The organism is Streptomyces griseoruber (genome assembly GCF_001514205.1).
GTDB classification, from domain to species: Bacteria; Actinomycetota; Actinomycetes; order Streptomycetales; family Streptomycetaceae; genus Streptomyces; species Streptomyces griseoruber.
In genome coordinates this window covers 26,697-83,804 of the sequence record NZ_KQ948772.1, presented here as the reverse complement: position 1 = coordinate 83,804, position 57,108 = coordinate 26,697, and the positions used below count along the sequence as shown (strand labels likewise).

At 73.7% G+C, this 57,108-nt stretch carries 48 protein-coding genes, 2 pseudogenes and 1 riboswitch (1 of these 51 cut by a window edge); of the genes and pseudogenes, 31 read left to right on the top strand and 19 right to left on the bottom strand.

Annotated features, from left to right (window positions below):
* From AQJ64_RS24415 to AQJ64_RS24350, 16 genes are all read left to right on the top strand, one after another.
* Window positions 1–152 carry the end of a branched-chain amino acid ABC transporter permease gene (locus AQJ64_RS24415; protein ID WP_055634381.1) on the top strand. The gene continues 1,957 nt to the left of window position 1, outside the view, so 152 of the gene's 2,109 nt are visible here — the last part of the coding sequence; its start codon lies beyond the left edge, outside the window; its stop codon occupies window positions 150–152.
* On the top strand, window positions 133–843 hold the full coding sequence (locus AQJ64_RS24410; protein WP_055634380.1) for an ABC transporter ATP-binding protein: 711 nt from the start codon (window positions 133–135) through the stop codon (window positions 841–843). Before AQJ64_RS24415 ends, AQJ64_RS24410 begins: the two co-directional genes overlap by 20 nt.
* Window positions 840–1,544: an ABC transporter ATP-binding protein gene (locus AQJ64_RS24405; protein WP_055634379.1), complete on the top strand. Its 705-nt coding sequence runs from the start codon at window positions 840–842 to the stop codon at window positions 1,542–1,544. Before AQJ64_RS24410 ends, AQJ64_RS24405 begins: the two co-directional genes overlap by 4 nt.
* Window positions 1,545–1,635: 91 nt before the next feature.
* Window positions 1,636–2,169 carry a hypothetical protein gene (locus AQJ64_RS24400; RefSeq protein WP_063788734.1) on the top strand — a complete coding sequence of 178 codons (534 nt, stop codon included), beginning with the start codon at window positions 1,636–1,638 and terminating at the stop codon, window positions 2,167–2,169.
* Window positions 2,132–2,452 carry a hypothetical protein gene (locus AQJ64_RS24395; protein ID WP_055634378.1) on the top strand — a complete coding sequence of 107 codons (321 nt, stop codon included), beginning with the start codon at window positions 2,132–2,134 and terminating at the stop codon, window positions 2,450–2,452. Before AQJ64_RS24400 ends, AQJ64_RS24395 begins: the two co-directional genes overlap by 38 nt.
* Window positions 2,453–2,553: 101 nt before the next feature.
* Entirely contained in the window at window positions 2,554–2,676 is a 123-nt protein-coding gene (locus tag AQJ64_RS52075) for a putative leader peptide (protein WP_338059979.1), read from the top strand.
* A gap of 144 nt (window positions 2,677–2,820) precedes the next feature.
* Window positions 2,821–3,717: a glutathione S-transferase C-terminal domain-containing protein gene (locus AQJ64_RS24390; protein ID WP_055634377.1), complete on the top strand. Its 897-nt coding sequence runs from the start codon at window positions 2,821–2,823 to the stop codon at window positions 3,715–3,717.
* A 65-nt stretch (window positions 3,718–3,782) separates the two neighbouring features.
* Window positions 3,783–3,892, top strand: a riboswitch (SAM riboswitch).
* A 360-nt stretch (window positions 3,893–4,252) separates the two neighbouring features.
* Entirely contained in the window at window positions 4,253–5,230 is a 978-nt protein-coding gene (locus AQJ64_RS24385) for an amino acid ABC transporter permease (RefSeq protein WP_055634376.1), read from the top strand.
* Window positions 5,227–6,030: an amino acid ABC transporter ATP-binding protein gene (locus AQJ64_RS24380; RefSeq protein WP_055634375.1), complete on the top strand. Its 804-nt coding sequence runs from the start codon at window positions 5,227–5,229 to the stop codon at window positions 6,028–6,030. Before AQJ64_RS24385 ends, AQJ64_RS24380 begins: the two co-directional genes overlap by 4 nt.
* Before the next feature lie 67 nt (window positions 6,031–6,097).
* A complete protein-coding gene (locus AQJ64_RS24375; protein ID WP_055634374.1) occupies window positions 6,098–7,123 on the top strand; it encodes an ABC transporter substrate-binding protein in 1,026 nt (341 codons plus the stop codon).
* A gap of 70 nt (window positions 7,124–7,193) precedes the next feature.
* Window positions 7,194–7,943, top strand: a complete 750-nt coding sequence (locus tag AQJ64_RS24370) for a GNAT family N-acetyltransferase (RefSeq protein WP_055634373.1) — start codon at window positions 7,194–7,196, stop codon at window positions 7,941–7,943.
* A gap of 59 nt (window positions 7,944–8,002) precedes the next feature.
* On the top strand, window positions 8,003–8,086 hold the full coding sequence (locus AQJ64_RS52445) for a putative leader peptide (RefSeq protein ID WP_397805927.1): 84 nt from the start codon (window positions 8,003–8,005) through the stop codon (window positions 8,084–8,086).
* Between the two features lie 72 nt (window positions 8,087–8,158).
* Window positions 8,159–9,349: an LLM class flavin-dependent oxidoreductase gene (locus AQJ64_RS24365; protein ID WP_055634372.1), complete on the top strand. Its 1,191-nt coding sequence runs from the start codon at window positions 8,159–8,161 to the stop codon at window positions 9,347–9,349.
* 22 nt (window positions 9,350–9,371) lie between these two features.
* Window positions 9,372–10,781: an NtaA/DmoA family FMN-dependent monooxygenase gene (locus AQJ64_RS24360; protein WP_055634371.1), complete on the top strand. Its 1,410-nt coding sequence runs from the start codon at window positions 9,372–9,374 to the stop codon at window positions 10,779–10,781.
* Window positions 10,778–11,860, top strand: a complete 1,083-nt coding sequence (locus tag AQJ64_RS24355) for an LLM class flavin-dependent oxidoreductase (protein WP_055634370.1) — start codon at window positions 10,778–10,780, stop codon at window positions 11,858–11,860. Before AQJ64_RS24360 ends, AQJ64_RS24355 begins: the two co-directional genes overlap by 4 nt.
* Complete coding sequence (locus tag AQJ64_RS24350) at window positions 11,853–13,001, top strand: LLM class flavin-dependent oxidoreductase (RefSeq protein ID WP_055634369.1); 1,149 nt, start codon at window positions 11,853–11,855, stop codon at window positions 12,999–13,001. Before AQJ64_RS24355 ends, AQJ64_RS24350 begins: the two co-directional genes overlap by 8 nt.
* Here the strand turns inward: AQJ64_RS24350 and AQJ64_RS24345 are convergent.
* The 5 genes from AQJ64_RS24345 to AQJ64_RS24325 all read right to left on the bottom strand — a co-directional run bounded on the left by AQJ64_RS24345 (window position 12,980) and on the right by AQJ64_RS24325 (window position 17,664).
* Window positions 12,980–14,083 carry a phosphotransferase enzyme family protein gene (locus AQJ64_RS24345; RefSeq protein ID WP_055634368.1) on the bottom strand — a complete coding sequence of 368 codons (1,104 nt, stop codon included), beginning with the start codon at window positions 14,081–14,083 and terminating at the stop codon, window positions 12,980–12,982. The genes AQJ64_RS24350 and AQJ64_RS24345 overlap by 22 nt on opposite strands.
* On the bottom strand, window positions 14,080–14,841 hold the full coding sequence (locus AQJ64_RS24340; RefSeq protein WP_055634367.1) for an ABC transporter ATP-binding protein: 762 nt from the start codon (window positions 14,839–14,841) through the stop codon (window positions 14,080–14,082). The genes AQJ64_RS24345 and AQJ64_RS24340 overlap by 4 nt, the downstream gene beginning before the upstream one ends.
* Window positions 14,838–15,599 carry an ABC transporter permease gene (locus tag AQJ64_RS24335; protein WP_055634366.1) on the bottom strand — a complete coding sequence of 254 codons (762 nt, stop codon included), beginning with the start codon at window positions 15,597–15,599 and terminating at the stop codon, window positions 14,838–14,840. The genes AQJ64_RS24340 and AQJ64_RS24335 overlap by 4 nt, the downstream gene beginning before the upstream one ends.
* A complete protein-coding gene (locus AQJ64_RS24330; RefSeq protein ID WP_055634365.1) occupies window positions 15,596–16,633 on the bottom strand; it encodes an ABC transporter substrate-binding protein in 1,038 nt (345 codons plus the stop codon). The genes AQJ64_RS24335 and AQJ64_RS24330 overlap by 4 nt, the downstream gene beginning before the upstream one ends.
* A gap of 110 nt (window positions 16,634–16,743) precedes the next feature.
* Window positions 16,744–17,664 (bottom strand): ABC transporter substrate-binding protein, encoded by a 921-nt coding sequence (locus tag AQJ64_RS24325; protein ID WP_055634364.1) that lies wholly within the window; start codon window positions 17,662–17,664, stop codon window positions 16,744–16,746.
* Between the two features lie 381 nt (window positions 17,665–18,045).
* Here AQJ64_RS24325 and AQJ64_RS24320 point away from each other — a divergent pair, with 381 nt between their 5' ends.
* Window positions 18,046–18,930: a sulfurtransferase gene (locus AQJ64_RS24320; protein ID WP_055634386.1), complete on the top strand. Its 885-nt coding sequence runs from the start codon at window positions 18,046–18,048 to the stop codon at window positions 18,928–18,930.
* On the opposite strand, the gene AQJ64_RS24315 is transcribed toward AQJ64_RS24320, so the two are convergent.
* Entirely contained in the window at window positions 18,836–20,341 is a 1,506-nt protein-coding gene (locus AQJ64_RS24315; protein WP_211286504.1) for an MFS transporter, read from the bottom strand. The two genes, AQJ64_RS24320 and AQJ64_RS24315, sit on opposite strands and share 95 nt — an antisense overlap.
* 194 nt (window positions 20,342–20,535) lie before the next feature.
* Window positions 20,536–21,621: a beta-glucuronidase AbsR1 gene (gene absR1, locus AQJ64_RS24310; RefSeq protein WP_059202982.1), complete on the bottom strand. Its 1,086-nt coding sequence runs from the start codon at window positions 21,619–21,621 to the stop codon at window positions 20,536–20,538.
* A gap of 95 nt (window positions 21,622–21,716) precedes the next feature.
* Here absR1 and AQJ64_RS24305 point away from each other — a divergent pair, with 95 nt between their 5' ends.
* Window positions 21,717–23,441: a LuxR family transcriptional regulator AbsR2 gene (locus tag AQJ64_RS24305; protein ID WP_059202981.1), complete on the top strand. Its 1,725-nt coding sequence runs from the start codon at window positions 21,717–21,719 to the stop codon at window positions 23,439–23,441.
* Between the two features lie 7 nt (window positions 23,442–23,448).
* On the opposite strand, the gene AQJ64_RS24300 is transcribed toward AQJ64_RS24305, so the two are convergent.
* Window positions 23,449–26,013, bottom strand: coding sequence for a CHAT domain-containing protein (locus AQJ64_RS24300; RefSeq protein ID WP_055638829.1), 2,565 nt, complete (start codon window positions 26,011–26,013; stop codon window positions 23,449–23,451).
* A 247-nt stretch (window positions 26,014–26,260) separates the two neighbouring features.
* Between AQJ64_RS24300 and AQJ64_RS24295 the strand changes: the two genes are divergently transcribed.
* The 3 genes from AQJ64_RS24295 (at window position 26,261) to AQJ64_RS24285 (ending at window position 28,858) form a co-directional block, all read left to right on the top strand.
* Window positions 26,261–27,673 carry a S8/S53 family peptidase gene (locus tag AQJ64_RS24295; protein WP_059202980.1) on the top strand — a complete coding sequence of 471 codons (1,413 nt, stop codon included), beginning with the start codon at window positions 26,261–26,263 and terminating at the stop codon, window positions 27,671–27,673.
* A gap of 82 nt (window positions 27,674–27,755) precedes the next feature.
* Window positions 27,756–28,331 (top strand): RNA polymerase sigma factor, encoded by a 576-nt coding sequence (locus AQJ64_RS24290; protein WP_055636934.1) that lies wholly within the window; start codon window positions 27,756–27,758, stop codon window positions 28,329–28,331.
* A 5-nt stretch (window positions 28,332–28,336) separates the two neighbouring features.
* Window positions 28,337–28,858 (top strand): hypothetical protein, encoded by a 522-nt coding sequence (locus AQJ64_RS24285; protein WP_240512836.1) that lies wholly within the window; start codon window positions 28,337–28,339, stop codon window positions 28,856–28,858.
* A gap of 13 nt (window positions 28,859–28,871) precedes the next feature.
* Here AQJ64_RS24285 and AQJ64_RS24280 read toward each other — a convergent pair whose 3' ends face one another.
* Window positions 28,872–29,666: an N-formylglutamate amidohydrolase gene (locus tag AQJ64_RS24280; protein ID WP_055636935.1), complete on the bottom strand. Its 795-nt coding sequence runs from the start codon at window positions 29,664–29,666 to the stop codon at window positions 28,872–28,874.
* A gap of 98 nt (window positions 29,667–29,764) precedes the next feature.
* On the opposite strand from AQJ64_RS24280, the gene AQJ64_RS24275 reads away from it, so the two are divergent.
* Complete coding sequence (locus tag AQJ64_RS24275) at window positions 29,765–30,106, top strand: DUF5713 family protein (protein WP_055636936.1); 342 nt, start codon at window positions 29,765–29,767, stop codon at window positions 30,104–30,106.
* On the opposite strand, the gene metX is transcribed toward AQJ64_RS24275, so the two are convergent.
* From metX to AQJ64_RS24260, 3 genes are all read right to left on the bottom strand, one after another.
* Window positions 30,084–31,250 carry a homoserine O-acetyltransferase MetX gene (gene metX, locus AQJ64_RS24270; protein WP_079061926.1) on the bottom strand — a complete coding sequence of 389 codons (1,167 nt, stop codon included), beginning with the start codon at window positions 31,248–31,250 and terminating at the stop codon, window positions 30,084–30,086. The two genes, AQJ64_RS24275 and metX, sit on opposite strands and share 23 nt — an antisense overlap.
* Window positions 31,251–32,561, bottom strand: coding sequence for a bifunctional o-acetylhomoserine/o-acetylserine sulfhydrylase (locus tag AQJ64_RS24265; RefSeq protein WP_055636937.1), 1,311 nt, complete (start codon window positions 32,559–32,561; stop codon window positions 31,251–31,253).
* A 184-nt stretch (window positions 32,562–32,745) separates the two neighbouring features.
* Complete coding sequence (locus AQJ64_RS24260) at window positions 32,746–34,965, bottom strand: NADP-dependent isocitrate dehydrogenase (protein ID WP_055636938.1); 2,220 nt, start codon at window positions 34,963–34,965, stop codon at window positions 32,746–32,748.
* A 218-nt stretch (window positions 34,966–35,183) separates the two neighbouring features.
* On the opposite strand from AQJ64_RS24260, the gene AQJ64_RS24255 reads away from it, so the two are divergent.
* Window positions 35,184–36,749: a M1 family metallopeptidase gene (locus tag AQJ64_RS24255; RefSeq protein ID WP_055636939.1), complete on the top strand. Its 1,566-nt coding sequence runs from the start codon at window positions 35,184–35,186 to the stop codon at window positions 36,747–36,749.
* 112 nt (window positions 36,750–36,861) lie between these two features.
* Here AQJ64_RS24255 and AQJ64_RS24250 read toward each other — a convergent pair whose 3' ends face one another.
* Entirely contained in the window at window positions 36,862–37,986 is a 1,125-nt protein-coding gene (locus AQJ64_RS24250) for a mechanosensitive ion channel family protein (RefSeq protein ID WP_055636940.1), read from the bottom strand.
* A 226-nt stretch (window positions 37,987–38,212) separates the two neighbouring features.
* Window positions 38,213–39,172, bottom strand: a complete 960-nt coding sequence (locus AQJ64_RS24245; protein WP_055636941.1) for a lysylphosphatidylglycerol synthase transmembrane domain-containing protein — start codon at window positions 39,170–39,172, stop codon at window positions 38,213–38,215.
* Window positions 39,173–39,370: 198 nt separating this feature from the next.
* Between AQJ64_RS24245 and AQJ64_RS24240 the strand changes: the two genes are divergently transcribed.
* The gene (locus tag AQJ64_RS24240; RefSeq protein ID WP_055636950.1) at window positions 39,371–41,251 is read left to right on the top strand and encodes an ABC transporter ATP-binding protein; all 1,881 of its coding nucleotides are present in this window, start codon (window positions 39,371–39,373) and stop codon (window positions 41,249–41,251) included.
* Window positions 41,252–41,280: 29 nt separating this feature from the next.
* Here AQJ64_RS24240 and AQJ64_RS24235 read toward each other — a convergent pair whose 3' ends face one another.
* Window positions 41,281–42,312 (bottom strand): saccharopine dehydrogenase family protein, encoded by a 1,032-nt coding sequence (locus tag AQJ64_RS24235; protein WP_055636942.1) that lies wholly within the window; start codon window positions 42,310–42,312, stop codon window positions 41,281–41,283.
* Window positions 42,313–42,414: 102 nt separating this feature from the next.
* Between AQJ64_RS24235 and AQJ64_RS46380 the strand changes: the two are divergent.
* Window positions 42,415–43,347, top strand: a pseudogene (locus AQJ64_RS46380) (helix-turn-helix domain-containing protein); the annotation flags it as partial.
* On the opposite strand, the gene AQJ64_RS49750 reads toward AQJ64_RS46380, so the two are convergent.
* Window positions 43,345–44,094 (bottom strand): DUF6585 family protein, encoded by a 750-nt coding sequence (locus tag AQJ64_RS49750; protein WP_055636945.1) that lies wholly within the window; start codon window positions 44,092–44,094, stop codon window positions 43,345–43,347. The pseudogene AQJ64_RS46380 and the gene AQJ64_RS49750 sit on opposite strands and share 3 nt — an antisense overlap.
* 132 nt (window positions 44,095–44,226) lie before the next feature.
* On the opposite strand from AQJ64_RS49750, the gene AQJ64_RS24215 reads away from it, so the two are divergent.
* Window positions 44,227–47,070, top strand: coding sequence for an ATP-binding protein (locus tag AQJ64_RS24215; RefSeq protein ID WP_206189827.1), 2,844 nt, complete (start codon window positions 44,227–44,229; stop codon window positions 47,068–47,070).
* Window positions 47,071–47,078: 8 nt separating this feature from the next.
* Here the strand turns inward: AQJ64_RS24215 and AQJ64_RS24210 are convergent, their stop codons facing one another.
* Genes AQJ64_RS24210 through AQJ64_RS24200 form a run of 3 tightly spaced genes read right to left on the bottom strand, consistent with a single transcriptional unit; the run spans window position 47,079 to window position 52,504 of the window.
* Complete coding sequence (locus tag AQJ64_RS24210) at window positions 47,079–49,337, bottom strand: bifunctional serine/threonine-protein kinase/ABC transporter substrate-binding protein (protein ID WP_059202979.1); 2,259 nt, start codon at window positions 49,335–49,337, stop codon at window positions 47,079–47,081.
* 12 nt (window positions 49,338–49,349) lie between these two features.
* The gene (locus AQJ64_RS24205; RefSeq protein WP_055638893.1) at window positions 49,350–51,686 is read right to left on the bottom strand and encodes a bifunctional serine/threonine-protein kinase/ABC transporter substrate-binding protein; all 2,337 of its coding nucleotides are present in this window, start codon (window positions 51,684–51,686) and stop codon (window positions 49,350–49,352) included.
* Window positions 51,686–52,504 (bottom strand): hypothetical protein, encoded by an 819-nt coding sequence (locus AQJ64_RS24200; RefSeq protein ID WP_240512992.1) that lies wholly within the window; start codon window positions 52,502–52,504, stop codon window positions 51,686–51,688. Before AQJ64_RS24200 ends, AQJ64_RS24205 begins: the two co-directional genes overlap by 1 nt.
* Window positions 52,505–52,843: 339 nt before the next feature.
* Between AQJ64_RS24200 and AQJ64_RS24195 the strand changes: the two genes are divergently transcribed.
* The 5 genes and pseudogenes from AQJ64_RS24195 to pqqC form a co-directional block, all read left to right on the top strand.
* Window positions 52,844–53,947, top strand: a complete 1,104-nt coding sequence (locus AQJ64_RS24195) for a PQQ-dependent sugar dehydrogenase (protein ID WP_240512991.1) — start codon at window positions 52,844–52,846, stop codon at window positions 53,945–53,947.
* Entirely contained in the window at window positions 53,944–55,044 is a 1,101-nt protein-coding gene (locus tag AQJ64_RS24190) for a PQQ-dependent sugar dehydrogenase (RefSeq protein ID WP_240512990.1), read from the top strand. Before AQJ64_RS24195 ends, AQJ64_RS24190 begins: the two co-directional genes overlap by 4 nt.
* 73 nt (window positions 55,045–55,117) lie before the next feature.
* Window positions 55,118–55,258: a pyrroloquinoline quinone precursor peptide PqqA gene (gene pqqA / locus AQJ64_RS24185; protein WP_055638891.1), complete on the top strand. Its 141-nt coding sequence runs from the start codon at window positions 55,118–55,120 to the stop codon at window positions 55,256–55,258.
* Window positions 55,259–55,267: 9 nt separating this feature from the next.
* Window positions 55,268–56,167, top strand: a complete 900-nt coding sequence (pqqB, locus tag AQJ64_RS24180) for a pyrroloquinoline quinone biosynthesis protein PqqB (RefSeq protein WP_055638890.1) — start codon at window positions 55,268–55,270, stop codon at window positions 56,165–56,167.
* Window positions 56,164–56,913 (top strand): annotated as a pseudogene (gene pqqC, locus AQJ64_RS24175) (pyrroloquinoline-quinone synthase PqqC); the annotation flags it as partial. The gene pqqB and the pseudogene pqqC, both read left to right, overlap by 4 nt.
* Window positions 56,914–57,108 lie beyond the last annotated feature (195 nt).

The window sequence follows — 57,108 nt, the reverse complement described above, 5'->3', positions numbered from 1 at the left end:
CCGTCGCCCTCGTCGCGGCCACGGCCCCGCGCATCCGGGCCGCCGCCCGTCGGCAGGGGACCGTGGAGACGCCGCCCGAGTGGTGGGGAGTGCGCCGCCCCTGGCGGCCCGAGGACGGGGAGGTGCTGAGCCGTGCCACTGCTGCGGGCTGAGGGGGTGACCGTCGCCTTCGGCGGACGCCGGGCCCTCGACTCCGTGTCCCTGACCGCCGAGGCCGGCCGGGTCACCGGGCTCATCGGGCCCAACGGGGCGGGAAAGAGCACCCTGTTCGACGTCGTCTCCGGGCTGCGCCGCCCCCGGACCGGCCGGGTCCGGCTGGACGGCCGGGACATCACCCGCGAGGGGCCCGCCCGGCGCGCCCGGCGCGGTATGTCCCGCACCTTCCAGCACCTGGAACTCTTCGGTCGGCTCTCCGTCCGCGACAACCTCCTCGTCGCCGCCGAACTCGGCCCCGGGCGCCGCCACGCCGCACGGACCGCCGACGCCGTCCTCGACCGGCTCGGGCTGACCGCCCTCGCCGAGGACCCGGCCGACGCCCTGCCCACCGGCGTCGCCCGGCTCGTCGAGGTCGGCCGCGCCCTCGTCCTGCGGCCGCGCGTCCTGCTCCTCGACGAGCCCGCCGCCGGCCAGGACGCCGAGGAGACCGAACGGTTCGCCGCGCTGCTGCGCTCGCTCGCCGCCGACGGCACCGCCGTCCTCCTGGTCGAGCACGACATGTCCCTGGTGATGAGCGTCTGCGACGAGGTGTACGTCCTCGACCTCGGGCACGTCGTGGCCTGCGGCCCGCCCGCCCTGATCCAGCGCGACGAGACGGTGCTGGCGGCCTACCTGGGGGAAGCATGAGCCTGCTGGAACTCGCGGGCGTCCGCGCCGCGTACAACGGCATCACCGTGCTGCACGGTGTGGACCTCTCGGTCGCCGCCGGACAGGTGGTCGCCCTGCTCGGCCCCAACGGGGCGGGAAAGACCACCGTGTTGAAGGTCGCCTCCGGAGTGCACCCGCCCAGCGGCGGACGGCTGCTGCTCGGCGGCCGGGACGCCACCGGCATCCGCCCCGGTGACCTCGCCCGCGCCGGGGTCTGTCTCGTCCCCGAGGGCCGGGGCGTGTTCCCCAACCTCTCGGTCCGCGACAACCTCCTGATGATGACCTTCACCGGCCGCACCCGGGAGGAGATCGAGGAGAGCGCCTACGCCCGCTTCCCCGTCCTCGGCCGGCGCCGCACCCAGCACGCGGGCACCCTCTCCGGCGGCGAGCAGCAGATGCTCGCCCTCGCCCGGGGCCTGGCCACCGACCCGGCCGTCCTGCTCCTCGACGAACTCTCCATGGGCCTTGCCCCGCTGGTCGTCGCCGAGCTGTACGAACGCGTCGCCGGGATCGCCCGGCAGGGCGTCGCGGTCCTTGTCGTCGAACAGTTCGCCACCGCCGTACTGAAGATCGCCGACCACGCCGCCGTCCTCGTCCGCGGCCGTGTCCAGTGGCAGGGACATCCGGACAGCTCCCTGCACGCCGAGCTGTCGTCGTACTACCTGGGGAGCGCCACATGAGTCCGCTGTGCCCGGTCAGCCCGGTCAGCCCGGTCAGCCCGGTCAGCCCGCTGAGCCGGTTGAGTCAGTTCAGCCAGTTGAGGAGTGCCAGATGACCACCACCTCCGTGACCTCCGTGCCGGGGCCGCCCGCCGACCGGGCCGAGCGGTTCGTCCGGGAACTCGCCGCCCTGCGGATCCCCGATCCGGCCGCCGCCCGCGCCGCCCTCTGGCTGCGCCTCGGCGGACTGCTGATGTGCGCCGGCCTGGTCCTCGGCGGGCTCGCCTTCCCGCTCGCCCACGCCACCGACTCCGGCCTCGGCCAGGGCGACGCCCTCGCCCTCGGCCTCGGCGGGGTCACCGCCGCGGTGGTGGGCGGCGCGCTCTTCCTGCGCTACTCCCTCACCGGCTTCCTGCGCTTCTGGCTGGCCCGTCAGTCCTACGACCTGGACCGGCTGGGGGAGCGCCTGACCGGCCCCGCCCCCGCACCCGACATCGCAGCCGACCTCGCACCCGCTCCCGCACCCGCGTCCACACCCACACCCACACCCGCTCCCGCACCCGCACCCGCTCCCGCACCCGCCTCCGTACCCGAAGGAGAACCGAGCCATGGCGACCTCCCCCGGACCGGCCCCGCACCCCGGTGACCAGCTCGCCTCGGCGACCGGCACCACCCGGGTGATCGTCATCCGGGCCCCCGCGGACGCGGCCCGCCCCATCGAGTGCGGCGGCATCCCGATGGTCCCCGCCGGGCAGGCGCCGGCCGCGCCGCCCGCCACGACGACACCCGGCACCCTCATCGGCAAGCGGTACGTCGACGCCGACGACACCCTCGAACTCCTCTGCACCGCCTCCGGCGCGGGATCCCTGACCTACGGAGGACAGCCGCTGACCGTCAAGGCGCCCAAGGCGCTGCCCGCCTCGGACTGATCCGTCTCACCCGCCGTACTCACCTGGTGGACGCCCCCTTGACGTCCGCCGGGGGTGGATCGACACTCGATCTGGGAATCCTAGTGAACAGGTAGGGAAACATGGGGCGCCTGCATCCGGCCACCGGCCGCACAAGCCGCACGACCTGGTCGTCGCCCCTTCTCACCTCCCGCCGTCACATCGACCTGCAGCGCGTCTGCAGCGCCATCAGCCTTCACGGCTGAGCCGGGCCCCTCCCGCGCCGGACCGTGCGGCGGTGTCTGCCGGACACCGCCCCGTCCCGCGTGTGTGGACGAGGGCCGTCTCCCTTTTCGCCGCCGCATCCGCCGCGCGCACGTCCGCCCGTGCGCCCGCCCTCGGGGAGAGTCATGTCCGTCACACCGCTGGCCGCCCACCCGTCCGTCCGTCCCGCCCCCGCCTTCCGGGGCCGCATCGGACGGGACGCGCGCAGCGGGCACTACGCCGTGCCGCGCCGCTACCGGCTCCATCTGTCCACCGCCGACCCGGACGGGCTGCGCATCGCCGTCACCCACGCCCTCCTCGGCCTCGACCGGGCCTGTCCGGTGACCTTCCTGCCCGCCGTCCCCGACTGTCCCGACGGCGGTCATACGCAACTGCGCCCGCTCTACGACGCCAGTGCCCACCGCTACACCGGCCCGGCTCTCGCGCCGGTGCTCAGTGACGACTGGTCGGGGCGGATCGTCTCCACCCACGGCCCCGACATCGCCCGCGACCTCGCCCGGAGGTTCGCCGGCGGCCGGGCCGTGCTGTACCCGTGCGGCTCGGAGTCGGAGATCGAGGCCGTGGAGCGGATGTGCGCCCAGGGCATCGAGCAGGCGGCCCAGTGTGCCGGGGACGCGGGCGCCGACGCCGCCGGGCGGGCCGCCGCGCTCGAGACGCTGCTCGCCACGCTCGGCGTGCTGGAGCAAGGGCTCGGCGTACAGCCGTATCTGATCAGCGATCAGATCACGGCCGCCGACGTCGAGTTGTGGGTGGCGCTGGTCCGGCTGGACACCGTGCACCGGCACCACCTCGACGCCGACGCCGTGCGCCGTGTCGCCGGACACCCCGCCCTGTGGGCCTACGCCCGCCGGCTGGCCGCCCACCCGGCCTTCGGTGCGCACCTCGACCTGGACGGCATCGCCCGCCGCCATCACGCCCGTTGCCAGGGCCTGGAGGCCGCCGGGTCCGCTGTCCAGATTCTGGACTGGGCAGCCCATGCGGCGGACGGAAACAGCCTTCCTTCGCAGGTCAACCGGCCCTGAGCCGGTCCACCCCTCGGACGGCCGTTGACATTTGATCGGTCAACTGCCTTACTTGTAGGTAGAACGGTCATGAGCGTCAGCGACAAGCCCTGGCTGGCTGACCGGCAACCCTCGCTCCGCGGTGGGGTGCCCCAGGTGACGACCGGACCGGATGACGTTTCGGTAAGCGCGAGGCCCACAGGGCCGGAACAGTGATGGTGACGAGATGTACGCAGCTCCCAGGACGGCGGCACGCCGTCCCCAGGGCTGCGTACAGCCGTACGCGAACCTGTCGAACCTGTTCGCCGCCAACCGCGCCGTCGATCTGCTCCGCGTGAACAGCGCACTGTGTACCGCACCGGGCCGTGCCCGCTGTCGGGGCTGACCTCTCTTCCTTCGCCCCGCCCCCGCGTTCCTGACGAACACCGCCCGAGCGGTGTGCCGCCCACCGCCCCACCCCGGTTCCCTCGTACGCATCCGTGCGCCGCGCGCTGATCCCCAGCGGCTCATCACGGCTGCGTCGATCCGGGGTGCCCGACTCCCGCCGGAGCCCACCATGAGTGAACCCCCAGGCGCCGTGACCCTCGCCGAGGTACCCGCCGCCGACACCCCGTCAGAGAAGCTCACCGCACAGCGCGTTCAGCCACTGCGCCGCCCGGGACGCTGGATCGCCACCGCCGTGGTGCTGGTCCTGGTGGCCCAGTTCGTGCACGGCCTGGTGTCCAACCCGTTCTACCAGTGGGACCGCTTCGGCTACTGGTTCCTGCGTCCCGTGATCCTCGACGGACTGCTCATCACCCTCGAAGTCACCGCCTACAGTGCGGTGTTGGGCCTGCTCGGCGGAATCCTGCTCGCCCTCGCCCGACTCTCGAAGAGCCCGGTGCTGCGGGCCGTCAGCTGGACCTACGTCTGGGCGCTGCGCTCCATCCCGCTGATCGTCGTCCTGCTGTTCCTGTACAACTTCAGCGCCCTGTACCAGACGCTCAGCGTGGGCGTCCCCTTCGGCCCCGCGTTCTTCACCTTCGACGAGTCACGGCTCGCCACCGACATGGTGATCGCGGTCGTCGGCCTCAGCCTCAACGAGGCCGCCTACGCCGCCGAAGTGGTCCGCGGCGGCATCCTCTCCGTGGACCAGGGCCAGCACGAGGCGGCCGCCGCGCTCGGCCTGCCCAAGGGCTACCAGTTCCGCCGGATCGTCTTCCCGCAGGCCCTGCGCTCGATCGTCCCGAACTACGTCAACCAGCTCATCGGCCTGGTCAAGTCCACCTCGCTGGTGTTCTACGTGTCGCTGCTCGACCTGTTCGGCACCGCGCAGACCATGGGCGCCACGTACCCCGGCGACATCGTGTCGCTGCTGCTGGTCGTCACCGTCTGGTACCTGATCCTGACCAGCCTCGTCTCCGTCGTCCAGTTCTACGTCGAGCGGTACTACGCCCGGGGCGCCACCCGCTCCCTGCCGCCGACGCCGTTGCAGCAGCTGCGGACCGGTCTCGCCGACCTGCGGGCCCGCATCCGCCGGGAGGCCGCCGTATGACCGCCGAGACCCTCAAGGCCGACGTCCCCGCCGAGGTGGTGCCCGCCGCCGTCGAGGTGCACGACGTGCACAAGTGGTACGGCGCCCATCGCGTCCTGGACGGCGTCAGCCTCACCGTCCGGCCCGGCGAGGTCACCGTGATCCTCGGCCCGTCCGGCTCCGGCAAGTCCACCCTGCTCCGGGTGATCAACCACCTGGAGAAGCCGGAGATCGGCCACGTCAGCGTCAACGGCGAGCCGATCGGCGTCCGCCGGCACGGCGGCCGGCTGCGCGAGGTCAGCGAGCGCACCATCCTCAGCCAGCGCAGCCGCATCGGCTTCGTCTTCCAGAACTTCAACCTCTTCCCGCACCTGACCGTGCTGGACAACGTCGCCGCCGCCCCCGTGGCGACGGGCCGGCTCACCAAGCCCCAGGCGCAGGACCTCGCCCGCGAACTCCTCGGCCGGGTCGGCCTCGCCGACAAGGCCGGCGCCTACCCCCGCCAGCTCTCCGGCGGCCAGCAGCAGCGCGTCGCCATCGCCCGCGCCCTCGCCCTGCGCCCCGGCGTCATCCTCTTCGACGAGCCCACCTCCGCCCTCGACCCCGAACTGGTCGGCGAGGTCCTCGCCGTCATCAAGGACCTGGCGACCAGCGGCACCACCCTCGTCATCGTCACCCACGAGGTCGGCTTCGCCCGCGAGGTCGCCGACAAGGTCGTCTTCCTCGACGGCGGCCGGATCGTCGAACAGGGCCCGCCCCACGAGGTCCTGGACAAGCCGCGGCACGAGCGGACCCGGGACTTCCTCAGCAAGGTCCTCTGACCGAGCCCCCTGAACTTCCCCCCACAGCGTCACCCTCTCTCCTCTCACCCAGTCACAAAGGACGGCCATGCCCACCCACTTCACCCGACGCAGCCTGATTCGCGGCATCACCGCGGCGACCGCGGTCGCCACCCTCGCCACCGGGCTCGCCGCCTGCGGTGGGGAGAGCGACGCCGCGACCACGGCCGGATCCGCCGCCTCCGGCAGCGTGACCATCGGCCGGGTCTCCAACGGCGCCGCGAAGGAGACCACCCTGAAGGTCTCCGAGGTCAAGTCGATCAGCGCCGAACTGCCCGCCGCCGTCAGGAAGAGCGGCAAGCTCACCATCGGCATCGGCGCCCTGCCCTCCGGCTTCGCCCCGCTCGCCTACGTCGGCGACGACCAGAAGACCCTCACCGGCGCGGAGCCCGACCTCGGCCGCCTGGTCGCCGCGGTCCTCGGACTGAAGCCCGAGACGAAGAACTTCACCTGGGAGAACCTCTTCGTCGGCATCGACAGCGGCAAGGTCGACGCCGCCTTCTCCAACGTCACCGACACCGAGGAGCGCAAGAAGAAGTACGAGTTCGCCTCCTACCGACAGGACAACCTCGGCTGGGAGGTGAAGAAGTCCAGCACGTGGAACTTCGACGGCAACTACGAGAACCTCGCCGGCCTCACCGTCTCCGTCGGCTCCGGCACCAACCAGGAGAAGATCCTCCTGGAGTGGAAGAAGAAGCTCGAGGCCGAGGGCAAGAAGCTCACGATCAAGTACTACCCGGACCGCAACGGCCTGTACCTGGCCCTCAGCAGCGGCAAGATCGACGCCTACTTCGGGCCCAACCCCGGCATCGCCTACAACGTCTCCCAGACTGCGGGCACCGCCAACGCGACCCGCAACGCGGGCACCTTCTCCGGCGCCGGTGAGACGCTCCAGGGCCTGATCGCCGCCACCGCCAAGAAGGACAGCGGCCTCGCCAAGCCGCTCGCCGACGCCATCAACTACCTGATCGAGAACGGGCAGTACGCCAAGTGGCTGGCCGCCTACAACCTCTCCAACGAGGCCGTCGCCAAGTCCGAGGTCAACCCGCCCGGCCTGCCGCTGGACAACTCCTGACACACCGCCATCGCAGCGGTGATCCATGCAAGTTGAGTTAGGCACACCACCAGGAAGGGACTCCGCCTCCGTGGCTTCCCCGATCGTCCTCCGCGGAGGCGGAGCCCCCACCGTCACCGGCGACCACCCCCTCGACAACGCCGTCTGGGCCGCCCTGACCGGCCCGCACGCCCACCTCGCCGAACGGGTCGGCCGTGCCGCCCGCTACCCGGCCGACGTCTACGCCTTCGCCGCCCTCGCCGACCCGCGCGACCCGGCCGCCTGGGCCGACCTGCACGCCCTCGCCGGAGACGGAACGACCGTACGGATCAAGCCCGTCGAGAACGCTCCCGACGGCTGGGAGATCACCGGCGGCGGTGAGGGCGTCCAACTCGTCGCCACCGAGGAGTTCCGCACCGAGCCCGCCCCCGAGGCCGTACGCCTCGGACCCGACGACGTGCCGGAGATCCTCGACCTCGTCGCCCGCACCCGCCCCGGCCCCTTCCTCGAGCGGACCGTCCTCCTCGGCACCTACCTCGGCATCCGCCACCGCGGCCGGCTGATCGCCCTCACCGGCGAACGGCTCCGACTCGACGGCTGGACCGAGATCAGCGCCGTCTGCACCGACCCGGACCACCGGGGCAAGGGCCTGGCCACCCGCCTGATCCGGGCGGTCGGCCACGGCATCCGCGAGCGCGGCGACACCCCGTTCCTGCATGCCGCCGCCGACAACACCCCGGCGATCCGTCTCTACGAGTCCCTCGGCTTCCGGCTCCGCCGCCGCTCGGTCATCGTGTCGGTGCGCACCCCGGGAACATCCGGCGGGACCGGGCCGTTGTGACTCATGACGACGTGTGGAAGGCGCCGCCCGGCGCCCGACAGGGGGAGGTGCCGGCCGTGATGCTCATATGCCAGGCCGTGCGCCTTCACTCCCGGCCCCACATCGACCTCCAGCGCGTGGCCGGCGCGCTCTGTTGCTCCTGACCGGTTCCCCTCCCGCCGCACCCTCGCACGGGTGACGTGCGCCCTCGTACGGACCTCCAGGAAGGCACCGCCGTGTCCTCGACCCCCCTCTCTCCCCTCCACCTCGCCGTCGCCCTCGACGGCACCGGCTGGCACCCCGCCTCGTGGCGCGAGCCGGTCGCCCGCCCCCAGGAGCTGTTCACCGCCGGCTACTGGGCCGACCTGGTCGCCGAGGCCGAGCGCGGCCTGCTCGACTTCGTCACCCTCGAGGACGGCCTCGGCCCCCAGTCCTCCCACCTCCTCGACCCGGACGACCGTACCGACCAGGTGCGCGGCCGCCTCGACGCCGTGCTCGTCGCCTCGCGCGTCGCCCCGCTCACCCGGCACATAGGCCTGGTGCCGACGGCGGTGACCACCCACACCGAGCCGTTCCACATCTCCAAGGCGATCGCCACCCTCGACTACGTCAGCACCGGCCGCGCCGGACTGCGCGTCCAGATCACCGCCCGGCCGAGCGACGCCGACCACTTCGGCCGCCGGACGATCCCGCGCATCGACGACTACCACGGCCCGGTGGTGACGGAACTCTTCGACGAGGCCGCCGACTACGTGGAGGTGGTGCGTCGCCTCTGGGACAGCTGGGAGGACGACGCCGAGATCCGGGACGTGGCCACCGGCCGCTTCATCGACCGCGACAAGCTGCACTACATCGACTTCGAGGGACGCCACTTCAGCGTCAAGGGCCCCTCCATCACCCCCCGCCCGCCGCAGGGCCAGCCCGTGGTCGCCGCGCTCGCCCACGCCACCGTGCCGTACCGGCTGGTGGCCCGCGCCGCGGACGTCGGCTTCGTCACCCCGCACGACACCGACCAGGCCCGCGCCATCGTCGCGGAGATCCGCGCCGAGCAGCAGGCCGCGGGCCGCGCCGCCGAGCCCCTGCATGTCTTCGGCGACCTCGTCGTCCTCCTCGACGACGACCCCGCCGAGGCCGCCGCCCGCCGCGACCGCCTCGACACCCTCGCCGGCGAGGCGTACACCAGCGACGCCCGGATCTTCACCGGCACCCCCGCCCAACTCGCCGACCTCCTCCAGGAACTGGCGCAGGCCGGGCTCACCGGCTTCCGGCTGCGGCCCGCCGTCGCCGGCCACGACCTGCCCGCCATCACCCGGGGCCTGGTCCCCGAACTCCAGCGCCGGGGCGTCTTCCGCCACGCCTACGAGGCCGACACCCTGCGCGGACTGCTCGGCCTGTCCCGCCCCGCCAACCGCTACGCCGCAGCCTGAGCCGGACGGAGAGCCGACCACCATGAGCAAGCCCCTGAAGCAGATCCATCTGGCCGCCCACTTCCCCGGCGTCAACAACACCACCGTGTGGAGCGACCCGAAGGCCGGCAGCCACATCGAGTTCAGCTCCTTCGCCCACTTCGCGCGCACCGCCGAACGCGCCAAGTTCGACTTCCTCTTCCTCGCCGAGGGCCTGCGGCTGCGCGAACAGGGCGGCGCCATCTACGACCTGGACGTGGTCGGCCGCCCCGACACCTTCACCGTCCTCGCCGCGCTCGCCGCCGTCACCGACCGGCTCGGCCTGACCGGCACCATCAACTCCACCTTCAACGAGCCCTACGAGGTCGCCCGCCAGTTCGCCAGCCTCGACCACCTCTCCGGCGGCCGCGCCGCGTGGAACGTGGTCACCTCCTGGGACGCCTTCACCGGCGAGAACTTCCGGCGCGGCGGCTTCCTCCCGCAGGACGAGCGCTACTCCCGCGCCCAGGAGTTCCTCGCCACGGCCACCGAACTCTTCGACTCCTGGCAGGGCGACGAGATCGTCGCCGACCCGGCCACCGGCACCTTCCTCGGCGACGCCAAGGCCGGCGCCTTCGTCCACGAGGGCCACCACTTCGACATCCACGGCCGCTTCAACGTCCCGCGCAGCCCCCAGGGCCGCCCGGTGATCTTCCAGGCCGGCGACTCCGACGAGGGCCGCGAGTTCGCCGCGTCGAGCGCCGACGCGATCTTCAGCCGATACGCGCAGCTCGAAGCGGGCCAGGCCTTCTACACGGACGTCAAGTCCCGCCTCGCCAAGTACGGCCGCCGCTCCGACCAGCTGCTGATCCTGCCGGCCGCCAGCTTCGTCCTCGGCGACACCGACGCCGAGGCCCAGGAGATCGCCAAGGACGTGCGCCGCCGCCAGGTCAGCGGCGCCACCGCCCTCAAGCACCTGGAGTTCGTCTGGAACCGGGACCTCTCCTCGTACGACCCCGAAGGCCCCCTCCCCGACGTCGACCCGGTGGTCGGCGAGCAGCACATCTCCCGGGGCCGCGCCCAGGTCCGCATGTACCGGGACCCGCTGGCCGTCGCCCGCGAGTGGCGCGAGCTCGCCCAGGCCAACAACTGGTCCATCCGCGACCTGGTCATCGAGACCGGCAACCGGCAGAACTTCGTCGGGACACCCGAGACCGTCGCCCGGACCATCGACGAGTACGTCCAGGCGGACGCCAGCGACGGTTTCATCCTCGTCCCGCACATCACCCCCACCGGCCTGGACGAGTTCGCCGACAAGGTCGTCCCGCTGCTCCAGGAGAAGGGCGTCTTCCGCACCGAGTACGAGGGCACCACCCTGCGCGACCACCTCGGCCTCGCCCTCCCCGACTCCCGTCCGCGCTCGAGCGGGGGGATCCCCGTGGACGAGACGGCGGGCGAACGGGCCGCGTCGTGAAGTTCCTCGCCATCACCCTGATCGTGCACCGCCCGGACCCGCTCACCGGTGTCCTGAAGTCCACCCAGGACCGCTTCCGCGAAGTGCTCGACAACGCCCTGCTCGCCGAGGAACTCGGCTTCGACGGCTTCGGCGTGGGGGAGCGGCACGAACGGCCGTTCCTCTCCTCCTCGCCGACCGTCGTCCTCAGCCACATCGCCGCGCTGACCCGGCGGATCCGGCTGTTCACCGCGGTGACGACCCTCAGCCTCCTCGACCCGGTCCGCGCCTACGAGGACTACGCCACCCTCGACCACCTCTCCGGCGGCCGGCTGGACCTGATCATCGGCAAGGGCAACGGGGCCGCCCAGCGCGAGCTGTTCCAGGTCACCCCCGAGGACCAGTGGGAGCGCAACGCCGAGAGCTACGAGGTGTTCCGGCAGATCTGGCGGAACGACAGGGTGACCGCGGCGACCCGCTTCCGGCCGGAGCTGAAGGACGCCGAGGTGTGGCCGCGGCCGTACCAGCGGCCGGTCCGGGTCTGGCACGGCAGCGCCACCAGCAAGGAGTCCGTCGACCTGGCCGCCCGCTACGGCGACCCGCTGTTCTCCGCGAACGTCACCCGCCCCATGGAGCCCTACGCCGAGCTGATCCGCCACTACCGCGAGCGGTGGGAGCACTACGGCCACGATCCGGCGGCCGTCACGGTCGGCGCGGGCTCGGCCGGGCTCCTCGTGACCCGCACCTCCCAGGAGGCGCTCGCCGTGTACCGGCCGGTCTTCGAGGCGAACCTGGCGTTCCAGAGGCAGGTCGGCCTGCCGGTGGTCTTCGACACCCTGGAGGACTTCGTCACCCGCAGCTCCGCCCTGATCGGCAGCCCGCAGCAGATCATCGACAAGGTGCACCGCTACCACGAGCAGCTCGGCCACACCGTGCTGCATCTGCACGCGGACGCGGGCGGCCTCACCGACAGCCGCCACCGGGACTCGCTGGAGCTGTTCCAGTCCGAGGTGGCGCCGGTGCTGCGCAAGGAGATACCGGACCCGCCGTTCGCCTGGGCTCCGGTGCGTCCCGCCACCGGGGAGCCCGCCCATGCCTGAGATCCCCCTCGGCGTCCTCGACCTGGTCCCGATCTCCTCCGGATCGACGGCCGCGGACGCCCTGCGCAACTCCGTGGACCTCGCCCGGCGGGCCGAAGACCTCGGCTACGCCCGTTACTGGTTCGCCGAACACCACCTCAACCCGGGCGTCGCCGGTACGTCCCCCGCCGTCGTCCTCGCCCTCACCGCCTCCGCCACCTCCACGATCCGGATCGGCTCGGGAGCGGTGCAGCTCGGGCATCGCACCGCGCTGTCCACGGTGGAGGAGTTCGGGCTGCTCGACGCCCTGCACCCCGGCCGCCTCGACCTCGGCCTCGGCCGCTCGGGCGGCCGCCCGCCGGGCGGGAAGCCGGTGCCGCCGGCCACGGTGACGCCGGTCGTCGACGGCCGGGCCCCGAACGGCCTGCTCATCCCGCCCCGCTTCTCCTTCGACGGCCTGCTGAGCTCCCCCCGGTTCGCCCTGCACCACGAGCTGCTCCTGCTGCCCGGCGCGACGTCGCAGGACTACGCCGAGCAGATCGAGGACATCCTCGCCCTGTTCGCCGGCACCTACCGCACCGAGGAGGGCGCGCAGGCGCACATCGTGCCCGGTGAGGGTGCCGACGTCGAGGTGTGGATCCTGGGCAGCAGCGGCGGCCGGAGCGCCGAGGTCGCCGGCGGCCGCGGACTGCGCTTCGCGGCGAACTACCACGTCAGCCCGGCCACGGTGCTGGAGGCCGTGGACGGCTACCGCTCCTTCTTCCAGCCCTCCGAGTTCCTCGACAAGCCGTACGTCAGCGTCTCCGCGGACGTCGTGGTCGCCGAGGACGACGGCACGGCCCGCGAACTCGCCACCGGCTACGGCCTGTGGGTCCGCAGCATCCGCACCGCCGAGGGAGCGATCCCGTTCCCCACGCCCGAGGAGGCCCGCACCCACGAGTGGAGCGACGAGGACCGCGCACTCGTCCAGGACCGCCTCGACACCCAGTTCGTCGGCTCACCGTCCCAGGTCGCCGACCGGCTGGAACAACTCCAGGAGGCCACCGGCGCCGACGAACTGCTCATCACCACCATCACCCACGACCACCGGGACCGTGTCCGCTCCTACGAACTCCTCGCCGAGGAGTGGCGCCGCCGGGGTCACTCCCCCCGGCCGAGCTGAACCGCGGGAGCTCCCACGGCGTGCGCCACGACGTCGAGCAGATGTCTTCCGCGGTCCCCGGCGAACCACTCGGCGTGGCCCACGTAGTACTCGTACGCCAGCCGGGTGTTCTCGGCGGACCGGGTGACGCCGTGGAAGTAGCCGAGCTCGGACAGCGCGAACTCGGCGTGCACCAGGGGCAGGAGGGCGGGCAGCGCGGCGGACTCGGCGGGGCCGAGCGGACGTACGGCCTGGTAGCCGGTGAGGAGGGAGACCGCGTCCTCCTCACGCACCGGGTAGCCGGGCCGCAGCCACTGCACGGCGTTGCGCTCGATCGCCGTGGCCAGGTCGTGCACGGCGGTCGTGCGGTCGCTCATGCCGAAGTCGAGGACGGTGGCCACCCGCCCCTCGCCGTCCCACAGGAGGTTGGAGGCGTGCCAGTCGTTGTGGGTCCACAGGGGGGACAGGGCAGGCAGGTGCGGGGCGAGCCGCGCATGGAGCGCCAGCAGCACCCTGCGGGTGTCCTCGCGCCAGGGGAAACCGGCCAGAGCGGCGGCCAGCTGGGGGCGGTCCGCCACATACCGTGACAGTCCGGTCCAGGGATCCTCCCCCGCGAACACCGTGAACGAGGCCACCAGCGGCTGCACCCGGCGGCGGGGCGCGTCGAACCCCTCCGCCGCCAGATGCAGCCGGGCCAGCGCCTCGCCCGCCGCCCGCGCGTGCGTGGGGGAGCGGAACGGCGACCAGGACAGCGCGTCCCGGTACAGGTCCTCACCCGCCCCGGCCGAGTGCACCTCGTACGTCCACTCGCCCCGCTCCGCCGCGTCCAGCACCTCCACCACCGGCGCGCCCCGCTCCCGCAGATGCCGCAGGAACGCGTGCTCCTCGGCCAGACCCGCCAGGGACCGTACGGTGACATGGTGCCGTTTCACGAACAGGCGCCGTCCGTCCCGCTCGACGACGGCCGCCGCCGACAGCGGGCGCGGGCTGCGCCACACCACCCGCGCCGGGCCGACCACATCGGTGACCTCGGTGTCGGTCAGCGGCGCCCAGTCGGGTTCGACCGGCTCGGTACCCAGGCCGTGGGCCAGATGCGCACTCACGGTGTCCGCACCGCCGTCGGTCCACGCAGCGCTTCCAGAACGATCTGCTCGGTGGCCGTGAAACCGGGCGCCGTGAAGTCGTCCGCCCCGCGCGGCCGGGCCAGCGGCACCTCGACGCGCCGGACCACGGTGGCCGGGCGCCGCGACAGGACGTGCACGGTGTCGGCGAGCAGCACGGCCTCCCGGATGTCATGGGTGACCAGCACCACCGTCCACCGGTGGCGCTGCCACATCCCGGCCAGCCACAGCTGCATCTCGGTGCGGGTCAGCGAGTCCAGCGCGCCGAACGGCTCGTCCAGCAGCAGCACCGGCCGCTCCAGCACCACGGTGCGCAGCAGTGCGGCCCGCTGCCGCATCCCTCCGCTGAGCTGGGAGGGATACGCCTGCTGGAATCCGTCGAGACCGAAGTCGGCGAAGAGCGCGTCCGCCCTGGCCCGCGCCTCCTTCTTCCGCACGCCCTGGGCCTCCAGGCCCAGGGCGGTGTTGTCGAGCACGGTCCGCCACGGGAACAGCAGGTCCTTCTGCGGCATGTAGGCGACCTTGCCGGAGGCCACCGACGCCGGTTCTCCCTCCACCAGAACCCGGCCGGACGTGGGACGGTCGAGGCCGGACACCAGGTTGAACAGGGTGCTCTTGCCGCTCCCGCTCGGGCCGATCACGGCGGCGAACTCGCCCGGCTCGACGGAGAGCCGGAGATCCCGCAGCACCTCCAGGTCGTCGAAGGACTTCCCCACGTCCTCGATGTGCAGACTGCTCACTTCCCGGCCCTCCGCTCCCACGGCAGCACCAGCCGTTGCAGCAGGAAGGTGGCCCCGAACAGCGCGATGCTCAGTGCCGCCGTCACCGCGACCGCCGCGAACACCAGGTCCGTGCGGAACGCGCTCTTCTGCGCCTGCATATAGATTCCCAGTCCTGCCTCGGCGCCCGCGTACTCGGCGAAGACGGCGCCGACGACGGCGTAGGTGATGCTCACCCGCAGCCCCGCGAAGAAGTACGGCATCGCGCTGGGCACCCGGACCAGCCGGAAGGCCCGCCACCGCCCCGCGCCCAGCGAGCGCAGCAGCCGCATGGCCTCGCGGTCGGTCGCCGCGAAGCCGGCGGCCAGGTTCGCCGCCAGCGGGAAGAACGTCGTCAGCGTCACCACCAGCATCTTCGGCAGCAGCCCGAAGCCGAACCAGATGATCAGCAGGGGTGCCACGGCGACGATCGGGATCGTCTGCGAGGCGACCAGCAGCGGGTACAGGCCCCGGCGGGCCGCGGCCGAGAAGTCGAGGAGCACGGCCACCAGCCAGGCCGCCGCGAACGACAGCGTGAAACCGAGCAGCGTCTCCTGGAGCGTGGGCAGGGTCTGCGCCCACAGGTCCGCACGGTTCACCCAGCCCTGCTCGACGACCCGCGCGGGGGACGGCAGCGTCGTCGGGTCCACGCCCGCCGTCGTGACGTACAGCTGCCAGCCGCCGAGCACGACGGCCAGCACCAGCAGAGGCGGCCACAACGACCGCAGGAGAGACCTCACTTGGTGTCCGGCAGGTAGGCGTTGGTGAAGAACTCGGACGCGTCCGGCGTCTTGGCCGGCTTCTTGCCGTCGGCGTCGCTCAGCAGCCCGGCCCGGTACTCGAAGTCGGCGAAGGCCTGCCAGCGTTGGGCGGTCTGGGTGCCGATGGTGCCGTCGGCGCCCTTGTAGTACTCCTTCGCCAGCAACCGCTCGCTCTTCTTCACGAGTGCGGTGTTGGTCAGCACGCTCTTGTTGGCGGCGACGAGGAGGTCGGCGGCCTGGTCGGGGTGGGCCGCCGCAAAGCGGTAGCCCTTGTCGACGGCGGCCAGGAACGTCCTCGCGACCGCCGGGTTCTTCTTCAGGAACCGGTCGGAGGACGCTATGAGCGTCGAGTAGATCGCCGGGAAGCCGTAGTCGGACAGCTGGAAGTTCTTCAGCGGCTTGCCGCTCAGCTCGGCCTCGAGCCCCTCCCAGGTCGGCATCGGCATCGCGAAGTCCGCCTTGCCCGCGTAGAGCGCCGCGTACGCCGAGGTGTTGAGGGTGACCTGCTTGAAGTCCCCCTTGCCGCCCGCGTTCTGGATCACCTTCCGCAGCAGCGGCTTCTCGTAGGGCGCGCCGAATCCGGCGTACGTCCTGCCGTCCAGGTCCTTGGGGGAGGAGATGTCGTCGCGGTCCGCCCGCACGGCGACGGTCACGTTCGTCTTCTGCGTCACCGCGTACACCGAGGTGATGTCCTGACCCGCCGCGCGGGCCGTGGTCACGCCCTCCTGGTAGGAGATCCCGAAGTCCGCCTTGTGGTTGGCGATCAGGGTCTCGGGAGGGGTGGAGCCGTAGGGCACGATCCGCAGATCGATCCCGGCGTCCTCGAACCAGCCCTTCCGCAACGCCACGTAGATGCCGGTGTGGTTGGTGTTCGGGGTCCAGTCCAGCGCGAGGGTGACGGTGGTGGTGCCGTCCTTCGCGGCGGCCGAGGAGTCGGCGCCGGTGGCGCAGGCGGTGGTGAGGGCGAGCAGGGAGAACGCGGCTGTGGCGGACAGGAGGGTGCGGCGGCGCATGCCAGGGTCCTTCGTACGGAGGGGGAGTCGGGCGGCGAGGGGCGGTCAGGCCCGACACAGCGCGCTGTCCACCCGCTTGAAGTCGACGGCCAGGCGTCGGGTCAGCAGCGTCACGCGGCCACGTCCAGCAGGCCGTTGGTGAAGGACCGGTCCCAGTGCCGGTCGTCCGTGAGGGCCCCGTTCTCCGCGAGCCAGTGCGCGTACGGACCCATCCGGTCCGCGTCGATCACACCCCAGCGGCCGTCCGTGTCCGTCCAGGTGGGCGCGACGAGGGCGAGCGAACGCGCGATGAGGGGGCGGGGGAAGTACGGGATGACCCGCTCCAGCAACTCCAGTGTGCGGTCGGGTTCCCGAGCGGCGGCCGTGTAGCCGCGGGCCGTCACGGCCAGGAAGTCCCGCACGAGTGAGGGCTGTTCGGTGAGCAGCCGGTCGCTCGTGCCCAGCAGATAGCTGTGGTAGCGGGGCGCGCCGATCTCGTCCACCGGCCACGTCACCCGCCGCTCCTCCGGCAGGCCGCCGCGCAGCGCGTCCCAGGACCAGTAGGCGCCGAAGGTCGCGTCGGCCTCGCCCGCCTCGATGTCGTCCACGGTCAGTTCGCGGGCGCCCGCGTCCACGGTGATCACGGCGTCCGGATCACCGCCGTCGGCGGCGACGAGGTGACGGACCATCGCGCGGCCGCGCGGCGTCGGGTTGTAGGCGATCCGCCGGCCGGCGAGGTCGCGGGGGCGGGTGATGCCGGTCGAGGCGGTGGTCTGGATCGCCTCCAGGCCCCGGTGGTTGACGGCGGCCACGGCGATCAGTGGCTGGCGGTGCCGGGCGCGGCGCTCCAGCAGTCTGTTCGGCGGGAAGATGCCGAAGTCCACCTCGCCCCGGGCCAGATACTCCAGGGTGTCGCCCCGCCCCGGGTCCTGCACCACCAACTCCACGTCCAGACCGGCCTCGTCGAACCAGGTACGGGCACGGGAGACGTACAGACCGGCCGCATTGGGCCACGGGTGGAAATAGTCGAGCATGACCCGTACGTGAGGCATGGAGGTACTCCGGGAACTGCGCGCGCGGACGCGGCGGGAAGAGAGACGAGGGGGTGGGACGTGTCAGCGGGAGCGGCGACAACAACAGGAGCCGCACACCGGGGCACAGGCCACCGGAGGCTTCGGCTCTACTGCTGCGGACACGTGAACTCCTACGCGGGGCACCTGGCTGGTGCGGTTGGTGCGGTCGGCGTCCCCATGGGGACCGTGCTCGGCGCACGGATCCCAGACGCCCTCTCAGCCCGGTCGGGGAGGGGCTCCCGCGTAGATGGCCGAAACCATAACGGCAGCCGACCGGCATCGCGCAAGCATGATCCGGAATGTGAGACGGTGCTGCCCGACGGGCAAGACGCGCAGGTCGCGGGCGTAGCATCGGCCGCCATGACCCCCTCCCCCCTGCCCGGTCCCCTGGTCGACGACGCCTGGCTGGCCGCCCGCCTCGGCGATCCGCGTCTGGTGGTGCTGGACGCCACCGCGCTGCTGCCCTCGCCCCGGCACGACGGCGACCACCGCTCGGCGAGCGGTCGCGGCACCTGGCTCGAGCGTCACCTCCCCGGCTCCCGGCACGCCGATCTGACCGGCGACTTCTCCGACCGGGAGGCCCCGTACCACTTCGCCGTGCCGTCCCCCGGCGCGCTGGCCGCCGCACTCGCCCGGGTCGGCGTGGGGGAGGGGTGCTCGGTGGTCGCCTACGACTCCGGGGGCGGGATCTGGGCGGCGCGGCTGTGGTGGATGCTGCGGGCCGTCTCGGTGCCCGCGGCCGTGCTCGACGGCGGGCTGGAGGTCTGGTCGGCGGCCGGCCGGCCGGTCGCCTCCGGCGAGGAGGCGGAGCCGGAACGGCCGGTCACCCCGGTGACCCCGCGACCGCGTCCCGGGGTGTGGACCGATGTCCACGAGGTGGCCGCCATCAGCCGGGGCGAGCGCCCCGGGACGCTCGTCTGCGCCCTGCCCGCCGGCGGGTACGACGGGTCCGTCCCCACGCGGTACAGCCGCCGGGGACACATTCCCGCAAGCCGCAGTCTTCCCGGCCGCGAACTGCTCGACAGCCAGGGCCGCGTGCTGCCGCAGGCCGACCTCGCCGCCCGCGTCGGCGCCGTGCTCGGCACCCGGGACACACCGGTCGTCCTGTACTGCGGCGGGGGCATCTCCGCCGCGGGGACGGCGCTGGCCCTCACCCTGCTGGGTCGCGCGGACGTCTCGTTGTACGACGGTTCGCTGGAGGAGTGGTCGAGGGATCCGGCACGACCGCTGGAGACGGGTGCCTGACCGCGGAGGGCTCCCGCCGCAGCACCGCGCTCAGCACCAGCCCCACCCCCAGCAGCCCCGCGCACACCACCGACGCCACCGCGAACGCCGACCTCGGTGCCGCCCCTTCGGCCCCCTCCGCCCCCGTCGATCCCCGCAGATAGATCCCGGACACCGCGCTCAGACACACCGCCGCGGCGATCCGCTGGGCCATCTGAAGGATGCCGCCCGCCACCCCCGCCGCCTCGGCGGGCGCGTGCTGGAGCACCCTGGCCTGGTTGGGGGAGACCGCCAGACCGCCCGCGACCCCCGCGCCCAGCTGGACCACGGCCAGCGCCACGGGCAGCACGGCGAGCGGCAGGTGCGTCGCCGCCAGCGCGCCGCCCAGCAGCGCGAGGATCCCGAGGGCCAGTCCGGCGGTGACCGTGTGCGCGCCGATCCGGCGCACCACCCGCCATGCCACCGCCGACGACACGCCCATGGCGACGGCCGACGGCAGGGTCACGGCCGCCGTCGTGAGCGCCGACAGGCCGAGCCCGCTCTGGAGGAACAGCGTCAGCACGAGACTCGCCGCCATCGACGAGCCGAACTGTGCCATCGCGACGACCGTGCCGAGCGCGTAGGGCGCCGACCGCACCAGTGCCGGATGCAGCAGCGGCACCCGCTCCCGTCGTATCCGCCACCACTGCCCGAGCACCAGAGCGCCCGCCGCCGCGAACGCCGCCGCTCCCCACAGCGTGACCGCTCGGCCGCTGCCGGGTGTCCTCATGAACGGCAGCATCAGCGACAGCGTCAGCGCCGCGACGCACACCAGTCCCCAGACGTCCGGGCGGCCGGGCGCGGCGACGCGCCGGGGAGGGGGCAGCCGGCGGGCCGCCAGCCACAGGGTGACCACCCCGCACGGCGCGCTCAGCAGCAGGCACAGCCGCCAGCCCGTGCCCGGACCGCACAGCGCGACCAGGGCGCCGCCGAGCGCCGGACCCAGCGCCGCCGCCACACCGCCGGTGACGGCGTACAGACCGAGGGCGCGCGCCCGGTCCAGACCCCGGAAGACGTCCTGGAGGGTGCCGATCACCTGGGAGTTCACCAGTCCGGCACCGGCGCCCTGCACCAGCCGGGCCGCCACCACCGTGCCGGGCCGGGTCCCGGTGGCGGCGATCACCCCGCACACCACGAACGTGGCGAGGCCGACCAGGAACAGATGTTTGCGACCGCGCACATCCCCCAGGCTGCCGCCGGGCACCAGGGCCAGTCCGAAGGCGAGCGAGTAACCGGAGACGATCCACTGCACGTCCATGGCGGTGGCCGACAGCGACTGACGCAGCGCCGGCACGGCGATGTTGAGGACCGACTGGTCCAGCAGGGTCGTCGCCCCGGCCGCCAGACAGACCGTCAGCACCCGCCGGGCCGCGCGATCCTCTCCCGGGAGCATGGCGTCATGATCACACCGTCCGGACGCCGCCGTCCCGCCACCGGGCCACCTGTTCGCACGACGGAAACATCCCGTTCGTACCGGGCCCCGGGACGGCGCGGCCGGGGGTGACGTCTCCCTCCCCCGAAGGAGACGTCACCCCCGGCCCTTCCCCCCCGGCGCCGGACAGTGGTCGGTACGCGGTCCCGTGCCGCTCACCAGCACATGACCGCCGTCTCGCCCGAACCCCAGCCCGAATACAGGCGGACCCGGACGAAGTAGCGGCGGCCCTTGACGAGCCGGGCCCCGATCGTGGCGTTGCGCGGGGTGCCGCCGTCGTCCCGGCCGGCCAGGAAGCGGGGTTCGCCGTCCCGTTCCTCGAAGACCACGACGACGGAGTCGCTCTCCCCGAAGGTGCCGACGGTGTACTCGCGGGTCTCCCTCGGCTCCACGGTGAAGTCGGCCTGCTCGCCAGGCCCCAGCGACAGCGCCACCGACCGGAACGGCACCAGCGCCGGCGGCCGCGGTGCGTCCAGCGGCGGGTACCAGCGCAGCACGAACTCCTTGTCCAGCGGGGAGAGCGCCCCCGGCGGGTGGACCCCGCCCCGGAACTGCTCCGGCTCCAGGATCAGCCCCGCCGCGAAGGGGTACTCCATCACGGACTGCGGATCCCACACCGAGCCGTTGACCTCGGCCGGATCCAGCTTGCGCAGGACGTTGAAGAACGTGCGGTCCCGGCTCCAGTGGTTCGGCGGGCCCGCCAGATCGGCGTAGACCGCCTCGTCGTCCCAGTGGATGCCGGCGAACGGGCTCTGGTGCTCGTGCTGCATGCCGAGCGCGTGCCCGATCTCGTGCAGGGCCGTCGCCCGCTCCCCGGGAGCGGTCAGATCCCAGCCGAAGTTCATGGTCCGCTCGTTGAGCCCCGCGAACAGCGCGTCCCGGCCCACCGCCGACCAGGACCCGTCCCCCTGCTGGAAGCCGATGCGCAGCTCAGCCTCCGAACGGTCCGCGACCTCGGCGAACGACACCCCGATCCCGAGCCCGGCCCACTCGCGGAAGCAGTCGCGCACCACGTCGCGCTGGTCCCCGCCGCCGACCCACGACACCCGCCGGGTGCCCCCCGCCCCCGGCACCGGGATCACCGAGGCGTCGCTCTCGCCGGTGAAGAAGTGGTAGTGCAGGACCGTGCCGTTGACCCACATCCGGCGCCCGCTCATGAGCGCGCCCAGCCGCTCGGCGGCCAGCCCCGGCGCGAACGCGGGGACCGGCTGCTGTGCGAGCGAGCAGTAGCGGGCGGTCATGGGCACCAGGGTGCGTGACGGCCGGGCCGGGCGCCTGAGTCGGGGGCTACTCAAGTCGCCCTGTATCAGACCTGAGCATCCGGGCTCCTGATGACGTGACGACGATCGAGACGTACGCCGGGACCCTCCGCCTGCCCTTGCCGTTCACCGGACGGGAGGAGGAACGGGAGCTGGTGCGCCGTTCGCTGGCGGCGGGCCGGCCGGGCATCGTGCTGACGGGACCGGCGGGCTGCGGCCGCACACGGCTGGCGGCCGAGGCGGTCCGCTCCACCGACTGCGCCCGTGCGGCCGGCACCCCCGGCACCCGGGGCACCGCCTTCGCCGCGTTCGCCCACCTGCTCCCCGAGCGCGTCACCCTCCACCGGGCCGTCCGGCTCCTTTCCGACCTCCGGCTGCTGCTGGTCGACGACGCCCATCTGCTCGACGACGCCTCCGCCGCGCTGCTGCACCAGCTCGCCGTCCGGGGCCGCACCCGGCTGCTGGTCGTCGTCACCGAGGGCGTCCGCGCACCGGACGCCGTCACCCGGCTGTGGACCGGCGAGCTGCTGCCCCGCCTGGCCCTGGAGCCCCTCCCCGCCGAGGACATCGCCCAGCTGCTCGCGGCCGACGCGGGCGGCCCCCTCGCCCCCCTCACCGTCGACCGGCTGCACCGCATGTGCCGGGGCGACCTGCGCCTGCTGCGCGACCTCCTGGCCGCCGTACGCGACGAGGGCTTCCTCAGGCCGGCGCCCGGCACCGAGGAGCCGGCCTGGCGCGGCCGGGTCCCGCTGACCCCCACCCTCCGCGAACGCGCCGCCCCCGTCCTCTCCCGCCCCTGTCCGGAGGAACGCGAGACCCTCGACCGGCTCGCCTTCGCCGAACCCCTGCCGCTGCCCGCGGACTCCCTCGATCTGCGGGTCCTCGAACGCCTGGAGGCGGACGGCCTGATCGAGGCGGACGACGGCGAGCCCGCGACCGTACGCCTGGCCGACCCCCTCCACGGTCCCGTGCTGCGGGCCGCCGCCGGACGGCTGCGCGCGCGGCGGCTGAGCGCGGGCCGCCGGCCCCTGGACGACGCCCTCGACGCGGAGTCGGCCGCCCTGGCCCACGGCATCGCCCGGGCCGACGTCCGCGCCGGGCGGGCCCCGGTGGGGGAGTGGCTGGTCGCCGAGGGGGAGCCCGTCCCGCCCGGGTACGCGGCCGTCCGTGCCCGCCACGCCCGCCTGCGCGGACAACCCCGCGAGGCCGCCGCCTGGGCGCGGGAGGGACTGGCGAGCGCGGCGCAGGACGCCGCATGCCTGCGTGAACTCGATCGGGCGGCGGCAGAGCTGGGCCAGGCGGAGGTGGCCCGCGACGGCGACCCCTACGCCGCCGTACGCCTCGGCACCCCCGAGGAAGCCCTCGGTCTCCTCCCGCCCGGCAGTGTCTTCGCCCGCCACGCCCAGGCCCTCGCCGACGCCGACGGTCCCGCCCTGGACCGGGTCGCCGAGGACCTGGCGGAGCGTGGGTTCCTGCTGTTCGCGGCGGAGGCGCACGCCCAGTCGGTACGGGTCCACCGCGACCCCACGGCCGCCCGCACCGCCCGCACCCGGGCCGTCGCCCTGGCCCGCCGCTGCCCGGGCGCGCGCACCCCGGCCCTGTCCGGACCGGCCCTGGGCGAACTCACCGCCCGGCAGCGGCAGATCGTCACCCTCGCCGCCGCCGGACTGAGCAACCGTCAGATCGCCGAACGGCTCACCCTGTCCGTCCGCACGGTCGGCAACCACCTCTACGGCGCGTACACGCGCCTCGGCGCCGGGGACCGGGCGGCCCTGCCCTGCCTGATGGAGCAACCCGCCTAGGGGGCGTTCACGCCGCGCCGAACGCCGTGAACGCCCACCCCGTCGCCTGGTGCAGCGCGTCCCCCGGCAGGGCGGCCCGTGCGTCGCGCAGCGCCTCCGCGAGACCGGCGCCGTCGCTGAGGCCCTTGTGCAGGGCCAGCATCAGCGGCACGACCGCCGCGTCGTTCACCGGCGCGCTGCTCGCCACCACGCCCGCCGTGCCCAGCGGGAGCAACGCGGTGACCAGACCGAGGAGTTCGTCGGCGCCGACCGAGGCGAGCCGGGCGGTGTCACAGCTGGAGAGGATGATCCGGTACGGGCTGCGGGCGAGCCGCTCGAAGTCATGGACGATCAGCGGGCCGTCGGCCATCCGCAGCGCCGAGAACATCGGGCTGTCCGCGCGGAAGGTGCCGTGCGCGGCGATGTGCGCCAGCGCCGCCCCGTCCAGTTCCCGCAGCACCCGGTTCCCGTGCGCGTCGGCCTGCTCCAGCACCGTGGGTCTGCCGTACCGGCCGGCCACCTCCGGCACCTCGGCGCCACCGGTCGCCAGCCCCGGGCCGCGCACCAGGACCTGCCGGCCGCCGGGCGGTGGCTCGGTGTCCCGGGCCCGCAGCCAGGCGCTCGCCGACGGCGACACGCTCACCACCCGCTCGCGCAGCGAGGGCAGCAGCGCCCAGGGGACCCGGTGCAGCCGTGCCGGGGGCACGACCACCACCGGCCCCGTGCCCAGCCGCCCGGCCGCCTCGCCCAGCAGCAGCTCCTCCAGCCGCCGCCCCGCCGTCTCGGCCAGCGGCAGCCGCGCCTCCCCGCCGGGGTGGGCCAGCCGGCGCAGCGCCGACTGCACGTACTCGGCCTCGCGTTCCGCCTCCGCCAGCAGCCCGCCCGTGAACCGCCGCACCCGCCCCCCGCCGCACAGCAGCACCTGCACCCGCCCGTCCAGTACGGCGAGTTCGACGAGCCGCCCGTCACCGAGCCGGTCCAGGAGCCGGCCCGCGTCGAACCGGCCGCCGTGCCCCGGCGCATGACCGCGGATGTGCAGGGTGCGGGAGCGGATCTCCCGCTCCAGCCGGCGCTGCTCCCGCTCCAGGGCCGGCACCGGACGCCCGTCCATCCGGGCCTCCTCCGCGCGCGCCGCGATCACCCGGAACGCGGTCAGCCCGCTCAGCAGCGCCGGGTCGGCGGGCGGCCGGGTCGGCGGGGTGGACAGGGCCGTCGCCCGCCAGCGCTCGCTCCACTCCAGCAGCCGGCGGGGCCCGCCCCGTTCCAGGCTCACCTGCTGGGCCAGCGCGGCCAGTTCGGCCCCCTGCGCGGTGGCCCGGGCCCGCAGCTCCGAGGCGCCCAGCGTCGTCCGGTGGTCGTCGAGGACGGCGAGGCCGCGCCGGCAGGCCTCCAGCACCCCCCGGTCCGACCCGGTGGCCCGGGCCCACAGCGCCTGGGCCGCCCAGCCCGTCATCCGCGCCAGCGGCGGCCCGCTGCGCCGGCTGCGCGCCGCGACCTCCAGATAGCGTTCGGCGTCCGCCGACCAGTTGAGGCCGAGCGCGATCCGGCCCGCGAGCAGCCAGGCCTCCGGCGCGGCCGGCGCCCCGAACGAGGACAGCCGCTCCGCCACCTTGACGGTGTCGGCGACCAGCCGTCCCGAACCACGCCCGGCGGCCACCCGCGCGTCGATCAGCACGAGCTGGGCGTGCGCCTCCCACCAGGTGCGCCGCTGCCCGGCGAACAGCCGCACGGCCACCGCCGCCCGCGCGATCGCCGTACCCGGATCGCCCGCCAGCCGGGCGGCCCTGGCGGCGGCCAGCAGCAGTTCGGCCTTGCGGGTGGACTGGCCGCCGATGCCGTCCAGGACCGCTATGGCCGCGTCCGCCTCGGCCAGCGCCTCCGGCGCCAGCCCGGCCGCCATCAGCACCTCGCAGCGGCGGATGTTGAGCATGAAGGTGGGGGTGCCGAGCTTGGCGTACCGCTCCTCGGCCTCGTCGAGGAGCCGCAGCGCCGCCGGGACGTCCCCGGAGCGGAACGCGGCCAGGCCCCGGCTCTCCACCGCGTCCGCCTTGTCGTGCTCCTGGCCGGTGGTGTCCCACAGCGCCTCGGCGGCCGTGAAGTCCGCGTCCGCCCGCTCCACCGCCCCGAGCGCGAGGTGCACGGTGGCGCGCAGGGTCAGCGCACGCGCCGTCCAGATGACGTCGTCCGCCTGCCGCAGCACCGGGATCGCCCGCCGTACGTCCTCCAGGGCCTGCGGGTGGTGCCCGAGCACCCACCACGAGTAGGCCCGCCGGTACAGCACGCGCGCGCGGGTGTGGCCCGTCCCGCGCTCGATCCCCCGCTCGAAGGCCGTCAGGCCCTGCCGGGTGCGGCCGGCGTGCACCAGCGCCACCCCGAGCGTGGCCAGCACGTCCGCCTCGCGCTCCGCGGAGTCCGCGCGCGCCGCCAGGTCGCGGGCGCGCCGCAGATGGTCCAGGGCGAGCCGCATGTCGCCCCAGTCGCGCTGCCAGATACCGATCACCTGATGCGCCACCGAGGCGGTCAACGGCGTCGGATCGGTGGCGAGCACTCCCTCCGCCCGCGACAACGCGTCGTTGGGGGCGGCGAACACCATCGGCAGCAGTTCCAGAACCGGGTCGTTTCCCGCTGTCACTCCACGGATGGTAGTGCTCCGCACGGCAGGCCACACCAGTTGGGAGCCGTATCGGCCGGTATCGGCGGGGGCAGGGGTGGCGTACGCACACAAGTACGCCACCCCGTTCCGCAACCGCACCACCGTCCCCGCCGTCGCACCACCTGTATCAGCGGACCGCGTCGCGGATCTGACTGACGACACACCGGCCAGGGGGAGGACACACGCCATGGCACCACGGCGATTCCACGAACAGTTCGACCAGATCCAGCGCGCGCTGCCCGGCGTACCGCTCGCGATGGGGCCCGACGACTCCGCCGAGTTCATCTACGAGAAGGGCGTCGTCCTCGCCCGCGACGGCGAGGAGGCACAGGTCGTCGAAGACACCGTCCGCGCCCACTTCACCGCGACCGACGGCCTGACCGCCGACGACGTCCGCCGCGCGGGCCCGCGCACCAACCGCTCCGGCATCACCCGTATCCGGGTCGGCGACCCCGGCCACGGCGACCATACCGCCGACCACGCCGTCGCCGGCGCCGTGCGCGCCCTGCGCGAGGCGGAGGGCCGTACCGGACACCGCCTCGTCAGCCGCAACCACGTGGTGTCGATCTCCGTCAACGCCTGCCCCGGCGACGAACCCGTGCCCGCCCCGGCCACCGGCCGGCCCAACCCCGCCCCGGCCGACGGCGGCCACGACCCGGACACCGCCGTCGGCGTCCTGGTGATCGACACCGGCCTGATGCACGACTACCGCTCCTACCCCCCGCTCGCCCACACCGACGGCGACCTCCAGATCCGCGAGACCGACGAGGACGGCGTCCTCCAGCAGTACGTCGGCCACGGCACGTTCATCGCCGGACTGGTCGCGGCCGTCGCGCCCAACACCGACGTGACCGTACGCAACACGCTCAACGACTGCGGCGCGATCCTCGAGGACGAGTTCGGCGAGAAACTCTTCGACGCCGTGGAGCAGGGCGGCTGGCCGGACATCCTCAGCCTCTCCGCCGGCACCTCCAACGGCCGGGTCGACGGCCTCCTCGGCCTCGACGCGTTCCTGCGGGCCCTGCGCGCACAGCGCACCCTGCTGGTGGCGGCCGCCGGCAACAACGCCAGCGCCACCCCCTTCTGGCCCGCCGCCTACGGCTCCCTGCCCGAGTACGCCGACGCCGTGCTGTCGGTCGGCGCGCTGCGCGCCGACGGCGAGTTCGGCGCCTGCTTCAGCAACCACGGCCCCTGGGTACGGGTCTACGCCCCCGGCGAGCGCCTCACCGGCGCCCTCACCGGCTTCGCCGCACCCGTCCCCTACGTCTACCAGCACTCCACCTACGAAAGCTGCCGCTACGGCTTCGGCTACGCCTGCACCTGCCGCTCCCCGCGCCACACCGGCGTGCTGAGCGACGGCTCGGGCAAACCGGACCAGGTGATGTTCGAGGGGTTCGCCTCCTGGAGCGGGACCTCTTTCGCCACCCCCCTGGTCGCCGGGCTCGTCGCCGCCCACATGACCGCGAACAAGGAGACCGATCCCCGTGCCGCCGCCCGTCAACTGCTCGAGAAGAACACCGCGTTCGCCGAGGTGCGCGGGGCGCACGTCCCGGCGCTGCGCCCGGCCGGCTGGCGTCCGGCCCCGGTCGGCCCGTCCTGAGCGGGCGGGCGGGAACCGCGTGAGGTCCGAAGGAGCACCCGTCACGGCGTACGATGACAGGCCGTACACGAGGGGTGGGGCCGTGGACCGTACAGATGTCGGCGCGCTCGTCCGGTCGGCCGTCGACGGTGAAACGGCGGCCTGGAAGGCGCTCGTGGAAGGGCTGAGTCCGCTGGTGTGGTCGGTCGTGCGCGCGCACCGGCTCTCCGAGGCCGACGGACACGAGGTCTACCAGACCGTGTGGTTCCGCTTCGCCCAGCACCTCGGCCGGATCCGCGAACCGGAGAAGGCGGGATCGTGGATCGCGAGCACCGCGCGCAACGAGTGCCTGAAGGTGCTCAAGAGCTTAAGGCGGCTGACACCGACCGACGATCCCCAGCTGCTCGACCGCGCCAGCGACGAACCGACGCCCGAGCAGTCGGTCCTCGACGCGGAGGAGGCGGCCGTGCAGAGCGAGCGCGTCCGCTTCCTGTGGCAGGAGCTCGAGGCGCTCGGCGACCGCTGCCGGCAGCTGCTGCGGGTGCTGATCTCCTCGCCGCCGCCGAGCTACCAGGAGGTGTCGAGCGCACTCGGCATCGCCGTGGGCAGCATCGGACCGATGCGCCAGCGATGTCTGCGCCGCCTGCGGGCCCGACTCGACGCACGGGGAGCACTGTGAACGGCATGAGCGACGACAGGTTCGACGACGGGTTCGGCGGCAGGTTCGACGACGGGTTGGACGACGCGTTGGACGACGGCTTCGAGGACGACGAGTTCGACCTCGGGAGCCTGGAGGAGGAACTCCGGCAGGCCGCCGCCATTCTCGATCCGGTCCCGGCGGAGCTGTGCCGGATCGCCGTCGAGGCGTACGCGCTGCACGACCTGGACGCCCGGATCGCCGAGCTGACCTTCGACTCGCTGACCGACGCGATCCCCGTCAGGGGAGCCGAGGACGTGCCCCGGATGCTGACCTTCCACACCGGTGGGCTCACGGTCGACGTGGAGGTGTCCGAGGAGGGGCTGCTGGGCCAGCTGCTGCCGCCGCAGTCCGCCTCGGTCGAGGTCCTGCACGGCCCGCGCGCGGGTGCCTCGCTCACCGCCGACGCCATGGGCCGCTTCGTCTGCCCCACCCCGCCCACCGGCCCGTTCGCCCTGCGGCTGCGGACCGGCGGCGAGGTGGTCGTCACGGAGTGGATGCGGGCCTGACCGCGGGCGGCGCTCAGGACACGGCGTCCACCAGCGCCGCGAGGGCCGAGGCCAGCCGGGGCAGCCCCGCCCCGGCCGGCCCGCCCGGCTCGCTCATGTAGGTGTCCCGCCGGATCTCCACCATCAGCGCGGACACCGCCGGCTCCCGCCCGTAGTGCTCCAGGGGGACGTACGTCCCGGCGAACGGGCTGTCCAGCCCGGTCTCCCCGATCCCCGCGAACGCGGCCCGCGCGGCGGCGAGCAGCTCCGGCGGGGTGTGGAAGGCGTCGGTGCCCAGACAGACCGGCGGGCGCGGCCCCGCGCCGTGCAGCTCGTAGGGCAGCCGCTCGGTCGGATACGAGTGCACGTCGACCACCACCGCCCGCCCGACCGCCGCGAGCCGCTCCCGCACCGCCTCGGCCATGGCGTCGGCGTACGGCCCGAAGTACCGCTCGACCAGCGGCCCGGGGTCGTGGCCGTCGCCCCGCAGCACCTCCCCGTGCGTGGTCCGTGTGTACACGGCCCCCATCCCGACGGCCCGCATCTCCTCCCGCTCGTCCGGGAACCGCTCCGGGTCGACGACCAGCCGCGACAGCCGGTTGACGAACCGCCAGGGCGTCGGGGCCGCCAGCCGGGCCGCCTCCTCGGCGATCCGGGCGGTGTGCGCGTCGGTGATGTGGTCCAGCTCCCGTTCCAGCGCCGCGTCGTCCAGCACGATGTCCGCCCGCACCCCGGCCGGTATCTCCCGTGCCGAGTGCGGCACATGCAGGATCACCGGCGAGGCGGCGGCTCCGGGGAGAAGGGCGAAGGAGGGTGCGGCAGGGGTCATCGGGCGGCTCCGGGGCGTTGTCAGTGGCGTGGTGCATGATCGGTGGTGCAGGTGCGAATGCCATCACAACACGACGGGGCGCAAGGGCGGGGACGGGCATGGCAGTGACGAACGAGCAGGTGACGGGGCACGCGTTCCTGAAGGCGCTGTACAGGGACGACTACTACCCGGACCCCGTGGTGGACCGCGGCAGGGACATCCTGCTGCGCCTGTGCGGGCGGGTCGAGGCGGAGCGGCCCGCGGACCTCGACGCGCTGTACGTCCTGACCCAGGCCGCCACCGAGGAGTTCAACGCGCTCCAGGACGCCTTCTGGGAGGCCGGCAGCGAGATCGAGACCGTGGCCCGGGAGGAGATAGCCGAGGACTTCTGGTTCATCGCCCGGGCCTACGGCTTCACCGACGCGGACATGGAGGAGCTCATCGCCACCCGGGACTGGTGACCCCCGGGCCGAGGATCTCCCGGACGAGCGCGGCGACCTGGTCCGTCTCGATCAGGAACCCGTCGTGGCCGTACGGCGACCCGATCACCCGGAGCCGGTCGGCGGACGGGATCAGGGCCGCCAGCTCGGCCTGCTGGGCGAGCGGATAGAGGCGGTCGGAGTCCACGCCGGCCACCAGGGTCGGCGCGGTCACCCGGCCGAGAGCGGCCCGCGTACCGCCCCGGCCCCGGCCGACGTCGTGCGCGTTCATCGCCTCGGACAGCACCACATAGCTGGCCGCGTCGAACCGCCGTACCAGCTTGGCCGCGTGGTGGTCGAGATACGAGCCCACCTGGTAGCGCCCGCCCCGGAAGGGGTCCTCCCTCTCCTGGGGCGCACGGCCGAAACGGGTCCGCAGCTCCGGCTCGCTGCGGTAGGTGACATGGGCGAGCCGACGGGCGAGGCCCAGTCCGGTGTGGGGGCCGCGGCCGGTGTCGTGGTAGTCGCCGCCCTGCCAGTGCGGGTCGGCGCGCACGGCCCCGACCTGGATCTGCGCCCAGGCGATCTGCTCCGCGCTCGCCGCCGCCGTCGTGGCGAGCAGCAGCAGCGCACCGACCCGCTCCGGGTGGGACACGGCCCACTCCACCGCCCGCATCCCGCCCATCGATCCGCCGACGACCAGCGCCCAGCGCGCCACCCCGAGGGCGTCCGCGAGCCCCGCCTCGGCGGCGACCTGGTCGCGCTGGGTCAGGAAGGGGAAGGCCCCGCCCCAGCTCCGGTGTCCGTCGGGACGCGTCGAGGCCGGGCCCGTACTGCCCTGGCAGCCGCCGAGCACGTTGGGCGCGACCACGAACCAGCGGTCGGTGTCCAGCGGCCGCCCCGGTCCGACCAGCGCGTCCCACCAGCCGGCCGTCGGATGCCCCTCCCCGGCGTCTCCGGCGACATGGCTGTCCCCGGTGAGCGCGTGCAGCACCAGCACGGCGTTGGAGGCATCCGGCGCGAGCCTCCCCCAGGTCTCGAACGCCAGTCGTACGCCCGGCAGTTCACCGCCCGCCTCCAGCGCGAGGGGCCGCTCGGCCGGGTACCAGCGCCGCCTCCCGGGCGGGTCCCCCTCCCGCCAGGCGCCGGTGGCCGGTGGCAGGGAGACCTCCTTCGGCAGCGTCACCTAGGCGCCCTTGGCCGCGCGGAAACCCGCCTCCAGGTCGGCCTTGAGATCGGCGAGGTTCTCGATGCCGACCGACAGCCGCACCAGGCCCGGCGAGGTGCCGGTCGCCGTGAGCTGCTCCTCGTCGAGCTGGCTGTGGGTCGTGGAGGCCGGGTGGATGATCAGGCTGCGCACATCGCCGATGTTCGCCAGATGGCTGAACAGCTCCACCGCGTCCACGAACCGCTTGCCCGCCTCGATGCCGTCCCGCAGCTCGAAGGAGACGATGGCGCCCGCGCCCTGGGGCAGGTACCGCTGCCCCGCCTCGTACCACCTGCTGGACTCCAGGCCCGGGTAGTGGACGACGGCGACCTCGTCCCGCCGCTCCAGCCACTGTGCGAGCGCCAGCGCGTTCGCCGAGTGCCGCTCGATGCGCAGGCTCAGCGTCTCCACGCCCTGGAGCAGCAGGAACGCCGAGTGCGGGGAGAGCGCCGGACCGAGGTCGCGCAGCAGCTGCACCCGCAGCTTGATCGCGTACGCCCCGGGGCCGAGCGCCGGCCAGTACCGCAGGCCGTGGTAGCTGGGGTCGGGCTCGCTGAAGTCGGGGAAGCGGTCCGGGTGCGCGCCGAAGTCGAAGGTGCCGGCGTCCACCACCACACCGGCGATGGTGGTGCCGTGCCCGCCGAGGAACTTGGTCGCCGAATGCACGACGACGTCCGCGCCGTGCTCGATGGGCCGCACCAGATACGGCGTCGGCACGGTGTTGTCCACGATGAGCGGGACGCCCGCCGCGTGCGCCACGTCCGCGACCGCCCGGATGTCGAGGACGTTGCCTCGCGGGTTGCCGAGCGACTCCGCGAACAGCGCCTTGGTGTTCGGCCGGATCGCCGCCCGCCAGGCCTCCGCGTCGTCCGGGTCGTCCACGAACGACACCTCGATGCCGAACCTCGGCAGGGTGTGCCGCAGCAGGTTGTACGTGCCGCCGTAGAGGGACGTGCTGGAGACGATGTGGTCGCCCGCGCTCGCCACCGTCAGGATCGCGAGGGTCTCCGCCGCCTGCCCGGACGACAGCGCGACGGCGGCGACGCCGCCCTCCAGCGCGGCGATCCGCTGTTCGAGGACGTCCTGGGTGGGGTTGTGGATCCGGGTGTAGATGTTGCCCGGCTCCGCGAGCGCGAACAGGTCGGCGGCGTGCTGGGTGTCCCGGAACACGAAGGACGTGGTCTGGTAGATCGGGGTGGCGCGGGCGCCGGTGGCCGGGTCGGGGACGGCTCCGGCGTGGATCTGCCGGGTCTCGAACGACCAGGCCGAGGTGTCGGCTTGCGTGCTCATGGTGCTCCTCGTGCTCCTTGTGCTCTGCGTGCGGGTGAGAGCGGGGGACGTGCGAGGAGGAAAGCACGGCCGGGCGGGTCCGAACCGATCTGCAAAAAACGTGACATCGGACTGACACACTCGACACAAAAGCCGTGCCCCGGCCGGGAGTTGCCGGCCGGGGCACGGGGTGGAGCGGGGTGCGTCAGCTCAGGGACGCGAGCGCCTCGTTCCAGGTGGCCGACGGGCGCATGACCGCCGCTGCCTTCGCCGGGTCGGGCTGGTAGTAGCCGCCGATGTCGGCGCCCTCGCCCTGGACGGCGTTCAGCTCGTCGACGATGGTCCGCTCGGCCGCGGCGAGCGTCTCGGCGAGCGGCTGGAAGGCCTTGGCCAGCTCCGCGTCCTCGGTCTGCCGCGCCAGCTCCTGCGCCCAGTACAGGGACAGGTAGAAGTGGCTGCCGCGGTTGTCGATGCCGCCGACGCGACGGGTCGGGGACTTGTCCTCGTTGAGGAAGGTCGCCGTGGCGCGGTCGAGGGTGTCGGCGAGGACCTGGGCGCGGGCGTTGCCGGTGGCCGTGGCGTACTGCTCGAAGGCCGGCACGAGCGCGAAGAACTCGCCGAGGGAGTCCCAGCGCAGGTAGTTCTCCTTGACGAGCTGCTGGACGTGCTTCGGCGCGGAGCCGCCGGCGCCCGTCTCGAACAGGCCGCCGCCCGCCATCAGCGGGACGACCGACAGCATCTTGGCGCTGGTGCCCAGCTCCAGGATGGGGAAGAGGTCGGTCAGGTAGTCACGCAGCACGTTGCCGGTCACCGAGATGGTGTTCTCGCCGCGGCGGATGCGCTCCACCGACAGCTTGGTGGCGTCGACCGGGGCGAGGACGCGGATGTCCAGGCCCTCGGTGTCGTGCTCCGGCAGGTAGGCGTTGACCTTGGCGATCAGGTTGGCGTCGTGCGCGCGGGTCTCGTCCAGCCAGAAGACGGCCGGGTCGCCGGTGGCGCGGGCGCGGGTGACGGCGAGCTTCACCCAGTCCTTGATCGGGGCGTCCTTGGTCTGGCAGGCGCGGAAGATGTCGCCCGCGGCCACCGGCTGCTCGATCAGGACGGTACCGGCCTGGTCGACCAGGCGGACCGTGCCGGCGGCCTTGATCTCGAAGGTCTTGTCGTGGGAGCCGTACTCCTCGGCCTTCTGCGCCATCAGGCCGACGTTCGGGACGGAGCCCATGGTCGACGGGTCGTAGGCGCCGTGGGCCCGGCAGTCCTCGATCACGGCCTGGTAGACACCGGCGTAGGAGGAGTCGGGCAGGACCGCGAGGGTGTCGGCCTCCTGGCCGTCCGGGCCCCACATGTGGCCGGAGGTGCGGATCATGGCCGGCATCGAGGCGTCGACGATGACGTCGGACGGCACGTGCAGGTTGGTGATGCCCTTGTCGGAGTCGACCATCGCCAGGGCCGGGCCCTCGGCGAGCTCGGCGTCGAAGGAGGCCTTGATCGCGTCGCCCTCGGGGAGGGAGGCGAGGCCCTTGAGGATGCCGCCCAGACCGTCGTTGGGGGACAGGCCGGCCGCCGCGAGCGTGGCGCCGTACTGCTCGAAGGTCCTCGGGAAGAACGCGCGCACCACGTGACCGAAGACGATCGGGTCGGAGACCTTCATCATCGTGGCCTTCAGGTGCACCGAGAACAGCACGTCCTCGGCCTTGGCGCGGGCGATCTGCGCGGTGAGGAACTCGCGCAGCGCGGCCACGTGCAGCACGGAGGCGTCGAGGACCTCGCCCTCGAGGACCGGTACCGACGCGCGCAGCACGGTGGTGGTGCCGTCCTCGGCGACCAGCTCGATCCTGACCGAGCCGGCCTCGGAGATCACGACGGACTTCTCGGTGGAGCGGAAGTCGTCCTGCCCCATGGTCGCGACCTCGGTCTTCGAGTCCGAGCTCCAGGCGCCCATGCGGTGCGGGTGGGTCTTGGCGTAGTTCTTGACCGAGGCGGGGGCGCGGCGGTCGGAGTTGCCCTCGCGCAGGACCGGGTTCACGGCGGAGCCCTTGACCTTGTCGTAGCGGGCCTGGATCTCCCGCTCCTCGTCGGTCTTCGGGTCGTCCGGGTAGTCCGGCAGCGCGTAGCCCTGGCCCTGAAGCTCGGCGACGGCGGCCTTGAGCTGCGGGATCGACGCCGAGATGTTCGGCAGCTTGATGATGTTGGCCTCGGGCGTCTTGGCCAGTTCGCCGAGCTCGCTCAGCGCGTCCGGGATGCGCTGGTCCTCGGTCAGGTACTCCGGGAACACGGCGATGATGCGCCCGGCCAGCGAGATGTCCCGCGTGGTCACGGCGACACCCGCCTGCGAGGCGTACGCCTGGACCACCGGCAGGAAGGAATACGTCGCCAGGGCCGGGGCCTCGTCAGTGTGCGTATAGATGATGGTCGAGTCAGTCACCGGGTGCTCCGCTCCACGTCTGCAACATTGCTCGACATCAAGATATCTCGTGACGAGGGCGGGCTCGACAGGGGTCCGCCCGGGGTCCGCTCACATTTTTCGGTCCGATGTCCGCCGTACGGGCAACCGATCGGCCGGATCCGGTGGTCCAGGGGGTAGAGAGTCGACCTCCTCCACCGGCCGGACCGACCATCCGGCCGCCCGAGCGAAAGCGGATCATGAGATATCGCACCAGAGTGACGGGCCCCGCCGCGGCCCTCATCGGCACCGCGGCCGTCGTCGTCGGGGGCAACACGGCCCAGGCGGCTCCCGCGGGCGGCAGGACGGACGGCGCCGGGACGGCCGCCGTCCCGGCCCCCGAGACCCTCGGTGACCCGGTCTTCCCGGCCCTCGGCAACGACGGCTACCGCGTCACCTCGTACCACCTCGACCTCTCCTACGACGCCACGACCGCCCTGGTCGACGCCACGGCGACCCTGGAGGTCCGCACCACCCAGTGCCTGTCCCGCCTCTCCCTGGACGCCCTCGGCCTGGACATAGCGTCCGTGAGCGTCGACGGCCGTGCGGCGGAGTTCGAACAGGTGGACGAGAAGCTGAGGATCACACCGGCCCGCGCCCTCGCCGACCGCGCCCGGGCCACCGTCCGGGTGACGTACACGGCCGACCCGCGCCGCTCGCTCCCGCACACCGCCTGGGTGCCCACCCCCGACGGGTTCGCCCTGTGCCCGCAGCCCGACTCGGCGCACACCGTGTTCCCCTGCAACGACCACCCGTCGGACAAGGCCGGCCTCACCGTCCGCATCACGGTCCCGGCCGCTCTCAAGGCCGTCGCGAGCGGCGCCCTGGTGTGCACCGAGAACCTGGCCGGCGACCGGACCGCGTACACCTACCGCTCCCGCTCGCCGATCGCCACCGAGCTGGTGCAGATCACGGTCGGCGACTACGTCGTCAAGGACCGGCAGGGCCCGCACGGGCTGCCGCTGCGCGATGTCGTCCCCGCCGCCCGGGCCGAGGCGCTGGAGCCCGCCCTCGCCCTCACCCCGGGCCTGGTGGAGTGGCTCGAGCAGCGGCTCGGCGCGTACCCCTTCGAGACGTACGGGCTGCTGCCCTGCAACTCCGACGACCCCGCCGCCTTCGACTTCACCGGCCTGGAGACCCAGACCCTCACCCTGTACAAGCCGAACTTCCTGCTCCAGGCGGAGCCGAAGATCGGCTCGCACATGATGCACGAGCTGGTCCACTCCTACTTCGGGAACAGCGTCAGCCCCGCCACCTGGGCCGACCTCTGGCTCAACGAGGGCCACGCCGACTTCTACGGGCTGCTCTACCGCTACGAGCGCGGCTGGCCGGACTCCCTGGGCCTGACCACGTTCGAGGCCCGGATGAAGGACACGTACGCACGCGGCGACCAGTGGCGGCGCAGTTCCGGCCCCGTCGCCGCGCCGAACGCGGCCAACCTCTTCGACAGCCAGCGCTACCTGGGCGGCGTCCTCGTCCTGTACGCCCTGCGGCAGCTGATCGGCGAGGACGCCTTCCACGCGGTGGAGCGGGCGTTCCTGGCCCGCTTCCGCAACTCCTCCGCGTCCACGGAGGACTACATCGCCGTCGCCCGCCAGGTCTCCGGCCAGGACGTCTCCGGGTTCCTGCGGGACTGGCTCTACGGCACGACCACCCCGAGGATGCCCGGCCACCCGGACTGGACGGTCACCCCGGTGACACCGTCCCTCACGGCCCCGCGCAACAAGTCGGGGGCTCGTTGGCACGAGAACTCGGCGACGCTCTGAGCCGGGACCCGTCCCGCGGGCCGGCCCTCGGGGGCGTGGGCCCGCGGTCGGCGCGGCTCGCCGCCGACCCGGCCCCGGGACGGGCCCCCGCCTGGCGGATCAGCCCGGTGGATCAGCCCTCCAGCCGCGCCGGAGCCGTCTCGGCCGCTTCGGCCGCTTCGGCCGGTTCGGCAGTGCCGGTGCCGGTGCGCTGCTGCGGGATGACGACCGCCCCCTGCTGGAGCGAGATGTTGCGGGCCGGGGCCGGCACCCGGATGCCCTCCTCGCGGTAGCGCCGGTGCAGCCGCTTGATGAACTCGTGCTTGATCCGGTACTGGTCGCTGAACTCGCCGACGCCCAGGATCACCGTGAAGCCGATGCGGGAGTCGCCGAAGGTGTGGAAACGGACGGCCGGTTCATGGTCCGGGACCGCGCCGGCGATCTCCGTCATCACCTCGGCGACCACCTCCATGGTCACCCGCTCCACGTGCTCCAGATCGCTGTCGTAGGCCACGCCCACCTGCACCAGGACCGTCAACTGCTGCTCGGGCCGCATGAAGTTGGTCATGTTGGCCTTGGCGAGCTGCCCGTTGGGGATCACGATCAGGTTGTTCGACAGCGCCCGGACCGTGGTCTGCCGCCAGTTGATGTCCTCGACGTACCCCTCCTCATTGCTGCTCAGCTTGATGTAGTCACCGGGCTGGACGGTCTTCGAGGCGAGGATGTGGATGCCCGCGAACAGGTTGGCGAGGGTGTCCTGGAGGGCCAGCGCCACGGCCAGACCACCGACGCCCAGCGCGGTGAGCATCGGGGCTATGGAGATGCCGAGCGACTGGAGCATCACCAGGAAGCCGATGGCCAGCACCAGCACGCGCGTGATGTTCACGAAGATCGTGGCGGAGCCGGCGACTCCGGAGCGGGACTGGGTCAGCGCCTGCACCAGACCGGCGATCACCCGGGCCGCCGACACCGTCACCACGAAGATCAGCAGCACCGTCAGGCACTGGTTGACGGTGTGCTGGACCGTCTTCGTCAGCGGCAGCACCGCCGCCGCGGCCGCCGCGCCGCCCGCGATCGCCGCCCACGGCACCACCGTGCGCAGCGCGTCCACGATGACGTCGTCACCGCTCCACCTGGTGCGCTTGGCGTGCTTGCCCAGCCAGCGCAGCAGTGTCCGCGACAGGAAGGCCACGAGGAACCCCGTGGCCAGGGCGATCCCGGCGAGGACGAGGTCGTCCAGGGTCAGCGCGCGGTTCACCGGTCACCTCCGGCGGGTCGCTCCGCGGGGAGGGCGAAGAAGCCCGCCGACGGCCGGATGTGAAGTCTCGTCACTTGTCACCTGCTTGTTCACGGGATGTGCGGTCGCGTCCGCCACGAGCGGGCGCAACCGTCCATCCTGCCGTATCGGGCACGGCGGTTCGCACCCCAGGGACGTCCCGACGGCGACTTCCGGGCACCCCATGTGCTCCCGCGCACGGGGGTGTTCAGATCACCTTCCAGCGCACCAGCGCCCCGAGCGTCACCGCCCCCGGCACCAGCGGCAGCCACACGGTGATGACGCGGTAGGTGAGGACGACCGCGGTGGCGAGGGCCAGCGGGCCGCCCGCCGCGACCAGGGCCACGATCAGGGCCGCCTCCACCGAGCCGATGCCTCCCGGGGTGGGCACCAGGGCCACCGCCACCGTCGCCGCGAGGTAGGCCACCGCCATGTGGACCGGCGGGACCGGCAGGCCCAACGCCTGCCCCACCGCCGCCAGTCCGGCCGCCTGGAGCACCGGGAACGCCAGGGAGCCGCCCCACAGGGCCGCCGCCCGGGCCGGGCAGGTGTGCACCGAACGGGCCTCGCCGAGCGCGGTGCGCAGGAACGAGAACACGGCCGTCCGCAGCCGCCGTACGAAGGTCAGCGCGGCCGCCGCCAGGAGCACGACCGCCACCAGCGCGCCCAGCAGCGGGCCGACCGCCCCGTGCGGCAGCAGCGAGCCGAACCGCAGCGCGTCGGGGAAGACCAGCAGCAGGGTGGCCAGCAGACCCACCCTGGCCACGCCCTCCGCCAGCAGATACAGCGCGAGGGCCGCCGAGGAACGGGCCAGCGGCACCCCGCACACCGTCATGAACCGCAGGTTGACCGCGCTCGCGCCCAGCCCCGTCGGCAGCAGATGGTTGGCCGCGCCCGCCGCGAACTGCGTGGCGAGCAGCCGGAGCCGGGGCAGCCGTTGCACCACCGCCCCCTGCCGGGTGACGGCCGCGGCGACCCAGGTCAGACAGGTGGCCCCGGCCGCGGCCAGCAGCCAGGGCCACTGCGCGGTCCGCAGATGACCGAAGCCCTCGGCGAGCACCGAGCGGTGGCGCACCGCGACCACGGTGACCAGCAGGAGCGGGAGCAGACACAGGACCCGGCGGAGGGGGAAGCGCCGGGGGAGCGAGGGGAGCGGAACCGCTGTCACAGGGGGAGAGGTTTTCCGCGCGGTCCCAACAGCGGGTTGCGGAAGCGGGGACGGAGCATTACGTACGGTCATCGGATCCTTCGGCTGGGCCTTCGGGCGGTCCTCGGGGCGGTCCTTCGGGCGGTCCTTCCGGCGAGGGAAAGCGGGGCGGGGGTTGACCTCGAGGAAGCTTGAGGTTCTACGGTCGCTCCCATGAGCATGGATGCCGTTGCCATGACGCAGCTGTACAGCGTCATGAACTCCCAGCAGGAACGCCGCCCCTTCGACCCCGCCACACTGCGCCGCATCGGCGCGTTCGCCCGGCCGCACCGCCGCCGTATGACGCTGTTCGTGCTGCTCGGGGTGGTGACCGCGCTGCTCGCGGTCGCGACCCCCGTACTCGCCGGCCGGGTCGTCGACGCGATCGTGTCGCACGGCGACCCCGACCGGGTGGTGCGGCTGGCGCTGCTCATCGCGCTCATCGCGGTCCTGGAGGCGGCGCTCGGCATCCTGGGCCGGAGGCTGTCGGCGACGCTCGGGGAGGGACTCATTCTCGATCTGCGCACGACCGTGTTCGATCATGTGCAGAAAATGCCGGTCGCGTTCTTCACACGTACTCGTACGGGGGCGCTCGTCTCCCGACTCAACAACGATGTGATCGGCGCCCAGCGCGCGTTCAGCAACACCCTCTCCGGCGTGGTGTCCAACCTGGTCACCCTGGTGCTCACGCTCGCCGTGATGCTCACCCTGTCCTGGCAGGTCACCCTGCTGGCGCTGGTCCTGCTGCCGGTGTTCGTGGTCCCGGCCCGCCGGATGGGCCGCAGGATGGCCGGGATGCAGCGGGAGGCGGCCGCGCTCAACGCGGCGATGGGCACCCGGATGACCGAGCGGTTCTCGGCGCCCGGCGCCACCCTGGTCAAGCTGTTCGGACGCCCCGAGGAGGAGTCGGCCGAGTTCGCCGCCCGCGCGGCCCGCGTCCGGGACATCGGCGTACGCACCGCCACCGCCCAGTCGGTCTTCCTCACCTCCCTGACCCTCGTCTCCGCCCTGGCCCTCGCCCTCGTCTACGGCCTCGGCGGCCGGCTCGCCCTGAACGGCACCCTCGAACCGGGCGCCGTGGTCGCGCTCGCGCTCCTGCTGACCCGCCTGTACGCGCCGCTCACGGCGCTCGCCGGGGCACGCGTGGAGGTGATGAGCGCCCTGGTCAGCTTCGAGCGGGTCTTCGAGGTGCTCGACCTGAAGCCGCTCATCGAGGAGAAACCGGACGCCCGCGAGGTCCCCGAGGGCCCGGTGTCCGTCGAGTTCGACGACGTCCGCTTCGGCTACCCGTCGGCCGACAAGGTCTCCCTCGCCTCCCTGGAGGAGGTCGCCACCCTCGACACCCGCGGCGGCGACGAGGTCCTGCACGGGGTGTCCTTCCGCGCCGAACCCGGCCAGACCGTGGCGCTCGTCGGCTCCTCCGGCGCCGGGAAGTCGACCATCGCCCAGCTCCTGCCGCGCCTGTACGACATCGACGGCGGCGCCGTCCGCATCGGCGGGATCGACGTCCGCGACCTGGGCGCCGGCTCGCTACGGGCCACCCTCGGCATGGTCACCCAGGACGGCCACCTCTTCCACGACACGGTCCGCGCCAACCTGCTGCTCGCCCGGCCCGAGGCCGCGGAGGACGAACTGTGGGACGCGCTGCTCCGCGCCCGCCTCGACGACCTCGTCCGCTCCCTGCCCGACGGCCTCGACACCGTCGTCGGTGAACGCGGCTACCGGCTCTCCGGCGGCGAACGCCAGCGCATGACCATCGCCCGGCTGCTCCTCGCCCGCCAGCAGGTCGTCGTCCTCGACGAGGCCACCGCCCACCTCGACAACACCTCCGAGGCGGCCGTCCAGGAGGCCCTCACCGAGGCGCTGGCCGGCCGCACCGCCGTCGTCATCGCCCACCGCCTGTCCACCGTGCGCGCCGCCGACCTCATCCTCGTCGTCGAGTCCGGGCGGATCGTGGAACGCGGCACCCACGAGGACCTCCTCGCGGCGGACGGACGGTACGCGGAGCTCTACCGCACCCAGTTCGAGGAACCGGAGCCGCAGCCGCAGCCGGTCGCCTGACGCGGTGACCGCAGCAGGGCGCCGGCCCGTCACGCGCGCAGTTCCACGGTGACGTGCGGGGACAGCGCGTCGAGGAAGTCGGGCGCGTCGAAGATCTCACCGGCGGAGGCCACACCGACCGTCCTGGTCCGGCCGGTGAGGATACGGTCGACCGCCTCCACCGCGAGCGGTGCGGTGACGGCGTAGATGTCCTGGCCCCGGGCGACGGCGCGCCGTTCGGTGTCGCCGGACCGTACGACGACCTCGACGAGGAAGGTCTGCGCGGAGCGCCCGTGTTCGTCGACCGCGGTGGGGGTCGGCGTGTCCGGGGACACGACACCGCCGGCCGCTTCGGTCGTCATGTAGGTGCGCACCTCGGGGATGGACAGGTGGCTGGGGACGGTGACGACGTCGGCCATCGTGAACTCGCCGATGACGGCCCGGGGGCCCAGCGGGTGGGGGAAGGACCACTGCAGGGTGGGCAGTTCGTCGTCGTGGTACGCCAACTGTCCCTTCGTGAAGCGGACCCGGCGGCCGCCACGCCGCTCCGCGGAGACCTTGCCCGCGGCGCGCGTCCCCTCCGTGGGCTCCCAGCTGTTCAGACCGTACGCGATGTGCGCCTCGTCGGCCTCCGTCCAGTCACCCATCGCGGCGGTGGCCAGCAGGTCGCCGAGGCCGCCGTAGAAGGCCATCGCGGGAACGATCACCGTGCCCGTGCCGTGGGCGCGGTCCGCGAAGTGCGTGAAGGTGTCGGCGTTGGCCTCGATCTCGGCCGCCACGTCGACATAGGGGATTCCGGCGCGCAGAGCTGCTTCGATCACCGGGGCGGCCGTCGTGGCGAAGGGTCCCGCACAGTTGACGACGGCCGCCACGCCGTCCATCGCGCGGTCGAGCGAGACCGGGTCGTCGACCGACGCGGGGCGGACGTCGAGTCCGGGGTGCTCGTCCGCCAGCGCCTTCAGCCGGGCGGCATCGCGCCCGGCCGCCACCGGCACGAATCCGCGCTCCTTCAGATGCGCCACGACGAACCGGCCGGTGTGCCCGTATGCGCCGTACACCGTCACCGTCTGCCCCGTTGCCATGACGTCTCCCCGTTCTCCGGACTGATCGACTGCGGCCATCCTGGCGCGACGGAACGGCCGACCGTGAGTGTCCGGAACGACATGCCCCGTACGATTTCAGACATGAGAGCTGTCGCGCTGGCCGTCACCGACGGGATGCTCCACTTCGAACTGTCCGTGGCCCACGAGGTTTTCGGCCCCGCACCGGCCGCGATCACCGTTCCCTGGTACGACCTCACGGTCTGCGGGCCGGGCATCGTGTCCTTCGGCCGGTTCCACCTCGAGCCCGACCACGGCCTCGACCACCTCCGGCGCGCCGACACCGTGATAGTCCCCGGCTGGGCCGACGTCGACGTGGAACCGCCCGCCGAACTGGTCGACGCGGTGCGCGCGGCCCACGACGCGGGCGCCCGGGTGGCCTCCCTGTGCACCGGCGCGTTCGTCCTGGCCGCAGCCGGCCTGCTGGACGGACGGCGCGCCACCACCCACTGGGCACACACCGACATCCTGGCCGCCCGCTTCCCCGAGGCACAGGTCGACCCCGACGTGCTCTACGTGGACAACGGCAGTGTGCTCACCTCGGCCGGCAAGGCCGCCGCGCTGGACCTGTGCCTGCACCTGGTCCGCCTCGACCACGGCTCGTCGACCGCCAACGCCGTCGCCCGCCGCCTGGTCGTCCCACCGCACCGGTCCGGCGGCCAGGCCCAGTTCGTCACCGCCCCGGTGCCCACCCAGGACGACCACCCGCTCACCGCCCTGTTCCCCTGGATCATCGAGCGGCTCGACCAACCGCTGACCGTGGAGGATCTGGCCCGCCGGGCCCGGATGAGCTCACGCCACCTGGGCCGCCACTTCCGCGCGGCGACCGGCACGACGCCCCTGCAATGGCTGCTGGCCCAGCGGATCCGCCACGCCCAGGAACTGCTGGAGCAGACCGACGACACCGTCGACACCATCGCGGCGGCCACCGGCATGGGCACGGCCACGACCCTGCGCCGTCACTTCAACCGCACCCTCGGCGTCCCCCCGGACACCTACCGCCGCACTTTCCGCTCACGCGTCCCCCAGCGGATCCGTCTCCCCGCGCAGGGCCGACACCGCCGCCAGGAACAGATGGAGGTTGGTGATCTCCTTGACCGGGTGGTGGGACCAGCGGGCGGAATCACCGGCCCGGGTGACGAAGACCAGGCCGCCCGAGACCCGGACCTCCTCGACCTCCGGCCAGGGCAGCCGCCCCTTCCCGGGGGCGGACAGTCCGGCGCGGGAGAGCGCGAGCACCCCGAAGGGGACCGTCCCGCCCTCCTGGAGCGTCTTCAGCACCGCCGGGCCCTGGGCCGCGAGGACGGCCTCCTGCATCCAGGGTCCCCAGGTGCCCGGATCCTCGTAGAACTCGGTGATCCGTACGGACCCCTGGCCCGGGGCGCTCGCCGTGTAGACGTACCGGGTCGGGGCGGGGCGGCCGTTGATGACCAGCTGGGTGATGTCCTGCTGCAGACGCAGGGAGTCCCAGGTCAGGACGACCGGACCGCTGCCGGACGGCGGGTCGACGACCATCCCCCGCTCGAACAGATGGAGCCGCTTGCGGGACTGCCTCCGGCTGAAGTCGGGGTGGCGGCGGGCCTGCCACCAGTAGTACAGCAGCCCGGGAACGAGGAAGAGCAGCGACAGATACAAGGTGTTGAAGAGATGGGCGGCGTATATCCACCTGCTGAGGCGCTTCGGCGCGAACACGGCCCGCAGTGTGCCCAGCCCGTGACGGGCGGCCAGTCCGGAGACCTCGGGCGAGGGGACGGGTGTGGTCATGAGGACACCCTTCGAGCCGTACCGGACGACGACAACCGTGGTGTTACGTAGATCGCCTACGTATGTTCCGCTCCCGCACTGTCCGTGGCATACGGCAGGATGATCAGGGCGGGGACATCAGGGGGCGGGGACATGACGACGGAACGGATGCCGCTGGTCGGCCGGGACACCGAACTCGGGCTGCTCGACCGGCTGCTGGCGGACCTGACGGCGGACGCGGAGGGCCGCCCGGCGGTGCTGGACATCAGCGGCGAGGCCGGCATCGGCAAGAGCCGCCTCACCCACGAACTGTGCCGGCGCGCGGCCCGCGAGGGCGCCACGGTGCTGCGCGGCCGGGCCACGGAGTACGAACGGCACATCCCCTTCCAGCCGTTCACCGACGCCTTCGCCGACCTCGACCCCACCGTCCCCGCGTCCCTCCCGGCCGCCTCCGGGGCCGCCCCGGTACTGACCGGCGCCGCCCGCCGCGCCGACCGCTTCGGCCTGCACCGCGCCACCGCAGCCCTGCTGACCCACGCCGCGGCCACCGCACCCCTGGTCATGGTGCTCGACGACCTGCACTGGGCGGACGCCGCCTCCCTGGAACTCCTCGACCATCTCCTCCGGCATCCCCCGCGCGCCCGGGTCCTGCTCGCCGTCGCCCGCCGGGAACGGCAGAGCCCCGCCCCGCTCACCGCGACCCTCCAGCGCGGCACCGACACCGGGGCGGTGTGCCGCACGGTCCTCGGGCCGCTGGACGAGCAGGCGTGCGTCGAGCAGCTCACCCCCGAACTGGACCGCGAGGAGGCCGTCCGGCTCTTCGCCGCCAGCGAGGGCAACCCCCTGTATCTGCTGGCCCTGCTCCAGGCGCACCGCGAGGGCGCCCCGGTCAGCCGGCTGTCCACGACCGGCCTCGGCGCGCTGTTACTGGACGAACTGACCCCGCTCGGCGCCGGACAGCGCCGGCTGGTCGAGGTGGTGGCCGCGCTCGGCGACCACGCCACCCCCGCCCTGCTCGCCCCGGTCACCGGCCGCACCCCGGCCGGCCTGGCCGCCGATCTCGCCGAGCTGACCCGCCGCGACCTGCTGCGCACCGGCCCGCACGGACGGCTGACCCTGCGCCACCCGGTGCTGCGCAGCCTCGTCCACGACGGCACCGACCCCTGGCTGCGCACCGAGACCCACCGGCTCGCCGCCGCCGCACTGGCCCGCGCCGGCGCCCCGCCCGCCGAGCGGGCCCACCACGCCGAGCGCTCACTGTCGGGCTGGGACCCCGAGACGGCGGCCGTGCTGATCCGGGCCGCCGAACAGGCCGCGGACACCGCGCCCGCGAGTTGCGCGCACTGGCTCGGCGTGGTGCTGCGGCACCTGCCGCACACCCCGGCCCAGGCGGCGCGCCGCCGTGACCTGATGCTGCGCCGGGCCCGCGCCCTCGGCGCCTGCGGCGAACTCCGGGCCAGCCGCGACCTGCTGCACCAGGTGATCGCCATGCCCGCCCCGGCCGGTGGATCCCGCGCGTCGGCCGTCGTGCTGTGCGCCGTGATGGAACGCCATCTGGGGCGCTACTCCGAGGCGGTGGCCCTGCTCCGCCGCGAACTGCACCGCGACGACCCGGCGCCGTCACCGGCCGACCAGGTGGCGCTCGGTCTGGAGCTGGGCTCCTCCGCCCCGCACGACACCTCGTACCCGACCGTGCGCGCCGACATGGCCCGCACCCTCGCGGTGGCCCGCTCCCTCGGCGACGAGGCGGGCGTCGCCGGCGCGCTGGCCGTCGCCGCGCTCGGGGAGGCCTACGAGGGGGAGACCGCCGAGGCCGACACCTACGCCCGCCAGGCGGCGGCCCTCGTCGACTCGCTGCCGGACGACGACCTCACCGGCCTGTGCGAGCAACTGGCCCGGCTGGGCTGGGCCGAGGCGTTCCTGGAGCGCTTCGCCGACGCCGAGCGGCACGCCGACCGGGGCCTGGCCGTCGCCCGCCGCACCGGCCAGCTCTCCCTCCTGCCGCATCTGCTGCTGTGCAAGGCACACGTGCACATCCAGATCTGCCGGCCGGTCTCGGCCGTGGAGCTGTCGGAGGAGGCCGAGGACATCGCCCGCGGCATCGGCAGTGACGAACTCCTCGCCTTCGTCCTCGCCACCAAGGCCCACGCGATGGTCGCCGCCTGCCCGCCCGGTGACCCGCGGCCCCTCGCGGTGGCCGAGGAGGCGGTCGCCGCGGTCGGACTGGGCGTCAACTGGTGGGCGTCCATCGCCCGTTGCATGCTCGGCTACGCGGCGCTCACGGCCGGCGACCCGGCCCGCGCCCGCGAGGCGGTCCTGCACGCGGGCGGCCCCGGTCTGGGCCGGCTCCAGCCCTCGATGCGCCCGCTGTTCCTGGAGGTCCTGGTGACCGCCTCCCTCGCGCTGGGCGAGGGGGACGCGGCGAAGGACTGGGCGCAGCGGGCCCGCGAGGAGGCCGAGCGGCTCGATCTGCCCGTCCAGCGGGCCTCGGCCCTGCGCAGCACCGCCCACATCCCGCTCGGCCTCGGCGACTCCCGGGCGGCGGCGGAGCTGTTCGTGGCGGCGGCCGAGGAGAGCGCCCGCAGCGGCGCCCTGTTCTGGGAGGCGTTCTCCCTGCTCCTGGGCGCCCCCTTGCTGGCGTCCGACCCGGAGGGGCCCCGGCAGGGACGGGCCGCCTGGCACCGGGGGCGCAGACTCGCCGCCGCCGGGGGATCCGCGATGCTGACCGGCCTCGCCGACGCGATCGGCCCCGCCGTGGCCGAGGCCGCCGACGGCCCCGAGCGGCGGCTCGCCGAACTGACCGCCCGCGAACGGGAGATCGCCGCTCTCGTCGCCGAGGGACTGACCAGCCCCGCGATCGCCGACCGCCTCTGTCTGAGCCGGCGCACGGTCGAGACCCATGTCTCGCGGATCTACCGCAAGACGGGAGTCTCCTCGCGCGCCGCCCTCGCCGTGCTGATCGCGGGGCGCCCGTCCGGGACCGCGTTCAGCGGCTGACGCCGCGCTCAGGGCGCGGCCGTGGAGCCGGCGGCGGCCGTGCCGGTGACGTCCTGGTACTGCCCGAGAAAGCGGAACGCGTTCCCGGAGGCCCGGAACAGATACATCGCGTCCAGGGTGTAGCGGGTGCTCGACGTCGTGTAGTGCAGCCGCTTGGTGATCCCCCGGTAGTCGGTCTCCCGCAACCGGCCCACGACGGCGCCCCGTTCGGCTCGGTCCGCGCCCAGCGAGGTCAGGGCCCGGGCCACGAACAGGGTCGCGTCGTAGGCCTCGGCGGCGTACGGCGGCGGGGCGGTGCCGAAGCGGGCGCGGTAGGCGGTGACGAAGGACTTCGCGGCCGTCACCCGGGCCGGGTCCAGATAGGCGGTCGCGAACAACCAGCCGTCGGCCGCGTCCCCCGCCGAGCTGAGGAAGCGTGCGTCGCAGACGCGTTCGGTGGCCAGCCGGGCACCGGAGAAGCCGGCGGCGCGCAGCGCGCGGGCCAGCCTGGCGGCCCGCGCGTACCCTCCGCCGAACACCAGCGCGTCCGCCCCGGCGCCCGTCACCGATTCGGCGAGGGCACGGAACGCGCCGTCCGTGTCGGCGTCGGCGGCCAGGGTGCGCCGGATCACGGTGCGCCTCGGACCCAGGGCCTCGGCGACCCCCGAGCAGACGTGCCAGCTGAAGTCCCCCTCGGCCGCGTCGTCGACCAGCACCGTCCGGCGCGCCTCGGCGGTGTGCACGAGATACGCCACCAGGGGCGCCGCGAGCGTCGTTTCGTTGGGGCGGGTGGCGGCGTACACCGGGTAGGTGGCGGCGGAGACGTCGTCGAGGCCGACCGACACGGACACCATCGGCAACAGGGCCGCCTGGTAGAGGGCGAGGGTGGCCTTCGCGCAGGCGTCGGTGCTCGGCCCGAGCACCGCGCGGACCCGGCCGTCGGCCGCCAGCTGCCGGGCGATCTCCTGTGCGCGGCTCGCGCCGCCCCGGTCGTCGTGCACCTGGAGCGCCAGCTCGAAGCCGCGCCCGGTAAGGGAGTTGAGCCGGTCGACGGCGAGCCGGACCCCGTTCTCCTGGGCCCGGCCCGTCGCCCGGCCGCTGCCGGAGAGGTCGGCCTGGACGGCGAGCGTGAGGCGCGGCAGCGCGCCGGAGCCACCCCGGTCCGCGGTCCCGTCGGGGCGTCCGGTGGTCCACCAGGCCGCCGAACCGGCCGCTGCCAGCACCCCCGCGGCCGAACCCAGCACCAGGAACCGCCGCCGGGTCGGGCTCCCACCGGATCCCGCCGCCGTCGCCCCACCGGGACTCCCACCCCCCGCCGTCACCTCACCGGCACCGTCACCGGTGGCCGGCACCTCGGTGGCCGAGACGTCGGGCAGCGCGAGCACGGCGGCCGAACGGCGGGCGATCAGCCGGGTCAGCGCCTCCGGCAACCAGGCCTCACCCCGCGGCCCGGCCCCTTCCTCCCCGGCCTCGCCCCGCGGCCCGGCCCCGTCCAGCGCCCGCCGGATCTCCGCCACCCCGGGCCGGGCTCCGGCCTCCTTCGCCAGACAGCCGCGCAGGAGCGGCAGCAGCGGTTCCGGTACGCCGTCCAGGTCCGGTTCGTCGTGGACCGTGCGCACCAGCGACTCGGCGGCGGATCCCGGGCCGAAGGGACGCTCGCCCGTGACGGCGTACGCCAGCAGACAGCCGAGCGAGAACACGTCGCTGGCCGGTCCGATCTCCCGGCCCCGGCCCCGGGCCTGCTCGGGGGAGAGGAACCCGGGCGAGCCGACCACCATGCCGCTCGCCGTGAGCGCGGTGTCCTCCGGCATCCGCGCGATCCCGAAGTCGATCATCCGGGGCCCGTCGACCGCGAGGAGCACATTGCCCGGCTTGACGTCCCGGTGCACCAGCCCCGCCCCGTGCACCGCGTCCAGCGCCTCGGCGAGCCGGGCCCCGAGGACCCGGACGGTCGCGTACGGCAGCGGTCCGCACTCCTCGACCGCCTCGGCCAGCGAGGGGCCCGGGACGAACGCCGTGGCCAGCCAGGGCGAGGACGCGTCCGGGTCCGCGTCGAGCAGCGGCACCACCCAGGGGTTGACGACCCGGCCCGCCGTCTCCACCTCACGGCGGAACCGGGCCCGGAACCCCGGGTCGTCGGCGTGCCCGGCGCGGATCACCTTCAGCGCCGCGAGCGAACCGCCCGTGGAGCGGGCCAGGTACACCACGCCCATACCGCCCGCGCCCAGCCGGCGCAGCAGCCGGTAGCCCCCGATCCCGGCCGGGTCGGCGCCGCGCAACGGCTCCATCGACGCCCCTCCTCAGGTGCTGACCTGGTACGGCGCCACGCCCTGGTAGGCGAACCGGCCGCCGGTGACCTTCCACAGATAGATCCCGCTGCCGTCGACGACGAGCGCCCCGGTCGTCCTGTCGAACGCGAGGTTCCGGCTGATCCCCTTGTAGGTGGCCGCGCGCAGCGCCGTCGTCAGAAGGGGCCGGGTGCGGCGCCCGACGGCCAGCGAGCCCAGGGTCCTGAGCACGAGCTGTGCCACGTCGTACGTCTCGACGGAGTACCGTTCGGGCTCCGCGTCGAAACGCTTGCGGTGGGCGGCGGCGAACGCCTTCGCCTCGGGGGCCGTCGCCGCGTCCATGACGGGGGCGAGGATCGCCCAGCCCTCGGCGGCGTCCCCGGCGGCGGACAGGAACCGGGCGTCCAGCACCCCCTGCGCGGCCGCCCGCGCGCCCGGGAAGTCACGGCGGGTCAGCTCCCGGGCCAGCAGCGCCGCCCGGTCGTGGTAGCCGGCGAACACCACCGAGTCGGCGCCCCCGTCGAGCAGCGCGTCCAGGGTCGGCGCGAAGTCGGTCCGCAGCGCGCTCACCACCTTCGGCACGACGGGCTGCCGGGCGTCGCGCAGGATCCGGTTGAGCGTGCTGCTGATCTCCCACCCATAGGTGTCCGACGCCCGGTCGTCGACGATCCCGATCGTGCGCGACTTGGCGGTGCCCCGCAGATACGCGTTCAGGTAGAACGGCAGGATCGTGTCGGTGACACGGGCGTGCAGGAAGGACCGGCTGCCCGTCACGTCCAGCACGGTGGCGCCGGGCGACACCGCGATCAGGGGCAGCGACGCCGCGTCGTACGTCGCCATCGAGGCCAGCGCGGTGGTGTCCGTGGTGGGACCGACCACGGCGAGGACGGTACGGTCCGCGACGAGCCGCTTCGCCACCTCGGGTGCCCGCGCCGGATCACCGCCGTCGTCGGCCGTCTTCACGGCCAGCGCGAACCGCGCGTCCTTCCGGGCGTTGAACTCGTCGACCGCGAGCCGCAGCCCCCGCTCCTGGGCCCGCCCCACCGCCTTCTGGTCCCCGCTCAGATCGGCGTGCAGCCCGATGGTGTACAGGGGCAGGCTGTCGTCCGGCGCCGAGCCGGAACCCGAGCCCTCGCCGCCGCCGAAGGGCGTCCCCCAGACGGCCAGCGCGCCCCCGCCCGCCGCGGCCACCGCCGCCGCGCCACCGGCCAGCAGCAGGAAGCGGCGCCGGCCCGCACCGCGTCCCTCGGGCGCGGCCGGGGACGGCACGGTCGCGTCCGAGGCGTCGATCTCGGTGTCGTCGATGCCGGGCAGCGCGAGCCCCGCCGCCGACCGTTCGGCGATGAGCCGGACCAGCGGCTCCGGCAGCCAGGCCTCGTCACCGGGGACCGCGTCCTCGGGAGCCGCGTCCTCGCGAGCCGTGGTTTCGGGCGCGGTGTCCTCGGGCGCCGTGTCCCCGGGCACCGGATGGGGCGCCGCGGGCCCGTCCGCCGCCTCGGGCCGCACCGCCCGCAGCGCCTCGCGCGGATCGGGAGGCGAGGCCGGCGCGGCGGCCGACAGGGACCGGGCCAGCGCCTCGGCCGTGGGCCGCCGCTCCGGGTCCTTCTCCAGACATCCGCCCACCACCTGGGCGATCTCCCGCGGGACCCCCTCCAGATCGGGCGCGTCGTGCGCCGTGCGGTACAGCAGCGCGTCCAGCGCGCCGGTGCCGAACGGGGGGCGGCCGGTCGCCGCGTACGCCAGCACACAGCCCAGCGAGAACACATCACCCGCCGGCCCCGACTCGCGCGCGCCCCGCGCCTGTTCGGGGGAGAGGAACCCGGGCGTGCCGACCACGACCCCGGTCGAGGTGAGCGAGGTGTCCTCGGGATCCCGGGCCACCCCGAAGTCGATCAGCCGCGGCCCGTCCAGCGCCAGCAGCACATTGCCCGGCTTGACGTCCCGGTGCACGAGCCCCGCCGCGTGCAGCTCCCGCAGCGCCTCGGCGAGCCGCGCCCCCAGCACCCGCAGGGTTCCCGCCGGCAGCGGCCCGTGCGCGGCGACGGCCTCGGCGAGCGAGGGCCCCGGTACGAACGCGGTCGCCAGCCAGGGCTGCTCCGCCTCCGGATCGGCGTCCACCAGGGGCGCCACCCACGGGCTGGTCATCCGGCGGGCCGTGTCCGCCTCGCGCCGGAACCGCTCCCGGAAGCCGGGGTCCTCGGCGTACTCGGCCTGGATCACCTTCAGCGCGACCAGGGTGCCCCCGGCCGAACGGCCCAGGTACACCACCCCCATGCCGCCCGCGCCGAGCCGCCCGAGCAGCCGGTGGCCCGCCAGCCGGGCCGGGTCCGAGGTACGCAGCGGCTCCATCAGTTCCCCTTCAGGCGCAGCTGGATCCGCTCCAGCATCTTCGCCAGGGCCTCGGAGCCCACTTGGTTCAGTTCCTGCTCGGTGTTGCCCTTCGCGCCCGTCACGGAGACGGCCACGACGACCGTGCCCAGCCGGGCGACCATCCACGAGTACGGCTGGGCGGCGCCGCCGTTCTCGACGTACCGGCCGGTCTCCATCACGGTGTCGTCGGCGTACTCCTGGTTGCGGGCGCCGAAGGGGATGCCGAGCGAATTCAGGCCGGTGATCCGCTCGTTGCTCCGGGGCTGCTGCTCCGGGCAGCGCAGCACCTCCTCCAGGGTGGTGCTGAGCTGTTCGTCGGCGCCGAGGACGGAGGCGTGCACGGTGGTCGCCGCCGTCACCCTGACCGTGCCCTTGCCCCCGCCGGCCGGCCGCCGGCTGTAGCGGGACGAACTGGCCAGCACCCCGTTCGGCAGTTTCTCCCGCTCCCAGCGGCAGTCGTCGTCCAGCACGGCCCAGGTGCCCGGGGTGCTCGCGGCCGGCCGCTGGGCGACGAAGCCCCGGCCCCAGTCACCGGCGGCGAGCACGACCGCGTCGGCGAGGACCGCGCCGTCCCCGGCGCTGCGGGGGACCAGCGAGGGGTCTGCGGTGAACAGGGAGGAGCCGGAAGGGGACGCCGTGGCACCGGCCGTGGCACCCGCCCCGGCGTCGGCCGACGGCGAGGCGCTCTCGCGGGCGGCCCCGCCGTCCGCCCCCTGGGCCGAGCACCCGGCCAGCAGACTCCCCGCCACCAGCAGGGTCACCCCCGTACCCCGCACGCCTCGGGTGTTGCCTCTCACTCGGTCCCCTCAACACGGCTCACTACGCTCGACACACCGAACGTAGTGGGCCTCCGAAGCCGGACACCTCCGTAGAACCACGTATCCGATTACGTATTCGCCCCGCGTTCACCCGGCCGCCCGGGCCGTCAGCAGGATGGACGATCTCCGGTGGCCCGTGCCGAAAACAGGCCCCGATACTCCTTGAGGGAGTCGATCCGAGGGAGCCGGTGCCGCACCACGGCACGCGCTTCCCGTGTCCCCGCTCTCCGATCCGGCGGCGCCCTCCTTCCTCCACGGGGCCGGTCGCCCACCCCCCACGACAGGAAAGGCTTCGGAATGTCACGCTTGGCGCAACCGGTGTCCCCTCCAGTCCGGCGCGGCCGGGCCGCGATCGCTGCCCTCACCGCTGTCCTCGGCACCTGCCTCCTCCAGCCCGCGCCGCCCGCGGCGGCCGACCCCGAGGGAGGCACCCGTGCGGCCGGCGCGCCGACGGGCGTCACCGTCCTGTCCCGGAGCTGGACCAGGCCCTGGGGCATCACCTTCCTGCCCGACGGGAAGCGGGCCCTGGTGACCGAGCGCTTCACGGCCGGCGTATGGCTCCAGTCGAGCGACGGCACCAAGAAGAAGGTGGGCACCGTCCCGAACACCGTGCCCCCCTCGCCGAGCGGCGGCAAGGGCGGACTGCTGGGCGTCGCCCCCTCGCCGACCTGGAACGGCACCACGGACCAGGACGTCTTCTTCGTCCACACGGCCGCCTCCGACATCCGCGTCGTGCGCATGCACTTCGACGGCAGCGCGCTGCGCGACTACAAGGTCGTCCTCGGCGGCATCACCCGGGGCGGCGACCACAACGGCGGAAAGCTCGCGTTCGGCCCCGACGGCTATCTGTACGTCAGCGTCGGCGACGCCCTCAAGCGCACTCTCGCGCAGGACAAGAACTCCCTCAACGGCAAGATCCTGCGCCTGACGAAGAGCGGTGCCGCAGCTCCCGGCAACCCGTTCGGCACCCGTGTCTACAGCCTCGGCCACCGCAATCCCCAGGGCCTCGCCTGGGACAGCCGCGGCCGGCTCTGGGAGACCGAGATCGGCGAGAACACCTGGGACGAGCTCAACCTCGTCGAACCGGGCCGCAACTACGGCTGGCCCAGCTGCGAGGGATCCTGCGCCAAGGCCGGGATGACCAACCCCAAGAAGGTCTGGCACCCCGACCAGGGCGGCGTCCCCGCGCAGATCGCCGTCAAGAAGGACGTCATCTACGTCACGACCCTGCTCGGCCAGCGGCTGTGGGCCCTGCCGATCGACGGCACCGGCAAGGCCGTCGGGGCCGGGAAGTCGTACTACAACGGCAGCTACGGCCGGCTGCGCGCGCTCGCCAAGGTGCCCGGCACCGACAAGCTCTGGGTCGGCACGACCGACGGCGGCGACGGCAAGGACCGCATCCTCGAAGTCACCGTCAAGTGAGCCCGCCCCGCGGCGTGATGGCCGTCGCCGTCACCGCCCTGCTCGCGCTCTGCGGCGCGCACCCCGCGTCGGCGGCCGCCCACCCCGGGCCGGCCCGCCGGGCCGCGGCCCTGCCCTCGGCCGTCTCCGTCCTCTCCGACCTGTGGAACCGGCCCTGGACCGTCACCTTCCTGCCGGACGGTCAGCGGGCCCTGGTCACCGAGCGGCACAGCGCCGGGGTGTGGACGGTGGCGCGGGACGGCTCCCGCACGAAGGTCGGCGAGGTGCCCGACACCGTCTTCGCCCCCACCGGCGGCGACTTCGGCGAGGGCGGCGGGCTGCTGGGCGTCGCCCCCTCGCCGACCTGGAACGGCACCACCGACCAGGACGTCTACTTCGTCCACACGGCCGCCGACGAGACCAGGGTCGTGCGGATGCGCTTCGACGGCACCTCGCTCACCGACTACCAGGTCGTGCTCGGCGGCATCGCCCGCGGCGGTGACCACAACGGCGGGAAGATCGCCTTCGGCCCGGACGGCTTTCTCTACGTCAGCACCGGCGACGCCCGGAACAAGGCCCTGGCCCAGGACCCGAACTCCCTCAACGGCAAGATCCTGCGCCTCACCGCCAGCGGCGGGGCGGCACCCGGCAACCCGTTCGGCACCCGCGTGTACAGCCTCGGCCACCGCAACCCCGAGGGCTTCGCCTGGGACGCACGCGGCCGGCTGTGGGAGACCGAGATCGGCGACGCCACCTGGGACGAGGTCAACCTGATCAGCCCGGGCGCCAACTACGGCTGGCCCACCTGCGAGGGGACCTGCACCACCGCCGGCATGACCAACCCCGTGCACGTCTGGCACCCCGCCGAGGGAGGCGTGCCCGCCCAGGCCGCGATCGCCGACGACGTCCTCTACGTCTCCACCCTGCGCGGCGAGCGGCTGTGGGCGCTGCCCATCGACGCCACCGGCACGGGCCTCGGCACCGCCGTGTCGTACTACACCGGCGCCTACGGCCGACTGCGCGCCCTCGCCAAGGTGCCCGACGCCGACGAACTCTGGCTCGGCACCAGCGACCGCGGCACCGACAAGGACTCCCTCCTGAAGGTCACCCTCGGGTGACCTCCTGCCCCGGACCCCCAGGCTCCCCTCACCGAGGGGCGAACCCATCCCCTCCGAAAGGAAGGTAGGCACCATGAACGACACCACCGAGCGGGCGGAACACCAGGCCGCGACCACCGCCGAGGCGCCCGACACCGCAGCCTGGCAGACACCCGGCTACACGGTCGTCGACACCGCGCTGGAGGTCACCGCCTACTCCCTCGCGGCCCGCTAGCCCGCCGCCGTGCTGCTCCAGCTGCTCGGCACCGCGGCCGGCGGCGGCATCCCGCAGTGGAACTGCGCGTGCCCCGGATGCTCCGGGGCACGCGCGCATCCCGAGCGCCGCCGCCGTCACGCCTCCCTCGCGGTCCGTACGGACGACGGCCGCTGGTACCTCGTCAACGCGACCCCCGACATCGGCGACCAGATCGAGGCCCACCCCGCGCTCCACCCCGGGCCCGGGCCCCGGCAGACACCGATCGCCGGAGTCGTCCTCACCGACGCCGAACTCGACCACACCCTGGGCATCGCCCGGCTGCGCGAGGCCGACGCCCTGGAGATCCACGCCACGGCCCCGGTCCGCCGGGCCCTCCAGGACCGCCTGCGCCTCGGCGAGATCCTCGGCCCCTACACCGCCCTGACCTGGCGGGACCTCACCTGCCACGGCGCGCGCTCCCTCGGCCCGCCCGACGACGGCCTGCGGATCAGCGCGGTACCCGTCTCCGCCAAGCGTCCCCGGTACGCCGCCGACGCCCCCGAGGACGAGGCCTGGGTCGTGGCGCTGCGCCTGTACGAACCGGCCACCGGCCGCACGGCGGTCTACGCGCCCGCCGTCGCCGCCTGGTCCGACGCCCTGCACCGGGTCGCCGCCGAGGCCGACTGCGTCCTCGTCGACGGCACCTTCTGGGACGACGAGGAGCCGCGCCGCACCGGCATCTCCTCCCGCACCGCCACCGGCATGGGCCATCTGCCCATCGACGGTCCGGGCGGCACCGCGGGCATCCTCGCCACGCTGTCCGCCCGCTGCTACTACACGCATCTCAACAACACGAACCCCCTTGTCGATCCGACCGCGGCGCAGCACAAGCGGCTCGCCCGGCTGGGTATCGAGGTGGCCGACGACGAGTTGGTGATCGAGCTGTGACCACGACCCTCGCTCCCCGGGCCGACGTCCCCCCGGCCGATGCCGGGAGCCCCGCCGGCGAACTCTGGAGCCCCGCCGCATTCGAGGACCGCCTGCGCGCGGTGGCCCGGGAGCGCTATCACGACCGGCACCCCTTCAACCTCCGGATGCACGAGGGCGACCTGCGCCCCGAGGAGGTGCGCGCCTGGATCACCAACCGCTTCCACTACCAGCGGCACATCCCGGTCAAGGACGCGCTGATCACCGCCAAGCTGGACGACCCGCGGCTGCGGCGGATGTGGGTGCGGCGCATCGAGGACCACGACGGCCGCACGGACGGGGAGGGCGGCATCGAGCGCTGGCTGCGGCTCGGCGAGGCGGCCGGCCTGGACCGCCGCGCGCTGCTGTCCGGCGACTCCGTCCTGCCGGGCGTACGGCTGGCGGTGGAGGGATACGTCAACTTCTGCCGGCTGCGGCCACCGCTGGAGGCCGTCGCGGCCTCGCTCACCGAGCTCACCGCACCCGATCTGATGCGGGTGCGCATCGGCGCCTTCGAACGCCACTACTCCTGGATCGAGCCGGAGGGCCTCGGCTACTTCCGCACCCGTGTCGACCAGGGCCGGCGCGACAGCACGGAGGCCCTCGCCCTCGTCCTGGACTGGGCCCGCACCCGCGAGGACCAGCAGCGCGCCCTGGCCGCGCTCACCTTCAAGTGCGAGGTGCTGTGGTCCCTGCTCGACGCAGTCCAGCAGGAAAGCGCCGAGGACCGGGCCACCCGACCCGAGCCGGCCCTCCGCCCGGCCACCCGACCCGAGCCGGCCCTCCGCCCATGGCGCGCCACCGCGCGGGCCGAGCGCACCGACCGCACCGAGCGGTTTGCCCGGGACGAGCGAACTGCCCGGGACGAGCGCGCTGGCCGCGCCGAGCGAACGGCCGGGGACGAGCGCATCGCCCGGGTCGGG

Excerpts from the sequence above, each read along its gene's own strand:
- AQJ64_RS24380 (WP_055634375.1), top strand. The coding sequence starts at position 5,227 with ATGACCGCCGAGACCCTCAAGGCCGACGTCCCCGCCGAGGTGGTGCCC.
- AQJ64_RS24300 (WP_055638829.1), bottom strand. The coding sequence starts at position 26,013 with ATGGTGTTCGCCGCCCCCAACGACGCGTTGTCGCGGGCGGAGGGAGTG.
- AQJ64_RS24400 (WP_063788734.1), top strand. The coding sequence starts at position 1,636 with ATGACCACCACCTCCGTGACCTCCGTGCCGGGGCCGCCCGCCGACCGG.
- AQJ64_RS24265 (WP_055636937.1), bottom strand. The coding sequence starts at position 32,561 with ATGAGCACGCAAGCCGACACCTCGGCCTGGTCGTTCGAGACCCGGCAG.
- AQJ64_RS24280 (WP_055636935.1), bottom strand. The coding sequence starts at position 29,666 with ATGACCCCTGCCGCACCCTCCTTCGCCCTTCTCCCCGGAGCCGCCGCC.
- AQJ64_RS24295 (WP_059202980.1), top strand. The coding sequence starts at position 26,261 with ATGGCACCACGGCGATTCCACGAACAGTTCGACCAGATCCAGCGCGCG.
- AQJ64_RS24240 (WP_055636950.1), top strand. The coding sequence starts at position 39,371 with ATGGATGCCGTTGCCATGACGCAGCTGTACAGCGTCATGAACTCCCAG.
- AQJ64_RS24405 (WP_055634379.1), top strand. The coding sequence starts at position 840 with ATGAGCCTGCTGGAACTCGCGGGCGTCCGCGCCGCGTACAACGGCATC.
- AQJ64_RS24360 (WP_055634371.1), top strand. The coding sequence starts at position 9,372 with ATGAGCAAGCCCCTGAAGCAGATCCATCTGGCCGCCCACTTCCCCGGC.
- AQJ64_RS49750 (WP_055636945.1), bottom strand. The coding sequence starts at position 44,094 with ATGACCACACCCGTCCCCTCGCCCGAGGTCTCCGGACTGGCCGCCCGT.
- AQJ64_RS24235 (WP_055636942.1), bottom strand. The coding sequence starts at position 42,312 with ATGGCAACGGGGCAGACGGTGACGGTGTACGGCGCATACGGGCACACC.
- AQJ64_RS24285 (WP_240512836.1), top strand. The coding sequence starts at position 28,337 with ATGAGCGACGACAGGTTCGACGACGGGTTCGGCGGCAGGTTCGACGAC.
- AQJ64_RS24315 (WP_211286504.1), bottom strand. The coding sequence starts at position 20,341 with ATGCTCCCGGGAGAGGATCGCGCGGCCCGGCGGGTGCTGACGGTCTGT.
- pqqA (WP_055638891.1), top strand. The coding sequence starts at position 55,118 with ATGAACGACACCACCGAGCGGGCGGAACACCAGGCCGCGACCACCGCC.
- AQJ64_RS52075 (WP_338059979.1), top strand. The coding sequence starts at position 2,554 with ATGGGGCGCCTGCATCCGGCCACCGGCCGCACAAGCCGCACGACCTGG.
- AQJ64_RS52445 (WP_397805927.1), top strand. The coding sequence starts at position 8,003 with ATGCTCATATGCCAGGCCGTGCGCCTTCACTCCCGGCCCCACATCGAC.
- AQJ64_RS24385 (WP_055634376.1), top strand. The coding sequence starts at position 4,253 with ATGAGTGAACCCCCAGGCGCCGTGACCCTCGCCGAGGTACCCGCCGCC.
- AQJ64_RS24395 (WP_055634378.1), top strand. The coding sequence starts at position 2,132 with ATGGCGACCTCCCCCGGACCGGCCCCGCACCCCGGTGACCAGCTCGCC.
- AQJ64_RS24215 (WP_206189827.1), top strand. The coding sequence starts at position 44,227 with ATGACGACGGAACGGATGCCGCTGGTCGGCCGGGACACCGAACTCGGG.
- AQJ64_RS24320 (WP_055634386.1), top strand. The coding sequence starts at position 18,046 with ATGACCCCCTCCCCCCTGCCCGGTCCCCTGGTCGACGACGCCTGGCTG.
- absR1 (WP_059202982.1), bottom strand. The coding sequence starts at position 21,621 with ATGACCGCCCGCTACTGCTCGCTCGCACAGCAGCCGGTCCCCGCGTTC.
- AQJ64_RS24275 (WP_055636936.1), top strand. The coding sequence starts at position 29,765 with ATGGCAGTGACGAACGAGCAGGTGACGGGGCACGCGTTCCTGAAGGCG.
- AQJ64_RS24375 (WP_055634374.1), top strand. The coding sequence starts at position 6,098 with ATGCCCACCCACTTCACCCGACGCAGCCTGATTCGCGGCATCACCGCG.
- AQJ64_RS24325 (WP_055634364.1), bottom strand. The coding sequence starts at position 17,664 with ATGCCTCACGTACGGGTCATGCTCGACTATTTCCACCCGTGGCCCAAT.
- AQJ64_RS24255 (WP_055636939.1), top strand. The coding sequence starts at position 35,184 with ATGAGATATCGCACCAGAGTGACGGGCCCCGCCGCGGCCCTCATCGGC.
- AQJ64_RS24330 (WP_055634365.1), bottom strand. The coding sequence starts at position 16,633 with ATGCGCCGCCGCACCCTCCTGTCCGCCACAGCCGCGTTCTCCCTGCTC.
- AQJ64_RS24390 (WP_055634377.1), top strand. The coding sequence starts at position 2,821 with ATGTCCGTCACACCGCTGGCCGCCCACCCGTCCGTCCGTCCCGCCCCC.
- AQJ64_RS24210 (WP_059202979.1), bottom strand. The coding sequence starts at position 49,337 with ATGGAGCCGTTGCGCGGCGCCGACCCGGCCGGGATCGGGGGCTACCGG.
- AQJ64_RS24205 (WP_055638893.1), bottom strand. The coding sequence starts at position 51,686 with ATGGAGCCGCTGCGTACCTCGGACCCGGCCCGGCTGGCGGGCCACCGG.
- AQJ64_RS24350 (WP_055634369.1), top strand. The coding sequence starts at position 11,853 with ATGCCTGAGATCCCCCTCGGCGTCCTCGACCTGGTCCCGATCTCCTCC.